The organism is Salmonella sp. 2020_1459 (assembly GCF_043847915.1).
In the GTDB taxonomy this organism is placed as follows: Bacteria; Pseudomonadota; Gammaproteobacteria; order Enterobacterales; family Enterobacteriaceae; genus Salmonella; species Salmonella enterica.
In genome coordinates this window covers 1-57,671 of sequence record NZ_JBCMFA010000003.1, presented here as the reverse complement: position 1 = coordinate 57,671, position 57,671 = coordinate 1, and the positions used below count along the sequence as shown (strand labels likewise).

At 52.4% G+C, this 57,671-nt stretch carries 47 protein-coding genes, 1 other RNA gene, 1 pseudogene and 1 other annotated feature (1 of these 50 running past the window's edge); of the genes and pseudogenes, 22 read left to right on the top strand and 27 right to left on the bottom strand.

Annotated features, from left to right (window positions below):
• From iroC to hin, 3 genes are all read right to left on the bottom strand, one after another.
• Nucleotides 1–118, bottom strand: partial view of a salmochelin/enterobactin export ABC transporter IroC gene (gene iroC / locus ACH0VJ_RS08730; RefSeq protein WP_001111812.1) — the beginning only. Its footprint begins 3,539 nt before the window's first position; 118 of the gene's 3,657 nt are visible here — the first part of the coding sequence; its start codon is at nucleotides 116–118; the stop codon falls past the left edge of the window.
• Between the two features lie 80 nt (nucleotides 119–198).
• Nucleotides 199–1,314 carry a salmochelin biosynthesis C-glycosyltransferase IroB gene (gene iroB, locus ACH0VJ_RS08725; protein WP_001221117.1) on the bottom strand — a complete coding sequence of 372 codons (1,116 nt, stop codon included), beginning with the start codon at nucleotides 1,312–1,314 and terminating at the stop codon, nucleotides 199–201.
• Between the two features lie 962 nt (nucleotides 1,315–2,276).
• Nucleotides 2,277–2,849, bottom strand: coding sequence for a flagellar phase variation DNA invertase Hin (gene hin / locus ACH0VJ_RS08720; RefSeq protein WP_000190920.1), 573 nt, complete (start codon nucleotides 2,847–2,849; stop codon nucleotides 2,277–2,279).
• 91 nt (nucleotides 2,850–2,940) lie between these two features.
• Between hin and ACH0VJ_RS08715 the strand changes: the two genes are divergently transcribed.
• The 3 genes and pseudogenes from ACH0VJ_RS08715 to ACH0VJ_RS08705 all read left to right on the top strand — a co-directional run.
• The gene (locus ACH0VJ_RS08715) at nucleotides 2,941–4,461 is read left to right on the top strand and encodes a FliC/FljB family flagellin (protein WP_000079794.1); all 1,521 of its coding nucleotides are present in this window, start codon (nucleotides 2,941–2,943) and stop codon (nucleotides 4,459–4,461) included.
• A gap of 76 nt (nucleotides 4,462–4,537) precedes the next feature.
• Nucleotides 4,538–5,068 (top strand): phase 1 flagellin gene repressor FljA, encoded by a 531-nt coding sequence (gene fljA / locus ACH0VJ_RS08710; protein ID WP_023193473.1) that lies wholly within the window; start codon nucleotides 4,538–4,540, stop codon nucleotides 5,066–5,068.
• A gap of 27 nt (nucleotides 5,069–5,095) precedes the next feature.
• Nucleotides 5,096–5,318, top strand: a pseudogene (locus tag ACH0VJ_RS08705) (helix-turn-helix domain-containing protein); the annotation flags it as partial.
• Nucleotides 5,319–5,913: 595 nt separating this feature from the next.
• Here ACH0VJ_RS08705 and ACH0VJ_RS08700 read toward each other — a convergent pair.
• The 5 genes from ACH0VJ_RS08700 to ACH0VJ_RS08680 are packed head-to-tail and all read right to left on the bottom strand — an operon-like array spanning nucleotide 5,914 to nucleotide 9,617.
• Nucleotides 5,914–8,247 (bottom strand): primase-helicase zinc-binding domain-containing protein, encoded by a 2,334-nt coding sequence (locus ACH0VJ_RS08700; protein WP_021000674.1) that lies wholly within the window; start codon nucleotides 8,245–8,247, stop codon nucleotides 5,914–5,916.
• A gap of 14 nt (nucleotides 8,248–8,261) precedes the next feature.
• The gene (locus ACH0VJ_RS08695) at nucleotides 8,262–8,582 is read right to left on the bottom strand and encodes a DUF5375 domain-containing protein (protein ID WP_000743150.1); all 321 of its coding nucleotides are present in this window, start codon (nucleotides 8,580–8,582) and stop codon (nucleotides 8,262–8,264) included.
• The gene (locus ACH0VJ_RS08690) at nucleotides 8,579–8,806 is read right to left on the bottom strand and encodes a hypothetical protein (protein ID WP_001604623.1); all 228 of its coding nucleotides are present in this window, start codon (nucleotides 8,804–8,806) and stop codon (nucleotides 8,579–8,581) included. Before ACH0VJ_RS08690 ends, ACH0VJ_RS08695 begins: the two co-directional genes overlap by 4 nt.
• Nucleotides 8,803–9,354 (bottom strand): host cell division inhibitor Icd-like protein, encoded by a 552-nt coding sequence (locus ACH0VJ_RS08685; protein ID WP_023196289.1) that lies wholly within the window; start codon nucleotides 9,352–9,354, stop codon nucleotides 8,803–8,805. Before ACH0VJ_RS08685 ends, ACH0VJ_RS08690 begins: the two co-directional genes overlap by 4 nt.
• A complete protein-coding gene (locus ACH0VJ_RS08680; RefSeq protein ID WP_001604627.1) occupies nucleotides 9,351–9,617 on the bottom strand; it encodes an AlpA family transcriptional regulator in 267 nt (88 codons plus the stop codon). Before ACH0VJ_RS08680 ends, ACH0VJ_RS08685 begins: the two co-directional genes overlap by 4 nt.
• A gap of 537 nt (nucleotides 9,618–10,154) precedes the next feature.
• Here ACH0VJ_RS08680 and ACH0VJ_RS08675 point away from each other — a divergent pair.
• The 5 genes from ACH0VJ_RS08675 (at nucleotide 10,155) to ACH0VJ_RS08655 (ending at nucleotide 13,623) form a co-directional block, all read left to right on the top strand.
• Nucleotides 10,155–10,892 (top strand): hypothetical protein, encoded by a 738-nt coding sequence (locus tag ACH0VJ_RS08675; protein WP_021000671.1) that lies wholly within the window; start codon nucleotides 10,155–10,157, stop codon nucleotides 10,890–10,892.
• Nucleotides 10,889–11,134, top strand: a complete 246-nt coding sequence (locus ACH0VJ_RS08670) for an ogr/Delta-like zinc finger family protein (protein WP_000984211.1) — start codon at nucleotides 10,889–10,891, stop codon at nucleotides 11,132–11,134. The genes ACH0VJ_RS08675 and ACH0VJ_RS08670 overlap by 4 nt, the downstream gene beginning before the upstream one ends.
• 16 nt (nucleotides 11,135–11,150) lie before the next feature.
• Nucleotides 11,151–11,717 (top strand): phage polarity suppression protein, encoded by a 567-nt coding sequence (locus tag ACH0VJ_RS08665; RefSeq protein ID WP_023196288.1) that lies wholly within the window; start codon nucleotides 11,151–11,153, stop codon nucleotides 11,715–11,717.
• A 407-nt stretch (nucleotides 11,718–12,124) separates the two neighbouring features.
• The gene (locus ACH0VJ_RS08660; protein WP_023196287.1) at nucleotides 12,125–13,018 is read left to right on the top strand and encodes a DUF4747 family protein; all 894 of its coding nucleotides are present in this window, start codon (nucleotides 12,125–12,127) and stop codon (nucleotides 13,016–13,018) included.
• The gene (locus tag ACH0VJ_RS08655) at nucleotides 13,018–13,623 is read left to right on the top strand and encodes a hypothetical protein (protein WP_024799064.1); all 606 of its coding nucleotides are present in this window, start codon (nucleotides 13,018–13,020) and stop codon (nucleotides 13,621–13,623) included. The genes ACH0VJ_RS08660 and ACH0VJ_RS08655 overlap by 1 nt, the downstream gene beginning before the upstream one ends.
• A 30-nt stretch (nucleotides 13,624–13,653) precedes the next feature.
• Here ACH0VJ_RS08655 and ACH0VJ_RS08650 read toward each other — a convergent pair whose 3' ends face one another.
• The 7 genes from ACH0VJ_RS08650 to smpB form a co-directional block, all read right to left on the bottom strand.
• Nucleotides 13,654–14,847, bottom strand: coding sequence for an integrase domain-containing protein (locus tag ACH0VJ_RS08650; protein WP_023196286.1), 1,194 nt, complete (start codon nucleotides 14,845–14,847; stop codon nucleotides 13,654–13,656).
• Nucleotides 14,848–15,031: 184 nt separating this feature from the next.
• Nucleotides 15,032–15,394: a transfer-messenger RNA gene (gene ssrA, locus ACH0VJ_RS08645) on the bottom strand.
• Nucleotides 15,395–15,465: 71 nt separating this feature from the next.
• Nucleotides 15,466–16,629: an HlyD family type I secretion periplasmic adaptor subunit gene (locus tag ACH0VJ_RS08640; RefSeq protein WP_072104906.1), complete on the bottom strand. Its 1,164-nt coding sequence runs from the start codon at nucleotides 16,627–16,629 to the stop codon at nucleotides 15,466–15,468.
• 7 nt (nucleotides 16,630–16,636) lie between these two features.
• On the bottom strand, nucleotides 16,637–18,817 hold the full coding sequence (locus ACH0VJ_RS08635; protein ID WP_086048295.1) for a type I secretion system permease/ATPase: 2,181 nt from the start codon (nucleotides 18,815–18,817) through the stop codon (nucleotides 16,637–16,639).
• A complete protein-coding gene (locus ACH0VJ_RS08630; RefSeq protein ID WP_000533864.1) occupies nucleotides 18,814–20,223 on the bottom strand; it encodes a TolC family outer membrane protein in 1,410 nt (469 codons plus the stop codon). Before ACH0VJ_RS08630 ends, ACH0VJ_RS08635 begins: the two co-directional genes overlap by 4 nt.
• A 64-nt stretch (nucleotides 20,224–20,287) precedes the next feature.
• Nucleotides 20,288–31,762: a biofilm-associated protein BapA gene (gene bapA, locus ACH0VJ_RS08625; protein ID WP_001237687.1), complete on the bottom strand. Its 11,475-nt coding sequence runs from the start codon at nucleotides 31,760–31,762 to the stop codon at nucleotides 20,288–20,290.
• A 614-nt stretch (nucleotides 31,763–32,376) separates the two neighbouring features.
• Nucleotides 32,377–32,859: an SsrA-binding protein SmpB gene (gene smpB, locus ACH0VJ_RS08620; protein ID WP_001518569.1), complete on the bottom strand. Its 483-nt coding sequence runs from the start codon at nucleotides 32,857–32,859 to the stop codon at nucleotides 32,377–32,379.
• A 188-nt stretch (nucleotides 32,860–33,047) separates the two neighbouring features.
• On the opposite strand from smpB, the gene ACH0VJ_RS08615 reads away from it, so the two are divergent.
• Entirely contained in the window at nucleotides 33,048–33,485 is a 438-nt protein-coding gene (locus ACH0VJ_RS08615; protein ID WP_001537508.1) for a type II toxin-antitoxin system RatA family toxin, read from the top strand.
• Entirely contained in the window at nucleotides 33,475–33,765 is a 291-nt protein-coding gene (locus tag ACH0VJ_RS08610) for an RnfH family protein (RefSeq protein WP_001112990.1), read from the top strand. The genes ACH0VJ_RS08615 and ACH0VJ_RS08610 overlap by 11 nt, the downstream gene beginning before the upstream one ends.
• A 165-nt stretch (nucleotides 33,766–33,930) precedes the next feature.
• Here the strand turns inward: ACH0VJ_RS08610 and bamE are convergent, their stop codons facing one another.
• The 3 genes from bamE to nadK all read right to left on the bottom strand — a co-directional run bounded on the left by bamE (nucleotide 33,931) and on the right by nadK (nucleotide 37,043).
• Nucleotides 33,931–34,269, bottom strand: a complete 339-nt coding sequence (gene bamE, locus ACH0VJ_RS08605) for an outer membrane protein assembly factor BamE (protein ID WP_001203445.1) — start codon at nucleotides 34,267–34,269, stop codon at nucleotides 33,931–33,933.
• A 148-nt stretch (nucleotides 34,270–34,417) separates the two neighbouring features.
• Nucleotides 34,418–36,079 carry a DNA repair protein RecN gene (gene recN, locus ACH0VJ_RS08600; protein ID WP_086048296.1) on the bottom strand — a complete coding sequence of 554 codons (1,662 nt, stop codon included), beginning with the start codon at nucleotides 36,077–36,079 and terminating at the stop codon, nucleotides 34,418–34,420.
• Nucleotides 36,080–36,164: 85 nt separating this feature from the next.
• Nucleotides 36,165–37,043 (bottom strand): NAD(+) kinase, encoded by an 879-nt coding sequence (gene nadK / locus ACH0VJ_RS08595; protein WP_001059160.1) that lies wholly within the window; start codon nucleotides 37,041–37,043, stop codon nucleotides 36,165–36,167.
• Between the two features lie 123 nt (nucleotides 37,044–37,166).
• Between nadK and grpE the strand changes: the two genes are divergently transcribed.
• The gene (grpE, locus tag ACH0VJ_RS08590) at nucleotides 37,167–37,757 is read left to right on the top strand and encodes a nucleotide exchange factor GrpE (RefSeq protein ID WP_001518875.1); all 591 of its coding nucleotides are present in this window, start codon (nucleotides 37,167–37,169) and stop codon (nucleotides 37,755–37,757) included.
• A gap of 34 nt (nucleotides 37,758–37,791) precedes the next feature.
• Here grpE and ACH0VJ_RS08585 read toward each other — a convergent pair whose 3' ends face one another.
• The 3 genes from ACH0VJ_RS08585 to ACH0VJ_RS08575 form a co-directional block, all read right to left on the bottom strand.
• Entirely contained in the window at nucleotides 37,792–38,397 is a 606-nt protein-coding gene (locus tag ACH0VJ_RS08585; RefSeq protein ID WP_001294016.1) for a hypothetical protein, read from the bottom strand.
• Between the two features lie 120 nt (nucleotides 38,398–38,517).
• Entirely contained in the window at nucleotides 38,518–39,804 is a 1,287-nt protein-coding gene (locus tag ACH0VJ_RS08580) for an HlyC/CorC family transporter (RefSeq protein ID WP_127172650.1), read from the bottom strand.
• Nucleotides 39,805–39,823: 19 nt separating this feature from the next.
• Complete coding sequence (locus ACH0VJ_RS08575) at nucleotides 39,824–40,615, bottom strand: inner membrane protein YpjD (RefSeq protein ID WP_001537507.1); 792 nt, start codon at nucleotides 40,613–40,615, stop codon at nucleotides 39,824–39,826.
• A 165-nt stretch (nucleotides 40,616–40,780) separates the two neighbouring features.
• Between ACH0VJ_RS08575 and ffh the strand changes: the two genes are divergently transcribed.
• The 5 genes from ffh to rplS all read left to right on the top strand — a co-directional run bounded on the left by ffh (nucleotide 40,781) and on the right by rplS (nucleotide 44,410).
• On the top strand, nucleotides 40,781–42,142 hold the full coding sequence (gene ffh / locus ACH0VJ_RS08570) for a signal recognition particle protein (protein ID WP_000460052.1): 1,362 nt from the start codon (nucleotides 40,781–40,783) through the stop codon (nucleotides 42,140–42,142).
• A 252-nt stretch (nucleotides 42,143–42,394) separates the two neighbouring features.
• Nucleotides 42,395–42,643 (top strand): 30S ribosomal protein S16, encoded by a 249-nt coding sequence (gene rpsP, locus ACH0VJ_RS08565; RefSeq protein ID WP_000256453.1) that lies wholly within the window; start codon nucleotides 42,395–42,397, stop codon nucleotides 42,641–42,643.
• A gap of 18 nt (nucleotides 42,644–42,661) precedes the next feature.
• On the top strand, nucleotides 42,662–43,210 hold the full coding sequence (rimM, locus tag ACH0VJ_RS08560) for a ribosome maturation factor RimM (protein WP_000043266.1): 549 nt from the start codon (nucleotides 42,662–42,664) through the stop codon (nucleotides 43,208–43,210).
• 44 nt (nucleotides 43,211–43,254) lie between these two features.
• On the top strand, nucleotides 43,255–44,022 hold the full coding sequence (gene trmD, locus ACH0VJ_RS08555) for a tRNA (guanosine(37)-N1)-methyltransferase TrmD (RefSeq protein WP_000469807.1): 768 nt from the start codon (nucleotides 43,255–43,257) through the stop codon (nucleotides 44,020–44,022).
• A 40-nt stretch (nucleotides 44,023–44,062) separates the two neighbouring features.
• Nucleotides 44,063–44,410, top strand: a complete 348-nt coding sequence (rplS, locus tag ACH0VJ_RS08550; RefSeq protein WP_000065257.1) for a 50S ribosomal protein L19 — start codon at nucleotides 44,063–44,065, stop codon at nucleotides 44,408–44,410.
• Nucleotides 44,411–44,566: 156 nt separating this feature from the next.
• Here rplS and dgcN read toward each other — a convergent pair whose 3' ends face one another.
• A complete protein-coding gene (gene dgcN / locus ACH0VJ_RS08545) occupies nucleotides 44,567–45,787 on the bottom strand; it encodes a diguanylate cyclase DgcN (RefSeq protein ID WP_001030985.1) in 1,221 nt (406 codons plus the stop codon).
• Entirely contained in the window at nucleotides 45,780–46,298 is a 519-nt protein-coding gene (locus tag ACH0VJ_RS08540) for a YfiR family protein (protein ID WP_001212379.1), read from the bottom strand. Before ACH0VJ_RS08540 ends, dgcN begins: the two co-directional genes overlap by 8 nt.
• A 439-nt stretch (nucleotides 46,299–46,737) precedes the next feature.
• On the opposite strand from ACH0VJ_RS08540, the gene aroF reads away from it, so the two are divergent.
• The 3 genes from aroF to ACH0VJ_RS08525 are packed head-to-tail and all read left to right on the top strand — an operon-like array spanning nucleotide 46,738 to nucleotide 49,905.
• Nucleotides 46,738–47,808: a 3-deoxy-7-phosphoheptulonate synthase AroF gene (aroF, locus tag ACH0VJ_RS08535; RefSeq protein ID WP_001168062.1), complete on the top strand. Its 1,071-nt coding sequence runs from the start codon at nucleotides 46,738–46,740 to the stop codon at nucleotides 47,806–47,808.
• Nucleotides 47,809–47,817: 9 nt separating this feature from the next.
• The gene (gene tyrA, locus ACH0VJ_RS08530) at nucleotides 47,818–48,939 is read left to right on the top strand and encodes a bifunctional chorismate mutase/prephenate dehydrogenase (RefSeq protein WP_000225188.1); all 1,122 of its coding nucleotides are present in this window, start codon (nucleotides 47,818–47,820) and stop codon (nucleotides 48,937–48,939) included.
• Between the two features lie 57 nt (nucleotides 48,940–48,996).
• Nucleotides 48,997–49,905 carry an SMP-30/gluconolactonase/LRE family protein gene (locus ACH0VJ_RS08525; protein ID WP_000210990.1) on the top strand — a complete coding sequence of 303 codons (909 nt, stop codon included), beginning with the start codon at nucleotides 48,997–48,999 and terminating at the stop codon, nucleotides 49,903–49,905.
• On the opposite strand, the gene pheA is transcribed toward ACH0VJ_RS08525, so the two are convergent.
• From pheA to bamD, 4 genes are all read right to left on the bottom strand, one after another.
• Nucleotides 49,866–51,026 (bottom strand): bifunctional chorismate mutase/prephenate dehydratase, encoded by a 1,161-nt coding sequence (pheA, locus tag ACH0VJ_RS08520; RefSeq protein WP_000200083.1) that lies wholly within the window; start codon nucleotides 51,024–51,026, stop codon nucleotides 49,866–49,868. The genes ACH0VJ_RS08525 and pheA overlap by 40 nt on opposite strands.
• Before the next feature lie 22 nt (nucleotides 51,027–51,048).
• Nucleotides 51,049–51,174 (bottom strand) — a sequence feature (Phe leader region).
• A complete protein-coding gene (pheL, locus tag ACH0VJ_RS08515) occupies nucleotides 51,126–51,173 on the bottom strand; it encodes a pheA operon leader peptide PheL (RefSeq protein WP_010989056.1) in 48 nt (15 codons plus the stop codon). It overlaps the preceding feature by 48 nt.
• Before the next feature lie 102 nt (nucleotides 51,175–51,276).
• Nucleotides 51,277–51,615 (bottom strand): ribosome-associated translation inhibitor RaiA, encoded by a 339-nt coding sequence (raiA, locus tag ACH0VJ_RS08510; RefSeq protein ID WP_000178449.1) that lies wholly within the window; start codon nucleotides 51,613–51,615, stop codon nucleotides 51,277–51,279.
• Nucleotides 51,616–51,886: 271 nt separating this feature from the next.
• Complete coding sequence (bamD, locus tag ACH0VJ_RS08505) at nucleotides 51,887–52,624, bottom strand: outer membrane protein assembly factor BamD (protein ID WP_000197660.1); 738 nt, start codon at nucleotides 52,622–52,624, stop codon at nucleotides 51,887–51,889.
• A gap of 131 nt (nucleotides 52,625–52,755) precedes the next feature.
• Here bamD and rluD point away from each other — a divergent pair, with 131 nt between their 5' ends.
• From rluD to clpB, 3 genes are all read left to right on the top strand, one after another.
• Nucleotides 52,756–53,736 (top strand): 23S rRNA pseudouridine(1911/1915/1917) synthase RluD, encoded by a 981-nt coding sequence (gene rluD, locus ACH0VJ_RS08500; protein ID WP_000079130.1) that lies wholly within the window; start codon nucleotides 52,756–52,758, stop codon nucleotides 53,734–53,736.
• On the top strand, nucleotides 53,733–54,464 hold the full coding sequence (yfiH, locus tag ACH0VJ_RS08495) for a purine nucleoside phosphorylase YfiH (protein WP_000992639.1): 732 nt from the start codon (nucleotides 53,733–53,735) through the stop codon (nucleotides 54,462–54,464). Before rluD ends, yfiH begins: the two co-directional genes overlap by 4 nt.
• Before the next feature lie 129 nt (nucleotides 54,465–54,593).
• Nucleotides 54,594–57,167 carry an ATP-dependent chaperone ClpB gene (gene clpB, locus ACH0VJ_RS08490; RefSeq protein WP_001235092.1) on the top strand — a complete coding sequence of 858 codons (2,574 nt, stop codon included), beginning with the start codon at nucleotides 54,594–54,596 and terminating at the stop codon, nucleotides 57,165–57,167.
• Nucleotides 57,168–57,671 lie beyond the last annotated feature (504 nt).

The following is a 57,671-nucleotide window of genomic DNA, read 5'->3' as shown; positions in this document are numbered from 1 at the left end:
AAATGGTCGATACTGATGCTACGATGACAATGATGCTCAGTGTTTTACGTTCCCAACACACGCGGGCAAGGCGAACTATCCAGGCACGAGCGGGCATGGGGGAATGAGTCGCGGGCATTAAGCCTCCTTATCGGTGAAAGATGAGATATGGCGACACACGCTGGGTTCAGCCGCCATATTGTCATTGCGCTGCCGCGGTTAGCCGTGTTGCAGCATGGCGATCAGTTTTTTTGCCACCTCGGTCGGGCAAGGCTGGGCCGCCATTTCCGCCGCGACCTCCTGCGACGCCTCGCGAAGCGCGCGATTACCGAGGAAGGTATTGATCATGCTGCTGGTAAGCCCGCTCTTACCGGGAATAATGCCGCATCCGCGCTCGACCACGGCGCGGGCATTGACGGGTCTGTCGGCACCCTGGCCAAAGACTATCTGCGGAATGCCGGCATGCAGCGCCGTCAGGGTGTTGCCTGCGCCGCCATGGTGGATAAAACCGTCGGCGCCGTTAAGGAAAACGCCCATCGGAAGCCAGTCGACCAGACGGACATTCGGCGGCAGTGAACGTAAATCCGAGCGGGCGTTTGCCGGAAGATGCAGGATGATTTCGGCATCTACTTCGCCGGCAGAATCCATTACCCAGGAAATCAGATCCAGGCCATCCACCATCGGTTTGACTGTGCCGAGGCTGACCAGAAGACGCTTGCGATCAGGTGTACGTTCCCACCATTCTTCCCAGACGGCGCCGCCGTTATACGGGACGTATTGCATGGAGATAACCGGCTCTCCGTCATTTTGCAGTATGCTCATGCTGGGCGGTGTGACGTCTATCCACGCCAGATCTCTTGGTGGCGCGCTGACCCCATGGCGGCGGTAGGCGTCAGAAAGTGATTTCGTCACGCCTTTGATGTGCCAGGGCGTATGACCGAAGCCGACGGTTTGCATCACTACCGGAATGTCATACTTAGCGGCAATCAGTGGTCCAACGACCCCAAGGGGAGGGTAGACGATGAGATCTGGTCGCCACTGCCCGACGAACGCGACCAGCGGGTCAGTCATCTCTTCGCTGAAGAATGAGAAGTTCCCCATTTTTGTTCCAATGTTATTTTCTTTTCGTAATGCCTCCTGACGGCGATAACCCGCTTCCGAATCGAAACCAGGCGCAGCGTCAAATACCACCAACCCAGCTTCTGCTGCTTTCTGTGCAAATTTTCCACCGCTTGCAATCAGCACTTCATGGCCATTAACACGAAACGCTTGCGCCAGGGACAGCACAGGGTATAGCAGTCCATACAGTGGCGGACCGACAAACAGAATACGCATGAGAAATCCTCTCTCTCCACGTCATAAATCGAACAAGTCGTTAATGAGAATGATAATAATTACCAATATCATTTGTAAAATGCAATAACAAATACGACCCTTGATCATGTGATGATTTTTTTCATAAAAATCGGGGAAGAGGAGAGCGTTAAGCGGTGAAGTTTGGTTTCAGACTTATTTACGCGCGTATGGTCGCGAAGGCAAAGCGCCAGGATTGGGGAACTGGATTCGCATACCAGACGCCCGTGGATTATTAATGATAACTTCGCAAATAACCTTTCAGACAATGAGGTAAACGTACCGACGGCAAGGTAACGGGAAACGTCGGTAGTAGTATTGATAACGCGTTGCGGGGCAATTTAACGGTGTCCGGCGGCAGATCGTGTTCTGTGCAGACTTTCCGGCGTTAAATCCCGTATCACCTGCGAGCCTGGACTATCTCTGTGGTATCAACTCTGTAGTAATTTTGTCCCCTTCGTCTTCATTAACCAATAAAACCAGCTTTAACGTTACCGTTCGAATGTTGCGAACGAACAGCTCCTTATGCGGAATATCGTCACCGCTCTGCGATTTTTATAGCGCATTAGCCACACGATTTATTGGTTCTTGAAAACCAAGGTTTTTGATAACCAATGTTATGCCAGGCTTACCTGTGTCATCCAGGTTATCGACACTTGAGGCATAAACTTTACTATTTTTTCTGTCCGTAATTGCTTACATCTAACATTTTGATTAAAAAGCCTTTCCAGGTGAATACTGTGTCTGGTAGTGTTTTGAGCGATGTCGTCTATAGCTGGATGTAACATAGGCTTTATCGTGAGCGCGCTACACTATATATGTTAATGCGTTGAATTTTTTCTCTTTTTAATTAGATGCTGTCTTTTTCGTATACCCTTCCGGTTTATTTATGCCATACGCCTGTATTACAAAAATGTTATATCCATCCTGTTGTAATTTTTATTTTAATTCATTCGTTTTTTTATGCGGCTTGCCGGAAAATATCTGTATAAGGTAGATACGCCAATACCAAAAATAATAGCTAGTTGCTGCCGAGGATGGCCTTTCTCTAATAGCCGGCTAATCTGTTCCTGTTCATGTCTATTGATCGCCCGAGGGCGCCCTCCCAGTCGTCCTTGCGCTCTGGCGGCAGCCAGTCCGGCAAGGGTTCGCTCGACAATTAATTCTCGCTCCATCTCGGCCAGTGCTGACATTACATGAAAAAAGAATCGCCCCATCGCGCTACTGGTATCAATACTATCGGTTAAAGAATGGAAGTGAGCTCCACGTTCATGTAATTCTGATATTAACGCCACCAGGTTTTTCACGCTGCGGCCCAGTCTGTCTAATTTCCAGACGACAAGAGTATCGCCTTTATTTACATACTTTAACGCCCGTTTCAGGCCGGGGCGGTTTGCAATCTTGCCACTGATACGGTCCTCAAAAATGCGGTCACAATTTGCACTAGTAAGCGCATTACGCTGTAAATCGATATTTTGGTCAATTGTTGACACCCGAATATACCCAATAGTAGCCATGATTTTCTCCTTTACATCAGATAAGGAAGAATTTTAGTCGCTTTTCTCATGGAGGATTGCTTTATCAAAAACCTTCCAAAAGGAAAATTTTATGGCACAAGTAATCAACACTAACAGTCTGTCGCTGCTGACCCAGAATAACCTGAACAAATCCCAGTCCGCACTGGGCACCGCTATCGAGCGTCTGTCTTCTGGTCTGCGTATCAACAGCGCGAAAGACGATGCGGCAGGTCAGGCGATTGCTAACCGTTTTACCGCGAACATCAAAGGTCTGACTCAGGCTTCCCGTAACGCTAACGACGGTATCTCCATTGCGCAGACCACTGAAGGCGCGCTGAACGAAATCAACAACAACCTGCAGCGTGTGCGTGAACTGGCGGTTCAGTCTGCTAACAGCACTAACTCCCAGTCTGACCTCGACTCTATCCAGGCTGAAATTACCCAGCGTCTGAACGAAATCGACCGTGTATCCGGCCAGACTCAGTTCAACGGCGTGAAAGTCCTGGCGCAGGACAACACCCTGACCATCCAGGTTGGTGCCAACGACGGTGAAACTATCGATATCGATCTGAAGCAGATCAACTCTCAGACCCTGGGTCTGGACTCACTGAACGTGCAGAAAGCGTATGATGTGAAAGATACAGCAGTAACAACGAAAGCTTATGCCAATAATGGTACTACACTGGATGTATCGGGTCTTGATGATGCAGCTATTAAAGCGGCTACGGGTGGTACGAATGGTACGGCTTCTGTAACCGGTGGTGCGGTTAAATTTGACGCAGATAATAACAAGTACTTTGTTACTATTGGTGGCTTTACTGGTGCTGATGCCGCCAAAAATGGCGATTATGAAGTTAACGTTGCTACTGACGGTACAGTAACCCTTGCGGCTGGCGCAACTAAAACCACAATGCCTGCTGGTGCGACAACTAAAACAGAAGTACAGGAGTTAAAAGATACACCGGCAGTTGTTTCAGCAGATGCTAAAAATGCCTTAATTGCTGGCGGCGTTGACGCTACCGATGCTAATGGCGCTGAGTTGGTCAAAATGTCTTATACCGATAAAAATGGTAAGACAATTGAAGGCGGTTATGCGCTTAAAGCTGGCGATAAGTATTACGCCGCAGATTACGATGAAGCGACAGGAGCAATTAAAGCTAAAACCACAAGTTATACTGCTGCTGACGGCACTACCAAAACAGCGGCTAACCAACTGGGTGGCGTAGACGGTAAAACCGAAGTCGTTACTATCGACGGTAAAACCTACAATGCCAGCAAAGCCGCTGGTCATGATTTCAAAGCACAACCAGAGCTGGCGGAAGCAGCCGCTAAAACCACCGAAAACCCGCTGCAGAAAATTGATGCCGCGCTGGCGCAGGTGGATGCGCTGCGCTCTGATCTGGGTGCGGTACAAAACCGTTTCAACTCTGCTATCACCAACCTGGGCAATACCGTAAACAACCTGTCTGAAGCGCGTAGCCGTATCGAAGATTCCGACTACGCGACCGAAGTTTCCAACATGTCTCGCGCGCAGATTCTGCAGCAGGCCGGTACTTCCGTTCTGGCGCAGGCTAACCAGGTCCCGCAGAACGTGCTGTCTCTGTTACGTTAATTTATTTCGTTTTATTCAGCCCCGTGAATTCGGGGCTTTTTCATTTAGCATAGATGAATATATATTTAGGGAATGTATGGCTGTAAATGATATTTCCTACGGGCGAGAGGCTGAAATATGGCCGCGGGATTATTCTATGCTTGCTCGTCGAGTTCAATTTCTACGTTTTAATGATATCCCTGTTCGATTGGTGAGTAATAATGCCCGGATAATCATAGGCTACATTGCGAAGTTTAATCCGAGGGGAAATTTGATTCTGGCTTCGGATAAACCTAAAGGAAATAAGCGCATTGAAGTTAAATTAGAGTCTCTGGCAATTCTTGAAGAATTATCAGGTAATGACGCTTTTAATCTTTCGCTGATGCCGACTGACGAATTTAATCTTCAGCAATATACTCCATCGAGAAGAGATTATTTCTCGATTTGCAATAAGTGCTATAAACAGGGAGTCGGTATCAAAATCTATATGAAGTATGGACAGGTTTTGACTGGCAAAACGACAGGCGTAAATGCGTGTCAGGTTGGTGTGAGGACATCCAATGGCAATCATATGCAAGTTATGTTTGACTGGGTGAGCAGGATCACGTCTTCGGACTACGCTGAATAACGCCTACGGTAATAAAAAATTCCGTGAGAAAATATTGCTCCTGGAGGAACAGAGACCATTCGACAGCGCATAGATAGTTTCGCCGCTGCTCGTGCCACTACGGCCAGGACGCTTAAAGCAGCTGACAGAAAAGAATTGATCATTAAAGCTTCGCAAAGAAGGTCTGCTGAATCTTCGCAAATCTATGGATACCGTAGCCCAACATCCTGGCGTCTCACGGGCAACTGCTTATCTTTATGCTCGACAGTCTGACTGCGAGCTTTGCCCCAGCCAGGCAGGACTCTCAGTGAGTGTTCTATTTTCTTTGACTCTCGTATTCCAATTCTTTCAGGAGTTATTGGTGAGACTTTTGGCGTTTTGCCCTGTCACCCATCGCGCAGCCGCTTTACCCACCGCGTCATTTGACTCCAGTGTCCGTAAGGTTCTCTGCAATCCTCACCAGGCGGCAATGGACGTAAAAAAGCCCGCAGAGCTTGTGCTATACGGGCTTAGTAGACTTTACTGAACTTCAGTACATCAATATTGGCTGGCGGAGTCTGAATAATTCACGTAATCATCTGTTATTAGGTGACTTTAACCAATTCAACTTTCATTGGTATACCTAAGCGTATACCAATGGCAATTTGTTGCAGCGCTTCCTGCGGTTAAGTGAACCTGTTTTTGGATAGATCACATCAAGAAAAAAACTTTTTTTTAGAAAAACTGTTCACACTATTCACTAGGTATTTTTATTTTTAATATTCAGTGGCTTAATCGGTGAATGGTCGGTGAACAGTGAACACTTTACTGTTCACTTTTGCCGTTTTGCAGGTAAAAAAAAGACCGGCGATGCCGGTCAGGGAAGGTTATTTCGCTATGGGGTCATCGCATTTTGGTAGCCAGTCGGCGTTGCTTTCCTCTCTGAGTGTGAGATTGGTCTGTATGCCCTGATTTTTACGGCGCTTTTCATAACTCAGCCCGTACTCTTTCAGCATGGCTGGCAGTCCTTTACCGAACATGGTAAGGCTGAGTGTATTCCTGTAGCCGTGGGCTTCCATGTACGCCAGATAGGCATGATACAAATACAGACGCGGCTGACGCGGGATGATGTTAGCATTGCCAATATACATACCGTCAGGATCCGGCAGTGCCTCCAGATAGCCACAAAAATCAAATGCCGGGTCGGCGTCGCGCTTGATGCTGAGCGCCTCGTCGGAATTCTGCTGTGACTGGAGCAGGGTGCGGGCGGTCATCGGGTCGCTGAACTTCTGCATTAGCTGGCGCACAATCACGGCCAGCTCGCGGGCGATTTTGTTCTTGAGCTGCGGGTCGCGTTCCTCCGGGGCAATCTGTTCCGGGAAATGCAGGATCACCCGGCGCCGTGAGACGCCGCCGCTGCGGTCAGTAAAGCGCATCGGGTTATTGTTCACGGCCAGAATCACCGCCGGAATATGGGTGGAATATGCATCCTTGTATTTCGGGTCTACCGAGACCGCATCCCCGCCGGTGATGGCCTTGAGTCCTGCCCCGTCACCGCTCCATTTTTCCTGGTCAGGCAGACGAATCAGCGAGAAGCCAATCAGCGCAGCACGTTCACGTGGTGATTCCAGCGTTTCGATGGTAGCCGACGTGGCGTTATCTTCCCCGGCAAGCATGGTCGCAATTTCGGCCAGAATACTTTTTCCGCTCCCGCCGGGGCCGGTGACTTCGAGAAAGAGCTGCCAGTCGTAACGGTTCGCCAGAACCATAAACAGCGCGGCCAGAATCACATCGCGTTTTTCCGGTTTGCCACCGGCAGCGCGGTCAAGCCAGCGCCAGAAATGAGGGGCGTGGGTTTCCAGCGTTTCGCCCTCCACCGGCGGGGTGAAATCAACATCACATAGCGTGCGCAGCCAGTGTGATTTATGGTGCGGGCTGAATGTGCCGGTGGCGGTATCGAGTACGCCGTTGCGAAAGCCAATCAGACGGCGCGCAGGGGCGTCCTGCTGCGGAATAATCAGTTTCAGGGTCTCCACCACTGAGGCAATTTTCCCCGACGAGAACGGGGCGCGCAGACGCTGAAACAACCCGGCCACGTCGCGGGCAAAATCCGACGGGGGAATGATTTTCCATATTCCGGCCTCATATCGGGACAGGAGCTGGCCGTTCGCATCCACGGCCAGCGCTTCGCCGTAATGTTCATGCACCCGCATTGCCTTTTCACTGGTGCTCATGGCGGTAAATTCCGCTTCGCTCATGGTAGTGAAAGGGCTGTCAGCCGGAGGCCGGATGGCGTCATAAATCGCTTTCCGCGTGGCCTCCTCGCCTTTCTGCATAAACGCATCATTCCAGTCACCGAACACCGGCGGCAGGGCGACAATGCCCTCGCAGGCGTCTGCGGCCGCAGCGGCTTTACTCTGGCCGTTGCCGTTAAGGTCACGGTCGGCGGCGAGGACAATCTGACAGGCCGGGTGTTTCTGACGGGCAAGGCTCGCCAGAGAAAGAAGGTTCACGGACGACAGTGCCACCATGACGGTTTCCCCGGTCAGGTGATGCACGGTGAGCGCGGTCGCATAGCCCTCCGCAATCCACAGGCGTTTTCCTGCCTGTTTTTTCCCTTCGATGACATGACATGCCCCTTTAACCTGACCGCCCTTCAGGGTGCGTTTGAGACCCTCAGAATTGATGAGCTGAAGGTTTACCAGCGCGCCGGTATTGTCATACAGCGGGACAACCACATCCCCGGCGCGGAACGTCACGCCGCCGGTTTTATGCACAGCCGTGAGCGTCAGACATTCCAGCGCTGGGAAACCCTTGCGGGTGAGGTAGGCGTTGCCGGTGGCCGGTCGGGTTTTATCCATAAGCCTGACGGCCAGCGCGGCCGCCGCTTTGCGGTCAGCCTCCGTTTCTGCTTCTGCGGCCGCAATCACTTCCGGGGCAACCGGCGGCAGATTGCCGGTCACGGCGTTCACCTTCCCGGCGGCCTCAGAGGCTGATACACCGAACACCTTCTCGACCAGTTTCAGTCCGTCACCCGCGCCGCACTGGTTACAGAACCACGTGCCGCGCCCCTCTTTATCGTCAAAGCGAAAGCGGTCAGAGCCACCGCACACCGGGCAGGACTGATGGCGGTTTTTAATCACCTTCACACCCAGCGCAGGGAGAATGTGCGGCCAGTGGCCGCACGCCTGTTTTACCGTTTCTGTTACGTTCATTTTCATGGTTATTTTCTCCCTCAGTGCAGTACCGGTGCGGTGATATGACGGGCGCAGAGTTCATCCATTACGGCCAGCCCGAGAAAGGACAGCGACGGCGCGGCCTTGAGTGGTCCGGCTTCCATTAAATCCTCCAGCAGTGCACAGGCAATCTGGCGGCCTTTTTCCTCGCCGTGCTGGCGCAGGTAGAATCCCTCCAGCTCGGCGGCAATGGCGCTTTCCAGTGTGTCGAGGGTGAGTTGCGGGTAGCGGTGCTGACGTTCGCACAGGGTCAGCCAGGCACAGGCCACGGCGCGACGATACAGCGCGGCGCGTAATACGGGCGGTAATGGCTTTTTCATACGTTGCCCTCCCCGGTCAGCCACTGCTGATTGCAGCGTTCGACCACACCGTCGAGCTGGGCGGTCATGAGGTAAATCACGGAGGTGAGCTGTAACTGCTGCTCAGGGTCACGACGAACGGTGGCGCAGTCCTGCACCTGCATCAGATCGCCGACGAGCTGGCCGACATTGCGCATATGCTCCAGACATTCGAGGTCACGGGCGGTAATGGTGGTGTGTCTCATGCTCGCACCTCCGCAACCGGCAGACGGCCAGCGAATGAGAGGACGTAATCGCGAATGAGGGAAAGGCGTGCGGTGTGCTCATCACCGGCAACGGTGCGAAGCATACAGATACGGGGTTTACGGTCTGCGCGACGGACGGCGGCAAACACAAAGACAAACTGCGGGTGTGACGGGGTGAGGGTCGTAGCCATAGGGGCAACCTCCTTGAAGTAGCGGTAAATGCCACCACCGGAGTTCCTACGCTCATGGGTGGTGACCCGAACGGGGGTAGGAATACCGGCCTTCAAGGAAACCGGCCAGCCCGAAGGCTGCCCCGCCCGGACCACCATTATCTGACAGGGGCTAAGGTATAAGCACCACAGCCCGAAAAATGGGTGTGCCTGAGCAACGACATAAAAAAAGACGCATGGCGCGTCTGGTGTCGCCTTGAAGTAACTCGGGTTCCTACGCCCGGCTGCCGATTTTGCGACAGCGGGAAAACTATACATGGAAACGATGAAAAGAAGCAAGCCAGAAAAAGGGGCTGTTTGCTGGACGGTCATCATCATGCGTCATAACCCCGGTTGCGTTCGGCGATGCGATCCGCCATCCATGCGGTGATTTCAGACTGCGCCCACGCCACGTTTTTACCACCGAGGGAGATTTGTTTCGGGAAGGCTTCCCGGCTGATGAGGTCGTAAATGGTCGAGCGGGACAGGCCGCATAAATGCATCACTTCGGGCAGACGGATAAAGCGCTCGTGAACGGTATCAGAAACCTGCATCAACGGCGCGGCAGGGGCGGAAGACGGGGAAGAAAAAGCGGTGTGCATCGGGCTACCTCACAAAGTCCATACAGTGCCGGTCGTGTCCGTCCGGCTTCGGGTAGCTCCTTATTATGTCTATATTTTTCCTCAGGTCATGTGAGATTTTCGTGGAAACAAACATTGACTTTTCGCTATGGCAAACAAAGGCAAACGCTGGCAAACAGATGCAAATCACTGCATTACAATGCAGCAATTTCTATTTCCTTTAGTTATATATTTTCGATTTTTAATCAAAATAAAGTCTAAATGGTATCGGCAGATAAAAACAGAAGGGTGAACAGTAGTGAACAGTCGGTGAACAGTTACACCCTCAACTGTTCACCATTTATCTGACTGTATTACTTATCTTTTTCTTTTCAGTGAACAGTAGTGAATAGTTATAAGTAAAAAAACAAACAGTGAGTAAGGTTTTCCTGAGACCTTTCTCTGGCCAGCCGGGTTTTAAGGTCTGTTTGTGCCATTTTTGCCACAACGGCAATGAATCGTGTTGTTGTGTCTGGCGCGGCAGAATCTCCTCAGATTGAAACGAAGAGGAGACCCGACATGACTCAGACCGCTGTTATTCCCGACTACCTTAAACCTGCAATGGAACGCCTTGAGACTGCCCGCTCGGCGCATCTCGCCAATGCCAGCCGTATGGATGAAACCACGACGGTCATCAGCCAGGTGCAAACGCAAAAAAATGAACTGGAGCAGGAAAACGGCAATGATTCCGGCGCATGGCGCGCCGCCTTTCGTGCCGGTGGTGCTGTCATTACCGACGAGCTGAAACAACGCCATCTGGCGCACGTGGCACGGCGGGAACTGGCGCAGGAATGTGACAGCATGAACGAGGTACTGTCTTTTGAGCTGGACAGGCTCAAAGGAGCCTGTGACCGCACGGCCAGAGCATACCGTCAGGCACATCACGGCGTCCTCAGTCAGTATGCAGAGCATGAACTTGATGCAGCCCTGCGTGAAAGCTGCGGTGCCCTCATCAGAGCAATGAAACTCAACATACTGGTTCTGAATAATCCGCTTGCTAATACGACCGGGCATCAGGGATATACCGAACCGGAAAAAGTTGTAATGCAGCAGGTGAAAGCGTGGCTTGAACAGGCCGTGAAGGACTGCAATATCCGTCTGACCGATGAACCGGTGCTGTTTAAAACAGGGCTGTCGGCTTCCACACTGCCGCATATGGAGCATGATGTTGCGACCACGCCCGGCCAGCGAAAAGTCTGGCAGGAAAAAATGCGTGAACGTGAAGCCAACCTTAAAGCACGGGGGTTACTGTCATGATGCGCTGTCCTTTCTGCCGCACAGCGGCACACGTTCGCACCAGCCGCTATATGTCTGAGAGCGTCAAAGAGAGTTACCTGCAGTGCCAGAATGTGCACTGCTCGGCGACATTCAAAACGCATGAGTCCATCTTTGAAGTGATACGTTCGCCGGTCGTCGATGAGAAACCCGCGCCGGTGCCGACAGCCCCCGTGGCACCCCGTCGGGTAAAAGGCTGCTACAGCTCGCCGTTCCGCCATTAATCAGGAGAGACAACCCGTGACCACTCTGACCTTACAGCAGGCCTGTGACGCCTGTCAGACGAACAAAACCGCGTGGCTTAACCGTAAAACCGAACTGGCCGCCGCAATGCAGGAATATCAGGAATTATTGCTGGATGACAATGTATCAGGCTCCCGCAGATTACAGATGCTGCGTGACCTGATTGACGTAAAAAAATGGGAAGTTAATCAGGCCGCCGGTCGCTACATCTTCTCGCATGAGGAGGTGCAGCGCATCAGCATCCGTAACCGGCTGCATGATTTTATGCAGCAGAACGGCGCAGAGCTGGCCGCCGCACTGGCACCGGAGCTGATGGGGATTAAAAACCAGCCCGCGATGATAAAAAATCGCGCGCTTGACCGTTCAGTCTCTTACCTGAGAGAAGCTCTTTCCGTCTGGCTGACCGCTGGAGATGAAATTAATTATTCTGCACAGGATAAAGATATTTTAACGGCCATCGGATACAGGCCTGACGCGCCTTCGGGGGATGATAATCGTGAAAAATTCACCCCTGCACAGAACATGATTTACACCCGTCGACGCGCCGGACTGGCCGCGCAGTAGCCTGTCAAAAAATCCCCGTAAATCCCGCTATTTTTAACGAAATAAGCCATGCATCCATAAGGTGCATGGTTTTGCATGCGTTTTCTCGCTCCGGCATGCCAGACCAGCGCCAGTCGTGGCGCGGCCTGAGACCATCTTTGCACCTGCATTAAAAGCGACCCATTAAGCGGGCAGGCGGGGCGGGGAGAGCATTGCGCGCTGCTCTTGGATGTTGTTTTTTTAATTTTTACGAATCTGGTAGTGGAATTAATGAGCATTATCCGTGGGGGAAATAATATTCCCATTTTGAATAATGATTTATATTTTTATTTCCTTTGGCTATTAGATGGTGTGCGTTAAGACATAGTTTTTCCTAAGCCTTTCATGTATATATGATTCTTTCACGAAATAAGGGAACAAAGATAAAAATGGCAAGGGCAAAAAAATTAACTTACGGGGCTGTGAATATAACCATGCACCCCCACTCGCCAGAAAAGTATGTCGAGTTATTCAGGATGGCAAGAAAAAATGCGAGCAATGTTAATTTAAGAGGAGACTCATTCGCAACTTTATCATATTTTTACCCTTATAAGAAAGGTCAGGTAATTAGTGAACCTTTTGAGGGGGAAATTCTAAAGTATACAGATATTGACGTTAATGGCGATTGGTTCGATATCGTAAAGAAAGATATAGCTTCAGATGAGGAAAAGGAAAGAATAAATATACCTGATAATTTAAAACCAAATGTAGCTAGATTCTCATTTGTTTTTCTACCCGCAAGTCATCTTTTAGTTTACGAAATGCAGGACAAGAGCCGGCATCTTACATCAAGACAAATAGAAAGCTTTCTGAATGGGATATTTTCTCATGAGAGAATTATAGAGAAATTTGGAAAGGTTAATGTTACAATATTGACTGAGCCAGATAGTGTAGAACGTATGCTTTCTTTAAAAGGTATTACGTGTATAAATATGGTCACTCGACGTCCTAATCCGGATGATCTCGCTTCTGCAGAAAGTGTTATGCAAAAGCGCTTCAAGCGTATTGGGGTTATTGAAGAGGATAAAACATATAAGTCTGAGCGAGGTCAGGAAATTAAACCTGATGGTGAGTTAAAACAGGATGCTCTTATTGCTTCGAGAAATGGTGAAGTTAGTATACGCAGGATTAATGAGGCGGGATTAGTAGAGGTTCATGCCTCAAGTGACGTACCACTTCAAAGGGTTGAACCATATGATTCTGACGTAACATCGGTTTCTGAGCTATTGTTATTAAGGGCAAAATCATTAGCAGATGAATTTAAGAGGCTTCTGAGAAAGTAATGAGTGAAGAAAAAGAATCAACCAGTGCATTGGCTAGATACTGGAAAATCTATGGTGGCGCTGGGGCTGTGTTTAAAAGTCGCTATTTTTGGTGTGCTTTTTTAATGACAGTGATTCTTTATCCATCTTGGTCTCATCAGGGGTGGTGGAATGATATCCTGTCATTGATGCCGAACCTTCTGGGCTTTTCATTAGGTGGTTTTGCTATGTGGATAGCTATTGGTGATGAGGCCTTTAAAAAAATAATAACTGGTGATGAAAAAAGTGAAAGTGGAGAAGTAGAATATTCTCCTTATATGTCAGTCAATGCAACTTTTGTCCATTTTATATTGTTGCAATTACTAACTATTATTACGGCCTTGGTTACCAAGGCCTATAGTAGTATTCTCATAAATAATGCTTTTATGTATTATTATTTAGGTGTTTTCTATAAGTATGCTTTATTAACTTTTAGTTTTTTTGCTTACTTTATATTTGTTTACTCAGTGTTCTCTGCATTAGCAGCTGTTCTTGCTATATTTCGTGTTTCAAGTTGGTATAATACCTTTATGACTTTTCAAAATAAACAGGATGCTGATAATTCGAAAGATAATGCAGGGAAATAAAAGCTCATAAGAATGAGCTTTTATTTTTTTTCAGTTTTTATTATAAACTTTTTCACCCCACCATTCCATCATGCCTATTCTTTGCTTTAAATAGATAGAGCGGTTATATGCTCTTCTTACCTCATTTTTATCTGTATGAGCTAATGCCGCTTCTATCACATCTGCATTAAATCCCGCTTCATTCAATGTAGTACTTGCAATAGATCGTAAACCGTGTGCAACTAATTTTCCTCCATATCCTATACGCTTCAAAGCTGCATTAGCTGTTTGGCTATTCATGGATTGTTTTGGATCATTCCTACTGGGAAAAACATGTTCACGGTGAGCGCTGATTGGTTTCATCACTTCGAGAATCTCTAATGCCTGAGTTGAGAGAGGAACTATGTGCTCACGTTTCGCCTTCATCCGTTCGGCTGGAATTGTCCAAAGCTTTGCATCGAGATCGATTTCTGCCCAACGAGCACCGGAGGCCTCAGAAGGGCGCACAAGCGTCAGGAGTTGCCATTCAATTAAACAGCGAGTCGAAACAGAGAGATTTGACATCACCAAAGAACGCATGAGTTTTGGTAACTCTTCTGGCCGAAGCGTCGGCATGTTTTGTTTTTTGGGCTTCTCAAAGGCCATCCCAACACCTGATGCTGGATTAGCATCAATAAGACCAGTGTTTACGGCATAAATCATTATCTCGTTAATGCGCTGAACCAGTCGACGTACAGTCTCAAGCGCCCCACGAGCTTTGATTGGCTCAAGAGCTTCAACCAGTGTCCGGGCTTTGATTTGCTGAACGGGGATCTCACCGATGGCAGGGAATACATCTTTCTCCAGTGAGCGCCAAATGTCTTTTGCGTAATCAGGGGTAACGCTTTTGCTTTTGAGCTGGAACCAGTTAGCGGCGACCGTTGAAAAAATACTGTCCAGTGCTATTTGCTGCTGTTCCTCTGCAACTTCAGTTTGAATTTGCGGGTCGATTCCGTTGGCTAATAAGGCAAGGTAATCCGCTCTTAATCCTCGGGCATCAGCAAGCGATAGGGCGGGGAAGGCACCGAGCCCCATCATTGTCCGCTGCTTTGTTACCGGACGTTGATAGCGAAAGCGCCAGAGCTTTTTGCCACTAGTTTTCACTATCAGGAAAAGCCCGTCGCCATCGTGCAGCGTTAGATCCTTCTCTAACGCCTTAGCGCGCAGAACTTCGGTGTTGGTAAGGGGGCGTGTTGTCCGTGCCACTGTGGCCGCTCCTTCATGAATTGGTATACGTTTTTAGGTATACATCCTACCGTATACCTAAACGTATACCAATAATCACCGGATTTAGCCGGATGTTCTCGGACAACGTCAGACACAAAAAAGCCCGCAGGGCTTCTGCCATGCGGGCTTTCTGTACTTCACCGGACGTATCCGGATCATCATTTGGTGGAGCTGGCGGGAGTTGAACCCGCGTCCGAAATTCCTACATCCTCGGTACTACATGCTTAGTCAGTCTTTACATTCGCCTGGCACCTGCGGACGGACACGCCACTACCAGACTAGCCTGATTCGTTTTAACGCTTCAACCCCAGGCAGGGCATCCGCGCGATCTCTTTTGGGTTTGACCTCTCTTGATCCCCGTCCTAAGAGCGGAGGCTAGGGAGAGAGGGCTCTAAGCAGGTTATTAAGCTGCTAAAGCGTAGTTTTCGTCGTTTGCGACTATTTTTTTGCGGCTTTTTACGAGGCCAACCGCCCCTCGGCATGCACCTTGGGTTTCGCAAATCCCGTCGAATCCAGAATCAGCCCCAATGTGTAAGGTAAGTATAACAGACTTGTGACACGCGTGACCAGCCCCCGTATCTTCTTATCTTCAACGATTTACCGCTCGCGCAGCGCTTCTTTCGCGCGATTAAACGGTTTGATTAAATAGTCGACAATGGTTTTTTCACCGGTTTTGATATCTACCGTGGCGATCATGCCTGGAACAATCGAAAAACGGCGTCCTGATTTATTTTGTAGATAGTCCTGGTGGGTGCGGATAAATACGCGATAGTAGAAAATTTCCGGTTTCACTTTATCCTGAATGGTATCCGGTGAAATGGTCTCCACCACGCCGTCAAGCCCGCCGTAAATGGCGTAATCGTAAGCAGTAATTTTAACCAATGCGCGTTGGCCGGGATGAATAAAGGCGATATCACGCGGCGAAAGGCGGGTTTCAATCAGCAGACGATCGTCTACCGGCACTATCTCCATCATCTCGCCGTTAGGCGGGATCACGCCGCCAATCGTCGTGACCTGGATATTTTTAACAATGCCGCGTACCGGCGAACGCACGGTAAGGCGGGTGACGGAATCCTCGCGTCCTTTTAAAATGGCGGAGAGCATATCGACCTCAGCGTTCGCTTTCGATAACGCTTCGCGTGCCTGCACATAATATTGTGAGCGCAGATCGGTAATTTTTAAGCCTAAATCGCTTTTTTGTCGTTGCAGGCGTAGCACTTCAACATGACTGGCCGCGCCGCTTTTCTCCAGCCGCTGGGTAATGGTCAGCTCTTTATTAACCGACGCCAGCGCATCCCGTAGCTCGGCTTCGGTATCGGCCAGTTGCGCGCGGCGGCTTTTATAGAGACGCGTCTCTGCGGCAATCAGATCCGGCCAGCCGTTCAGCTCAGCGGGGAAGGCGAGAGGTAAGTCGTTGACTTCCGCGGTTAACCGTGCGCTGGAGGCGAGTGAAGCGCGATATTTTGCCGCACTTTCACCAACATTGGACGCCAGACGCGTCGGATCAAGCCGGGCGACAATCTGGTTAGCCTGAACTCTGTCGCCTTCCCGCACCGTCAACTGCGCCAGAATGCCGCCATCCAGCGACTGCAGAACCTGTTCGCGTGAACTGGGGATCACTTTCCCGTTGCCGGTGGAAACCTCATCCAGTCGGCCAAACCACGCCCAGATGCCGAGAATGAGAAATAACAGTGAGCAGATCAGAACAATACGACCCGCGCCGGAAAACGCCCGTTCACGCTGAATATCGGGATCGTCCATCGCGGCATCATGCTGATTGATTTTCATTTTTCCACTCCCGACGGTGACTTTGCATCCGATCCGCGTTAAGCGCCTGCGCTTTTGGCGCATCCATCACCAGTTGTCCTTCTTTCAGGACAACGACACGCTCAACCAGCTCCAGTATTGGTACCCGGTGCGTCGCGACGACCAGGGTTCGATTGCCAAGCCACTGATGTAACCGCTGAATAAACTCTCGTTCCGTATGCTCGTCCAGCGAGGCGCTGGGTTCGTCAAGTAGCACAATATTGGGGGAGCGCAGCAGCATTCTCGCCAGCAACAGGGACTGACGCTGCCCACCGGACAGGCCGTTACCACCCTCCATAATGGGATGATCCAACCCTTTTGCCAGCCGCCTGACGAAGACGGCGCCGCCGCTGACTTCGAGCGCGTCAAAAATCTGTTCATCGTTGGCGTGCGGCGCGCCGAGCGTCAGGTTCTCTCGTAGGGTGCCGAAGAAAAGCCGCGCGTTCTGGCTAAGAAAGCCGATGTTGCGGCGTAAATCCGCCATATCGATGTGCGACAAGCTGAGATTATCAAGCCGGGCATCTCCCTGAATCATCTCCAGGCCGCCCGCCATCGCCTGTAAAAGTGTGGATTTACCCGCACCGTTACGCCCCAGTATCGCAATCCGCTCGCCTGGCATGATCTCCAGACGCACGAGGCGCAGCGGTATGCGTTGATCGTCGTTATGGTAACGAAACTGAGCGTTTTCAAAGAGGTAATGCCCGTGGAGGATGTCGCGGTGTATCAGGCTATCGTCATGCTGTGTCTCGGTGGGCAGTTGCATAATGTTGTCGAGACCCATCTTCGCCGCTTTCACCTGCTGCCAGCGCGCCAGCACGCCGCACAGGTTAGCCATTGGCGCGATCATCCGCGAGCCGAGCATCGACGCGGCGACCACGGCGCCGGTAGTCATACTGCCTTCAATAACCATCGGCGCGCCGAACATAATCACTGCGGCATACACCAGACTTTGTACCGACATCCCCCAACTGATAAGCCCTTGCGTGAGTTTGCGGGTGCGTAGACCCGACTCGCCGGTAATACGGATATAGCTATTCCATTGCTGAAGAAAGCGGTTCTCCGCCTGCATCAGTTTAATATCTTCCAGCCCCTGAACGCTTTCGACCAAGACTGCATTGCGTAGCGTCGCTTTGTGGGCGGCCTGGTTGGCGAGGACAGCCAGTTTTTTTTGCAGTGCGACGCCCGGCAGGATCATCAGCAGAGCCGCCACGGGCGCTATCCATGCCAGCGGTGGGGCAATAATCGCCAAGACTATCATAAACAGGAAAAAGAAAGGCAGATCGACAATGGTCGCCAGCGTTGAAGAGGTAATCATCTCGCGGATCTGCTCCAGTTCGCGTAACTGCGAGATAAAACTGCCTGTGGAACGGGGAATAGCGCTGTTGCGCAGCCTTAACGCATGACCGAATACCCGATCGGAAATGCGCATATCGGCGCGTTTACCGAGCACGTCCATAATGTGCGTACGCGCTTCACGCAGCAGAAAACCGAACAGCACCGCTACCAGCACGCCGAAGGAGAGAACGTACAGGGTAGGATATGACTGAGCGGGGATCACCCGATCGTAAACCTGCATAGAGAACACAATCCCGGCCAGCGACAGCACGTTAATCAGAAAGGCGGCGACCATTACCGGTAAATAAGGGCGAATATCCTGCAGAACCAGCTCGCGCATCCAGTCAGGTTTAAAGCGGGAGATATAGCGGTCGACGCGGCTATCCTTGAGCGCCGATAGCGGGCGTAGCGCGGCAACATAGAGGATCTCCGGCAATAACTCGCTGAGCGTCAGGCGGTTACGCTGACCCTCTTCTTCAATCACAAAAACGTCTACCGCATCTTCGCCATTAACATGTTCGATGACCAATAACTGCCCGCCCCGGAGCTCGACAACCAACGGCAATCGCCACTGACTAAATGCCGTTTTGTCTATGTCCGGCGCATGAAAGGATAAACCCGCCTGCCGCGCGAGCTGCGTTAAGGCGGTCGTTCTGCTTTTACCCCTAAACCACGGGGCGTTGGCCTGAATTGAACCGGGAGAACAGGCAACGCGATAATGACCGGCGACATGGCTGATGGCCTGCGCCCATTGGCTTAGCGCGCGCTCACTGAGTACCTCTTCTACATCGGGGGCGGCGCGGGTCATGGCTGGATCTCCACGGATTGAATGCTGCGATGATTTAACGCGAACGCCTGACGAAGCGCGCCGGTGTTATACAGACAGTTCAGTTGCAACTGATGCAACTGGCTTTCCGTTTGCAGTTCGGCAAAACGCGCCTGGTAAACTTCCTGCTCCGCATTAAGCACGTCGAGCAGCGGGCGGGAACCGAGGTCAAGGTATTGTTGCTGATACAGTTCGCGCGTGCGTTCGCTAAGCTGCTGTTGCCGACGAAGGATTTGTAACGCGCTGGCAAGACTCATTGCCTGGCTGCGCGCCTCTATCAGTTTCTGGCGGACATCAAGCCGGGTGCGCTGAATGGTCGACTGAGCCGCGTCTACCGCATGGCTGGCGGCGTTGCGTCGGGCAGTCAGCCCTCCGCCCTGATAAAGCGGCATCTCAACTTTTACCCAGGTGGAATACTGGGTTTTATCCAGCACTTCATGACTGGGATATTTATCATTAAGATAATGTTGTACAGAAGGTTCGAGCGAAATCGTCGGCGTCATTTGCGCGCTGGCATAGTCCAGATTCGCCCGCGCAACGTTGGCCTGCGCCCAGGCGGCCAGTACCGCGGGCACCAGTCGATCGTCGGGAGTCGCCGTCTCACAGCTGCGAGCGAGTTTCGCCGGGAAGTCATTATTGATTCCGTTAAGCGAATTCCAGCCCAGCCAGCTCATCAGTGAGGCTTTCGCACTGTCGAGATTGGCCTGATACTGCGCCAGTTGCGAGCGGGCGGATTCGATTCTGGCTTCGGTTTGCACTACGTCAGATAGCGACGTAGCGCCTTCATCGCTGCGCTGCCGGATAAGTTTACCGATGCCGTCCAGCGCGACGAGCTGTTCTTCCGCCGCTTCTACCATTTGCTGCCAGCTCTGCGTTTGTACAATGGCGTTGGCGGTTTCGTGCGCGACGGTATCAATACTGAGCAACACATTGGCCTGTTGCTGTGCTGCGCCTGCGGTTTCGGCGCGAACCTGGCTTGCCACTTTGCCGAAGTCATAAAGCATTTGCGATACCGACAGCACTAGCGAGGGGCTATACCCGTGATCGGTGTAGGTATTGCTGTACCCATTGTTCACGCCAGCGCTGACTTGCGGATAATATTTCGATTTGGCGACCTCTATTTGTTCATTCTGTGCGAGCAGTTTGCCGACGGCTTCGCGAATAGAAGGATGCCAGTTAACGGCGCGATTGACCGCGTCATTGAGCGTCAGGTTGCCCGGCGCGGCGGCGCTGAGCGGCAACTCAGCGGCGGAGCCATCCAGCGAAGGAAGCATCTGGTCCGTTGCTAATCCTTCGGATGTAATCATTGGCGGCGCTTCTGCGCCCCGGGGCTGGTGATGAAACAAAGCAAATGCCAGTACGATGGCGACAGGCGCGACTCTTCCCATAGTTTATCCCTTTTAAATATCACCGCTTGTTGCCCCGAAAGTCGTGGCGTTCGGGGCTTTTTTATCAACCGCCGGTTATCAGGTGGTTGTTCTGCAACAGATCATTTAGCGTGAGCTGCACATTCTCCAGAGTGACAAGGTCGGTTGATTTAAACGCGCTGCCGGCGCCGTCGCGATCGACGGATATCACCGTATTGGCGCCGCTGGTATGAACCTGAACAAAGTTACCCAGCGTCGCCGCCTGGTGATCCCATCCCGTCAGCAGTTCGTGGATATCGATCTTGTCGCCCTGCGCGGTAGAGAAGTTTTGCCAGCGATCGACGCCGTTGCCGCCGGTCGCGTCCGCGCCGTTTAACAGGTGGTAAATCAGCGTATCGCCATAGGCGGAGCCGATGAGAACATCGTTTTGGTTGGTACTGACGATTTGCGGCGCCATATCAATGGTCAATGTGGCGCTATCCGTATGACCCATCTTGTCATCCAGTTGATAGGTAAAGACCTCTTTACTGGTGATGGACGACATCGCGACGCCATTATTCAGGGTGTAGGTGTAGGCGCCATCAAGGTTAATTTGCAATGTGCCGTAATGTCCCTGAATCGTGGCGCTGGTGGTATTCGCCGCGGCGTCCAGCGTGGCGGCGCTGCCGTTATACCCGCTAATGCTCAGGCGGGTATTCACCGTATTAAGCTGATCCATCGCCCCCGCCGCATCGCTGCCATCAAAAATATTGCCGAGAACGGTATGCGTTCCGGACGTTTCAAAATTATCCAGATCGACGGTGGTGCCGATGACGCGTGGCGTGATCGTCGCCGCCCCGGCCAGGGTATTGGTGCCGGTAAAGTTAAGCGTGTACGTTCCGGCATCCAGCTCCAGGCCGCTCAGGTTAACGGTCACCGTCGCGCTGCCCAGCGTGATATTCGCCACCGGAACGGTTCCGTTGCGTATGACGGTCCCGTTCTCCTGAATGGCCCAGCTAATATTCAGATTGCCCAGCGTAATGAGCGTGGAGACATCAAAAACCAGTGACGCGCCTTTAAGTACGGTGCCCGTTGCAACGTCAAAGGTGCCGCTCCCGCTGCCCGATTTGCCGAGTAGCCCCCAACTGGCGCTGCCGACGCTGGAGTCCAGCCAGGCAGCGGTATCCTGAAGCGTGGCGACGCTAAGGGTATCGCTGACATCATTAATCGCATCCAGCGCCCTGGCGGTTGGCGTGATATTGAGTGAGGCCGTATCGGTATCGCCGTTTGGCGCTTTGACCGTATAGATAAAGCTGTCCGGCGTTTTAATGCTGTCGGCGCCGACGCCGTTCTTCAACGTGTAGGTATAGTTGCCTCTTGCGTCAATGATGAGCGAGCCATACAGCCCGTTTACCTCCGTCGTGCCGGTCGCCGCAATCGCCACGCCGTTTACTTCAGTGAGGAGGGCGTCCGTAGGGGCGACATCATTGGTCAGTACGTTGCCGGTGGTGTTGGCGGTGATACTGTCAACGGCATAGGTGTGGTCCTGGGAAATCGCCAACGTATAGCCAGTGAGGACGCTAATGCCGCTGGCGGTATTCAGCACGAACAAGTATTCGCCGCCAGGCAACGTCAGGGTCAGCGGCTGGGACTGTCCGGCTAACAGCAGGGTGTTAATCCAGCCCTTTTGCACCCGGAACTGCTCATATTGTTGAATGGCATCGTTGAAGCGATAAACGTACAGATCGAACGTGGAAACCAGTGAGACGCCGCCGACGGTTCCCTGTAACGTCATGGTTCGCGTAGCGCCTTCTTCAACGTTAAAGATGATCGGATTAGTCATATCATCAAGCAGATTCGCGTTCAGTACATTACCAAGTCCGACGCTTAATACCGTGACGCCGCTTTGTGTCGAGGGACCGTTGTTGACGTAGCTAACGTGAGTATCAAAGACCAGCGAGGCGTTATTGTCTGTCGCTATCACACTGCCCGGTACAGGCGCGGGACCCAAATTAATAACCAGTTGCGCGGCGCTGCTACCGACGCCATTCTGGGTGATGGTGTAGGTGAAGCTCTCTTTATGTCCGTATCCCGCCGTGGGCTTAGTCAGCGTGTAGGTGTAACTGCCATCCTGATTAATGTGCAGCGTGCCGTATTGTCCCTGGATATCCACGCCACCCGCGCCGACCGGCGTACTGACGCCGTTGGCGTTGGTGATGGCGGTGACCGTGGTGCCCGTCGGCGCGGTATCATCAGCCATGACGTTGCCGGTACTGATGGTTGGCCCGCTAATAATACCTGCGCTGGTCTGGTGTACATCGACATCCAGGCTGGTATATGACCCGGTGGCGAGCAGACTGGTATTATAAGTGAGTACCCGGTACTGGCCTTCGCCCAGTCCGCTCAGGTTCAGGGTAACGCCGCTCCCGGTCAGGGTAAGCAAATTCGCGAAGTCGCCAACGGCGGTGTTGACGATCGTCGTCCAGGCGCCGAGGCTGGTGTCGTAGCGCTGTACCACAATCTCCTGAGTACTGAGCAGTGAAAGCACGATTCCCGTTGCGGCGGCATCGATGGTGACGTCGCCCGTACCACCTTCAGCAATGGTGAACTCAACCTGAGCGGTATCGTTACCCAAAACCGAGGCGACATTGCCAAGCGCGCCAACCAGCAGCAGGCCGTAATCCGAATAGTTTTGCGTGCTGGTGACGGCGGTAGAGGTCAGATCAAGACTGGTGATGTTATCCCTTGCCGCCAGCGGCAGAACCGGCGCGGTAATGCCTAACGTGCCAGAGGCGTTACCCGCAGCGTCAGTCGCCGTCACGTTAATGAGTTGACCTTCAATTTGTTTTGTCGGCAAGGTGAGAGACCATGCGCCGTTGCTGCCGGCGGTGGTGGTGAGCGTCACGCCGCCCGCCAGCGTGACGGTTACGGTGCTGTTTGCCTCTGCCTGTCCGGAAAGTGAACCGCCATCGGCGCTGAGCGTACCTGACGGCGTACCGGGCGCCAGCGTATCGACAATTACCGTTGCGGCGCTGGATACACTGCCTGTACCGTTGGCGTTAGTCGCGGTGGCGGTGAAGGCGTGGCTGCCTTCGGTCAAATTGCCTGTCGGGGTAAAGCTCCAGTTTCCGCTGGCGTTCGCCGTGGTGGTACCGAGCAGCGCCCCGTTGTTATAAATGCTCACCGTGGCGCCCGCCTGAGCGGTACCATTCAATGTGGGTTGTGCGTCATTAGTGACCTGGCCGTTGGCGATAGCGCCGGTATAAATACCCACATCATCTACTACGTTGGTGATGATCGGTGCTTCCGGCACACGCGTATCGGGCGCGGTAAATCCGGCGGCAATGCCTGTGTTGCCTGCTTTATCCTGGGCAAATGCCAGTAGCGGCTGACCATTGGTCTGCGCGGGCGTGAGTGTGGCGGTGAAGCTGCCTGTACCGTCGGCGGTGGCGGTTCCCAGTACCACACCAGTATCAGAGGTAATCGTCACTGTACTGCCTGCTTCCGCGGTGCCCGTCACCCGATTACCGGTAGCATTGATGACCAGGTTGCCGGGCGCGCCGGGCGCAATGGTATCCACGATAATCGTTATCGATGGCGAAGCGGCGCTAACGTTGCCAGCCGCATCGGCGGCGCTAACGCTATAGGCGTGACTTCCCTGGCCGAGCGCGGCGGTTGGCGTCCAGCTCCAGTTGCCGCTGGCATTGGCGTTCACGGTCACGACCAGCGCGCCATTATCGAAGATGCTTACCGCGCTGTTGGCTTCCGCAGTACCGTTGAGCGTCGGCTGTGTGTCGTTGGTCGATTGTCCATTGCCAATGGCGCCGGTATTGTTCGGGACATCATCAACGATGCTGGTTATAAGCGGAACCGTTGGCGCAAGGGTATCGACTACGATAGTAAAACCGCTGGTGGCCGGGCTAACGTTGCCTGCCGGGTCGGTGGCGGTCACTGTTAATATGCGCATGCCGTCGTTTAACCCTGTCGTCGGCGTGAAGCTCCACGCGCCGCCCGCGTTAGCCGAGGTGACGCCAAGCAGAGTGTTGCCATCATAGATACTGATCACGCTGCCCGCTTCGGCAGTGCCGTTCAGCGTGGGGCGGTTATCATTGGTTATCTGACCATTAGCGAGATTTCCTGTGACCCCGCCCGCGACGTCATCCACTACGGACGTCAGGATCGGCGTTTGCGGCGCGGTGGTATCGACCGTCAGGGTGAAAGCCGTACTGTTCGGGCTGCTGTTTCCTGCGGCATCGGTGGCGACGGCGGTGATGACGTGCGTTCCGCTTGCCAGCGTTGAGGTGGAGACGCTCCACGCGCCGTCAGGCTGAGCCGTTGTCGTGCCAATGACCGTACCATTTTCATAGAGCGTGATCGTGGCGCCGGCTTCTGCGGTGCCGCTGAAGGTTGGCGTAGGATCGTTGGTATTTTGGCCGTTCGCGATCGTGCCGAGGCCTGGCGCCTGATCGTCACTGACTGATGTGATTACCGGCGTCAGCGGCGGCGTAGTATCGACGACGAAATTAACGCTGTCCGAAACGGGGCTGGCGTTGCCTGCGGCATCAACGGCAATGACGGTAATTACATGGTTGCCCGTCGCCAGCGAGGCATCGGGCGTGTAGCGCCAGCTATTGCTATTGTCGGCGGGAATTTCAGCCAGCAGCGTGCCGTTATCGTAGAGACGAATAGTTGTGTTGGCTTCACGGGTGCCGCTAATGACAGGGCGCGCCTCGTCTGTGATCTGCCCTGAACTCAGATTGCCGGTAATGGGGCCCGTACCGTCGTAGACCGTATCAATAACAGGCGCGGCGGGAGCCGTGGTATCAATAGTAAACGAGCGTATTTCGGACGCGGCGCTGGTATTGCCTGCCGCATCGGTTGCTGTCGCCGTCAGGTTCCAGACGCCCGCGCCCAGCGAGGTAGACGGCGTAAAGCTCCAGCTACCGTTGGCCTGAACTTGCGCCGTACCGACCAGCGCGCTGCCATTATAAATCGAGATGGTTGTACCCGCCTCACCGGTACCCGAGAGTGTTGGTCGGGTTTCGTTCGTCGAGCCGCCGTTGGGGACGATGCCCGTTACCGGCGCCGTATTATCTGCCACGCTGGCGATAACCGGCGCGGCGGGCGGTGTGGCGTCAATCGTCAGCACAAATCCGCTGGACACCGAGCTGCTATTACCCGCCGGATCGGTGGCGCTAAGGGTGAACGTGTGGCTACCGTTTGCAAGCGGCGTCTGCGGCGTGAAACTCCACGTGCCGTCGCTATTCACCGTCGTGGTACCGATGGACGCGGGATTACCGTCAAGATAGACATTAATCGTCGCGCCTGCCTCTCCGCGCCCGTTCAGGGTGGGCGTCGCATCGTTCGTTAGCTGCCCGCTAACCAGGTTGCCGGTAATACCGGGCTGGTCATCCACAACGGAGGTGAGAACCGGGATCGCCGGAGGCGTAATATCGACCACGATCGTCCACGGCGCGGAGACCGCGCTGGTATTGCCCGCCGGATCGGTAGCGCTAACCGTCAGATTATGGCTTCCCTCTGACAAATTGCGGGGCACCGGGAAGGTCCAGCTACCGTTTTCGCCTACCTGAGCCGTGCCAAGCGGCGTACCGTTATCAAAAATGGTGATTGTCGCGCCAGGTTCGCCAGTTCCGTTCAGTATTGGCTGCCGATCGTCGGTGGATTGCCCCGGTAACACCGGAACGGTCGGTTGATTGTTATCGTCAATCACGGAGGTGATAACCGGCACATCTGGCGCCAGCGCGTCAATGTTCAGCGTAAAGCCGTCCGAAGGCTGGCCGCTATTGCCAGCGGGATCGGTCGCTACGGCGGTAAAGATGTGCGCGATGCTCTCCAGCGGCGCGTTCGGGGTGAAGCGCCAGTTGCCGCTTTGATCTACCGTGGCGGAACCGATTTCTACGCCGTTATCCAGAATGTGGATCGTGGCGCCTGCTTCTCCCGTTCCGTTGAGCGTCGGGCGTGAATCATTGGTGAGCGCGCCGTTATCCAGCGTACCGGTCATGCCGGGGACATCATCCGTTGCGCTGGTAATAACCGGTTGCGCCGGCGCGCTAAGATCGACAGTGATCCCGACCGGTGCGGACAGGCCGCCCGGGCCATTCGCATTGGTTGCCTGGACGGTGAAGTAATGTGTACTTTCGCTTAATGGCGTCGCGATCTCAAAGATCCAGTTCCCGCTGGCGTCAACGGTGGCAAAGCCTGCCGAATCGCCATCAATGAAGACTTCAACGGTAGAGCCGATATCCGTGGTGCCGCGCAGCGTCGGCGTGGTGTCGTCCGTGGCGCCGCCCGCCGCAATATTCCCCTGTACGCTCCCGACATCATCTTCAATCGCCGTGATGGCCGGGACGGCGGGCAGACCGCTGTCGGAAGCAGGAAAATTCGTAGCCGGGCCGTTATTCCCCGCGCGATCGATAGCAATTGCCGTCAGCGTACCGCCATCGGTTTGCGCCGGACTGAGCGTAACGACGAATTCACCGGTGCCATTAGCGACAGCGCTGCCGACCAGGGTGCCATCGGCATGATGAATTTCAACGGTAGCGTAAGGGTCGGCAAGTCCGGCGACGCGCGTGCCATCGTCATCCACCGTCTGGACTGTTGGCGCGGGCGGGGCGGTGATATCCACGGTAATGGTGATCGGTTGGGTTTGCGCCGTGGTATTTCCAGCGTCGTCAGTCGCGCTGAAGGTTAGCGCATGGCTGACTTCTGATAATTCGGGTGTATTGAATGTCCAGACCCCGTCGGTGACGAGCGCCGTCCCTATTGCCACGCCATTGTCGTAAATCGTGACGGTGCTGCCGTTTTCGCCGCTGCCGTTAATAGTCAGCGTCCGATCGTTAGTAAAGGTGCCATCGGTTAATGGCCCGGTCACTGGTGCAACATCGTCGAGGATCTCATTGACGACGGGCGGCTGCAACGGAACGGTGTCGACGGTGAAGGTAAAGCTGTTCGATACGCCGCTGCTGTTTCCGGCTGCATCGGCGGCAATGGCGGTCAGGGTGTAGACGCCATCCGGCAACGCGCTGGTCACCGGCAGCGTCCAGGTGCCGGTCTCATCGACGGTGACTACGCCTAAAACGCTGCTGCCGTTATAGAGCGTAATAATGCTGCCGATGTCGCCAGTGCCGTGAATGACCGGTGTATTGTCGTCAGTGGTTGCGCCGCTGACAATAGTATCCTGGACTTCGCCGACGTTATCTTCGGCAAAAGTGATAACTGGATTGGCGGGCGCAGTGGTGTCTAGCGTAAAAGTGACTGAGGCGGAAGGTGGACTGATATTGCCCGCTATATCGGTTTCCGTGACGGTAATGGTATAGGTTTCTGGCGTCAGTGCCGCAGGCGTAAAGTTCCAGCTACCGTTATCGCCTACCGTTGTGCGACCAATTTCACTGTCATTATTGTAGAGAATTATCGTGCTGCCGATCTCTCCCGTGCCGCTGAAGGTCGGCGTGGTATCGTTCGTTGCGCCATTATTGCCGATGTTGCCGATAACCGGCGCGACGTTATCGCTGATTAGCGGCGCGTCAGGCTGCGCTGGAGGCTGGGTATCAAGGGTAACGGAGAAAACGCTGGAGGTGGGGCTACTATTGCCTGCGGCATCCGTGGCGGTGGCCGTCAGGATGTTTAACCCTTCGCTCAGATTACGGGTTAGTGGATAGGTCCAGCTACCCTGTGGATTGACCTGGACGGTAGCCAGTTCTACGCCGTTATTGTACAGGGTGATGATGGTGCCGGGTTCGCCGGTGCCGCTGAGGGTCGGCATACGCTGATTGGTAATACTGCCGTTTGCCAGTAGCACCTCGCCTTCTCCGCCGGTGATGGCGGCTGACACGATCTGCGGCGCATCCGGCGCCTGGGTATCGACGCGCAGGGTAAAGCTGAGGGATTCGGGACTTTCGTTCCCCGCCGGATCGTTGGCGCGAGCGGTCAGAAGGTGGTCGCCGTCGCCCAGCGCGGCAGGCGGCGTAAACTGCCAGCGCCCGTCCGTGCCGACCAGCGCCTGACCTATGGCATTGCCATTATCGTAAAGGATGATTGTGTCGCCTGCGGTGCCGCTACCGCTCAACCGGGGCTGGGATTCCTGGGTAATCTGATTGGTATCAATCGTATTTCCGTCGCCGTCAGCTACGCCGATAACGCCGGGGGCGGCAGGGGCCTGGGTATCAATGGTAATCGTAAAATCGGTCGAAAAAGGCGTGGTGTTGCCGTTACTGTCGCTGGCCGTCACGGTAAAGGTGTAGGTGTCGTCCGCCAGTGGCGAGGCCGTGGTGTAGGCGTAGCTCCAGACGCCGGAATTACCGACGATAATATCCGCTATCCGGGCGCCATTCTGATACAGGTGTACTGTGGAACCCGGTTCACCTGTACCGTTAATCGTTGGCGTGCTGTCGTTAGTGAGCCCCAGATGCGCGACGCTACCGAGAATACCCGGCGCATCATCTGTAATGAAGGTGATTACCGGTTGCTGCGGCGATTGCGTATCGACCACTAGGTCGAATGACGCGGCCGGACTGGCATTGCCTTTAGCGTCGGTTGCGATTACGGTCAGTCGATGCGCGCCTTCACCTAAATTTTGCGACGGCGTAAACGTCCAGGTGCCGTTGGGCTGTAGCGTGGCGAGTCCCAGCGAAACACCGTTATCAAAAATTTCGACACGCGCGCCAGCCTCCGCCGTACCGCTAAGGGTGGGGCGGTTGTCATTGGTGGTTTGTCCGTTAACCAGCTGCCCGGTGAAGCTTTCAACATCGTCCAGCACCTGAGTGATAATGGGCTTATCCGGGGCGGTGATATCGGGCGCTTGCGCTGTGGTTGGCGGGCTGACGTTGTTGGCGCTGTCGGTAGCGGTGACGGTAACCTGTTCGCCGTTGGTCTGTGCGGGGACGAGGGGAAGGGTAAAATGACCTTCGCCATCTGCTTTGCCGCTGCCAAGCGGCTTGCCGTCCGGCGTGGCGATCGTGATGGCGCTACCCGGTTCGGCGGTGCCGCTGATACTGGTGCCATCCTCACTAATTACCACGTTTTTCGGCATTTCTGGCGCGGTACTGTCCGGCGCGATAACCGTCGCGGCGGCGCTTTCGTTGTTCGCTATATCGGTGGCGGTAGCGATAAGCGCCTGGCCGTTAGTCTGCGCCGCATTCAGCGGAACGATAAATTGTCCGTTGCCGTTAGCGACGGCGCTGCCAAGTACGGTGTTGCTACTGTCGCGGATAGTGACCGTTGCCCCGGCTTCCGCCTGACCGCTTACGGACAGACCGTCGGTCGCCACGATAAGACCGTTCGGTGCCGCAGGCGCAGTTTTATCCGGCGCGTTCAGCGTTTCTACCGGACCGCTATTCGCGGCTTTATCGGTAACGCTAATGCTTAATGTTTCGCCGTTAATTTTCGCCGGGCTAATACCTATTGAGAAGGTACCGTCGTCGCCTGCCGTTCCACTCCCGAGCGTATTTCCCAGGCTGTCTTTGATAACCACAGTACTGCCAGCTTCCGTAGTGCCGGTGAGTCTGTCGCCGACGTCGCTAACCGCCAGGCCTTCCAGCACCGGCGGCTGCGTGTCGATATCAATGGTAAAGGAGACGGACTGCCCGCTGGTGCCGCGATCGTTGGTCGCGGTAGCGGTAAAGACATGGTCGCCATCGGCAAGTGCCAGCGAGGGGGTAAAGCTCCATTTGCCGTCAGCGTCAGCGACAATGGGCGGAAAGGTCGGTACAGGAAAGCCATTATCGTTAATCGATATCGTACTGCCTGGTTCAGCAGTACCGCTGAGGGTTGGGCGGTTATCATCTGTGGCATCGCCATTTTTCAGTAGCCCGGTAACGGCGCCAGCGTCATCCGTCACGGTAAGGATAGTCGGCTGGGCAGGATACTGTGAATCAGAAGCGGTAAACTCCGTGGCGGGGCCGATGTTACCGACGGCGTCCTGAATACGCGCTTCCAGACGCTCGCCGTGGGTCTGAGCCGGATTCAGCGTGATGCTGAAGTGGTTATTTTCTCCGGTAATCGTGGAGCCCAGGTAATTTCCCGCCGGGTCATAGATCGACACAGTACTGCCAGCTTCAGCGGTGCCGCTAACGGTTGTGCCGTCTTTCGCAACATTATCAATGATAGCGGCGTCAGGCGGTGTGGTGTCCACAATGATAGTAGGCGTTGTCGTCACGCGGCTCGTGTTTCCGGCTTTGTCGCTTTGTTCGACGGTAAAGGTATGTTCGACATCGCTTAACGGCGTAGTCGGCGTAAAGGTCCAGCGTCCATTTTCGTCTACGGTAGCGCTGCCGATAACGGTTGAACCCTCTTTAATCGTGATGGTATTGCCTGCCTCTCCCTGCCCGGAAAATAGCGGTTTTGCCTCGTCAGTCCGGTCATTATTCTGTAGCGGCCCGGTGAGCAAACCGGTGTTATCGGCAATCAGTTCAACGCGTGGGGCATCGGGGCTGAGTGTGTCGATAGTCAGCGTAAAGCGGGCTGATTCGCTACTTTCGCCTTTCACGTTAGTCGCAATGGCGGTGAAATGATTTTCCCCATCCGCTAGCGCGCTGGTAATGGCAAAACGCCAGTTTCCGCTGGTATCAACCGTTGTTGAGCCTATTTCCTGACCATTGGCGTAAATATGGATGACTGTGCCTGCGCTGCCGGTGCCCTCCAGAGTGGGGGTACTGTCGTTCGTAAACTGATTATTGCTCAGCGTGCCGGTGAGGGGAGCGGCATCATCGATAGCGGCGGTGATAACCGGTGTATCGGGGAGAGGAATGTTGGGCGCATCAATGGTTGCGGATGGGCCGGTATTGCCGGCATCGTCAGTCGCGGTCACGGTAAGTTGTTCGCCGCTAATCTGTGGCGCTGTCAGATCAATACTAAATTTACCGTCGCTATCCGCTTTGCCCTCGCCAACGACGTTGCCTGAGGGATCTTTGATGGTAATGGTACTGCCCGCTTCGGCTTGCCCGCTTACCGTTTTTCCGTCCGCTGAAATCAATAATTCGCCGGGAGCGAGAGGCGGGGTAGTATCTACAGGATTACTGCTACCTGGAGTATTGCCGTTAGGGTTACTGCCGCCGGGATTGCTGTTATCAGGGGGATTACCGTCAGGATTGGTGTTATCGGGGGGCGGATTATCGCCATCCGAATGATGGTGGGAATCGCCGCCGCCGGAAGACGCGATAGCGGCAATGCCGCCAGCCGCCACCGCGCCAGCCAGTACCCACGGCCAAACGGCGCCGCCTGCTTCATGGGAAGCGCCGGAAGTGACCAGCAGTTCATTAATATCAGCGATTTGTTCAAAATGTAGCCCGGCTTGCGGATTTTCTACCCACCATAACGTGCCATCGTTTTCCGCCAGTACCAGCTGGCTTGCGCCCAGATCGTTGGTAACGTAAAAGTTTTTAATCGTGATCGTTTCGCCGGAATGGAGCGTCACCACCAGATCCTGATTAATGCGCGTAAGTTGACTAATTTCCTCCCGGGCCACTGATAATTTAACAATTGACGGGGCGTTAAGAGTGACCGCTGAGGATTCCACAGTGGTGGAGACGCCAGTCAATTTCGAAACCACGGCGAGTAGACGCATAAATTAGCTCCTGATGGATTTGCTCTGTGTATTAATTAACGGGCACGACGTTCAGGGCAAAATGCGTAGACGAGCCTTCCCGTTCATCATGAGAGATGAATTTCCGTCGCCATATTCTTTTTTATGAGCGTAGGTGGAGGTCTGGTTTTCTCGCCGAATAACCCTTTATTTTTTGTGCCTGACTAGTGCTTTCGTATTAGATGATATAGTCAGAAAAAAATCTTTCTGCAAATTAAGATCTATTGATAAAGGTGTTAGTGCGTCTGAAATATAACGGAGTTTGTGTTAAGTAGAGGTAGAGTGGGCTAACAATGCATGATAATTTTTTATTTATCTTTATGTTTTATAATGAATTTTAATTTTTTCTTCTTTTTCTCTTTTAACATAAAAACAATACTTTTTGTGAAGGTATTCAGCAATATTAAATTTTATAAAAATCATTTGAAGTATTGTGTTATTAGGCTATAAAAATTTTTTAAACAAAGAATATATTCTTGTTGTGGTATTTATTGCTATTGATAAGCGTCAGACACAGAGAATATATTTTCGAGGCATGCATGAGATATGAACATTGACCAGCTTCATACTGAGAAGCTGGTCACAAAAAATGTCTATTATCGGCCTGCATTTTTCATAATGCGTGCTTTATCCAGTTGCCACTCACGTTCTTTAAGATCGGAACGTTTATCATGTTGTTTTTTACCTTTCGCCACGCCGATCTTCACTTTGCACCAGGCATTTTTCCAGTACAGAGAAAGCGCGACGACAGTATAACCTTCACGATTAATACGGCCATACAGCGAATCAAGCTCACGCTGATTTAACAACAGTTTGCGGGTTCGGGTTGGGTCGCATACGACATGTGTCGAGGCGACCGCCATCGGCGTAAAGTTTGCGCCAAACAGCCAGGCCTCGCCATCTTTGAGGATAACGTAACTGTCGCCGATATTGGCTTTTCCTGCGCGCAGAGATTTTACTTCCCAGCCTTGCAGGGCGAGACCAGCCTCGAACTCTTCTTCGATAAAGTATTCGTGCCGGGCGCGCTTATTCAGCGCGATGGTGGCTGAGCCCGGTTTATGTGCTTTTTTCTTCGTCATAAGTGTCGTGAATTCATAGGTAATCTGATATCGAAAACACCCCATTACGTCCTGATGAGGTGCAAAAATCTATCTTAGCATGAGTTGGGCTATGCACGCACAATTAAGGCATGACGGTTGGGGACAGCATTTTTTTTACTCGCTGATAAGTGGTATTATTTACACGATTTATGTTGATGGGAATTGCTATGCCTCAGATTAGTCGGACTGCTTTAGTCCCCTACAGTGCGGAACAGATGTATCAGTTAGTGAATGACGTGCAATCGTATCCCCAGTTTTTGCCTGGGTGTGTTGGTAGTCGCGTCCTGGAGTCATCGCCAGCACAGATGACGGCGGCTGTTGACGTGTCGAAGGCGGGTATCAGCAAGACGTTTACGACGCGTAATCAGCTAACGCGTAACCAGAGTATTCTGATGCATCTGGTGGATGGCCCCTTTAAAAAGCTGATCGGCGGCTGGAAATTTACCCCGCTCAGCCCCGAGGCGTGCCGCATTGAGTTTCAGCTTGATTTTGAGTTTACCAATAAACTCATTGAGCTGGCGTTTGGTCGTATATTCAAAGAGTTAGCGTCCAACATGGTGCAGGCGTTTACGGTTCGCGCCAAAGAGGTTTACCGTGCCGGATAAACTTGTGGTTGAAGTGGCTTATGCGCTGCCGGAAAAGCAGTATTTGCAGCGCGTAACGCTGGAGGAGGGCGCGACGGTCGAAGAGGCGATTCGCGCTTCCGGCTTGCTGGAATTGCGCACGGATATCGATCTGGCGAAAAATAAAGTAGGTATCTATAGTCGTCCGGTAAAACTCACCGATACGGTGCAGGATGGCGATCGGGTTGAAATTTACCGTCCCTTAATCGCCGATCCAAAAGCATTACGCCGCCAGCGTGCCGAAAAATCGGCTGGCAGATAATTAGCCTCTTTTGCCGGATAACGGTGTGAAAGCCGTACCACACCTGAAGCACAGGCGTGCCTGTAAGCCAGATAAACGTAGCGCCATCAGGCAAATTCGTACCAAATGGCGGGGGAGAGGTTTGCAGGCCTGATGAACGTAACCTCATCAGGCGGTATCACAAAATTACTTCGTCAACGCCGGTTTGTTATCAATATTGGTTAACACGCCGCTGCTGTTAAAGGTGAGCGTCAGAGTCTGCTGCGTCACGTTCTCATGTCCTGGCTGCTGGCGGAAGACATAAAACCAGGTGTTCGTACCAAAAGGATCGGTCATCATCGGCGTGCCTAAAGCATACGCAACCTGTTGTTGCGTCATACCAACACGCACTTTGGCGACATCCGTAGGTGTAAGATAGTTCCCCTGATTGATGTCAGGTCGGTAAACCACTCGCTCCAGAGTGGAACAGCCTGCGGTCAACATCAGGAGTACTGCTGCGGCAGCAGTCAGCGTTTTACAGCGCATAGTGATTGGGTTCCTTTTCGGGCCTGAGCAGTACGTGGCTCATATTAATATGCCGATGATAATAGACCTTTCATCACTTTAAAACCTTTTGCTGTCGGGTCTTACGGCGTTTTTGTTGTGAACTCAGACCTTCGGGAGATAAAAAAGTTTACGCCGCCAGCAGTTCTTTTGCGTTTGCCAGCGTATTACGCGTAACTTCACTTCCTCCCAACAGGCGGGCCAGTTCCTGTAAACGCGCACGTTTATCCAAAGGTTGCATATGGGTTTCGGTCATTGCCCCGTCTGTTTCTTTACTGACAAAGAAGTGCTGGTGACCGCACCCGGCTACCTGTGGCAGGTGAGTGACGCACATCACCTGAGTGGATTCGCCAAGCTGACGCAGGAGTTTACCGACCACGGCGGCGGTTGGGCCGCTGATGCCAACATCGACCTCGTCAAAAATTAGCGCCGGCGTTTCCATTTTGCGCGCGGTAATCACCTGAATAGCCAGCGCAATGCGCGACAGTTCACCGCCAGACGCGACTTTAGCGATAGGCTGCAGCGGCTGACCCGGGTTTGTCGTCACTTTAAACTCCACGCGATCGGCGCCGTCGTTGCTCAGATGATGCTCATCAAATTTCACGTCGATAGTAAACAGACCGTGCGGCATCGAAAGTAAATGCATACTTTCAGTGATCAACTGCCCCAGCTCCTGGGCGTAAAACTGACGCTGTTGATGCAGCGCTTGCGCCGTTTCCAGCGCTTGTTGGTGATGCTTATTAACCGCCAGCGTTAGCGTTTCCAGCGAATCGGCCTGATCGTCGAGCTGCTGCTGTTCTTCGAGCAGTGACTGATAAAGCTGCGGCAGCGCTTCCGGGCTGACGTGATGTTTTCGCGCCAGCGAAATTTGTTTAGCGATGCGCTGTTCAAGCTCAAACAGGCGATTGGGGTCTAAATCCAGACGCTCGCAATAGTGGCGTAATTCATCGCTGGCTTCGGTGAGTTGGATAGTGGCTTCTTCCAGCATATCCAGGATGCCGGAAAGCTTGCTGTCCATACCTACCAGCTCGCTAACCAGTTGTTTTGCGCTATATAACTGGCTTTGCAGGTTAACGTCTTCGCCGTCCGCGAGTAGCGCCAGAGCGTTCTGGCTGGTCGTAAGCAACTGCCCGCTGTTGGCCAGCCGTTTGTACTCTTCGTCAATTTGCTCGAATTCGCCGGCCTGCGGATTAAAGTCGTTCAACTCTTTTAACTGATATTGCAGCAGTTCCGCGCGCGCGGCGCGTTCCTGGTTTTGTTGCTGGTGATGGGCGAGATCGCGGCAGCTTTGATGCCATAATTGGTAGCGAGCAGCCATCTGCTGCGCTAAAGCGGCTTCGTTGGCATAGCTATCCAGCAGCGATTTTTGCTGTTCGGGTTTGGTAAGCTGCTGGTGCGCATGTTGACCGTGAATTTGAATCAGCAACTGACCGAGCTCGCGCAATTGAGACAGGGGCACAGCGGTGCCGTTAATAAAGCCCCGTGAGCGACCATCGCTGCTGATAACGCGGCGAAGTAAGCATTCGCGACCTTCTTCAAGCTGGTTTTCTTCCAGCCAGCGCAATGCCGCAGGCGTGTCTTTCAGCGCAAAGCGGGCACACAAATCGGCGCGGGTCGCTCCGGTACGGACCATATCGGCCTCAGCGCGACCGCCCAGACACAGACCCAGGGCATCAATCGCAATAGATTTACCCGCGCCGGTTTCACCAGTAATGACGGTCATTCCGCTCTGAAAATCGATCTCAAGCTCACGAACGATAGCAAAATTGCTGATGGTCAGTTGCGCCAACATAGCTGTTTTCCTGTATGAAAAACCATGACTGTAATTAAATACAGTATAAACTGGTTTTTTATACAGTAAAGAGGCTAACGTAAAATTAGAATAATTTTTTTGACCAACCGAGTTTTGTGCTTAATGTATTGAAATAGCTATAGTCTTTGGGATGTATCAGGTTGAGATGGTAGTCGCAGCGGCGAATCAGCACATCTTCTCCTTCCTGAATAGGCAGCGCTATCTGACTGTCGCAGCTAATTTCCAGATCGCTACGGCGATGCGAAAAACGCAGACGAATCGTGCTACTGCTGTTAATGACTAACGGGCGCGCCGACAAGGTATGCGGGAACATCGGCACCAGGGTGATGGCATCCAGTGAAGGGGTCAGAATAGGGCCGCCTGCGGAGAGCGAATAGGCGGTGGAGCCGGTCGGCGTAGAAATGATCAGACCATCAGATCGCTGTGAAAAAGCGAAGGTTTCATCAATATAAACCTCGAATTCGATCATATGCGCCACTTTTCCCGGATGCAGCACCACTTCATTAATGGCTGTGCTGATACGCTTCTGGCGCTCCTGTTGGCAGACCTGCGCTTCCAGCAGAAAACGTTTTTCGGAGATATAGCGCCCTTCCAGCACATCAGATAATTGTTGTAGGGCGTTGTCCGGATCGAGATCGGTCAGGAAGCCAAGATTACCGCGGTTAATGCCAATCACATTGATGTCATAACGCGCCAGCGTACGCGCTGCGCCAAGCATATTGCCGTCGCCGCCCACAACTACCGCCAGATCCGCCTGTTGACCAATTTCCGCCAGCGTGCCGGTTGGCACATTTTTTAGCTGTAATTCGTGGGCGATTTGTTGCTCCACAATGACCTCATAACCCTGATCGCATAGCCAACGGTAGAGCATTTCATGTGTCGTGAGTGCGGTGGGATGACGCGGATGCCCCACAATGCCAATACACTTGAAATGATTATTCATTTTTCTGAGGTCCTTGTAGCGAAGATTGATGACAATGTGAGTACTTCCCTTGAAACCCTGAATCTGATCCCCATAATAAGCGAAGTTAGCGAGATGAATGCGAAAAAAAACGCGGAGAAATTCATGAGTAGTAAAGAACAGAAAACGCCTGAGGGGCAAGCCCCGGAAGAAATTATCATGGATCAGCACGAAGAGGTTGAGGCAGTTGAACCAAACGATTCTGCTGAGCAGGTGGATCCGCGCGATGAAAAAATTGCGAATCTGGAAGTTCAGCTTGCAGAAGCCCAGACTCGCGAACGCGACACCGTGTTGCGTATCAAAGCGGAAATGGAAAACCTGCGCCGTCGTACTGAACAGGATATCGAAAAAGCGCATAAATTCGCTCTCGAGAAGTTCGTCAACGAATTGCTGCCGGTCATCGATAGCCTGGATCGCGCGCTGGAAGTCGCAGACAAAGCCAATCCGGATATGGCGGCAATGGTCGAAGGGATTGAGCTGACGCTGAAGTCTATGCTGGATGTGGTGCGTAAGTTCGGCGTGGAAGTGATTGCTGAGACCAACGTGCCGCTGGACCCGAACGTGCATCAGGCGATTGCGATGGTGGAGTCGGAAGAGGTTCCGGCAGGCAATGTGCTGGGTATTATGCAGAAAGGCTATACGCTGAACGGTCGTACCATTCGCGCGGCGATGGTGACTGTAGCGAAGGCGAAGTAAAAGTCTGATGGCCGATGTAAAGTCGGCCATTTTTTTAGCTTAAAAAATCCTGCACTTCCAGCCACGGCGTGTTGAAGTCCTCTATTTTTTTATATTCGCTCATTGGCAGAACGACCATATTATAGGTGTCAGATCCTTCATTCAGATCAAAAATCTGGAAGCCCCTCTTATTGAGTTCGGTCTGGATGCGCTCAAAGATCTCGTCAAGGTAACGGTCCCCGGCTTCACAGACATCGGAGATTTCATCCTCTTGGGTTATTTCGACAAGAAGATTTCTTAATTCCTCAGAATCCGTCAGGTTTTTTGTGAGTTCATAAAAGCGATCTGCGGCAAAATTAGCCAGTTCGCCTTCTTCATCTTCACCTTTCCAGTCAACGAGGTGAATAAATCCTTCGCCGCGTAGAACTTGTAAAAATGCCTGTGCCAGCTCGTTATTTCCGAGATCGCCACCGCTACAATCCAGGACGTCCTGCAACCCATATTCGTCTTCATCTTCGTCTTCAAAGATTTCAGGTTGCGTCGAAAGTTGAGAGAAAATAGTGGGCCATAAGGTTGGGTTGTGCGATAAAAAAACGTTGGCGACGACGTTGAGGTCGTCTGCAAAATTCTTATCCCATTCAATTACATAATTTTCTGACATAACATCAATATCCTTTCTGAATGCCTGAAAAGACATTATTGCATTGTTAAGTAAATGGCAGGAATTGATGGAATCTTAAAAGACGGCGATAAAAAAGGCGAACCGGAGTTCGCCATTGTGTTACTCCGCCACACTCTCGCGCAGCGGTTTTACCGGTACAACCTTTACCTGCTTAATCATATTTTCCTGTACATCGAGAATATCGATATCGTACTGCTCAATGCGCACGCGCGTGCCAGCAACCGGAATTTCCTCCAGCGCCTCCAGAATCACCCCATTGACGGTGCGCGCGTCATCTTCCGGCAGGTGCCAGTTAAACGCTTTATTGATTTCCCGGACGTTGGCGGTACCGTCAATAATGACCGAACCGTCGTTTTGCGGCGTGACCTCTTCCGCCAGTGTCGGCGACATCGATGTGGTGAAGTCGCCGACGATCTCTTCGAGAATATCTTCCACGGTGACCAGCCCCTGGATATCGCCATATTCGTTGACGACCAGTCCGACTTTCTTTTTATTGCGCTGAAATTTAATCAGTTGTGTACTGAGCGGCGTACCTTCCGGGACGTAATAGATTTCATCGGCGGCGCGCAGCATCATCTCTTTGGTGAACTCTTTTTTCTCGGCCATTAACCGCCAGGCTTCACGCACGCGCAGCATACTGATGGCGTCATCCAGCGAATCGCGATAGAGCACAATGCGTCCGTGCGGCGAGTGGGTGAGCTGCCGCTCGATAGACTTCCAGTCGTCATTGATATCGATCCCGATAATTTCATTACGCGGCACCATGATGTCATCCACGCTGACCTTTTCCAGGTCGAGAACCGACAGCAGCATATCCTGATTGCGGCGAGAGATTTGCGAACGGGATTCATGCACGATAGTGCGTAATTCCTCTTTGCTTAACGACCCGCTAACCACGATGTCCGTTTTAATTCCCATCAGACGCATCAGCAGGCGGGTGATGGTGTTAAGTAACCACACCAGCGGCATCATCAGTATCTGTAACGGCGCCAGCAGGAAGCTGCTGGGATAGGCCACTTTTTCCGGATAGAGCGCGGCGATAGTTTTGGGCAGGACTTCGGCAAAAACTAACACGACAAACGTCAGTACCCCGGTGGCGATAGCCACGCCAGCGTCGCCGTAAAGCCGCATACCCACAATCGTGCCGAGCGCCGAGGCAAGAATGTTGACCAGGTTATTGCCGATCAGCACCAGGCTTATCAGTCGGTCGGGTTTACGCAGTAATTTTTCTACCCGTTTTGCCGAGCGATTACCTTGCTTCGCCATATGGCGTAAACGGTAACGGTTTAGCGTCATCATTCCAGTTTCGGAACCGGAAAAATAGGCCGAGATGACCACCATGATGATTAATATGATAATCAGCGTGGTGGTGGAGATGTGTTCCAGGGGAAACTCCTTTAAAAGCTTAGCTTACAAATTGCTGTAATATGCGGCTACCAAAATAGGCCAGCGTCAGAATACCCGCGCCTGCGACGTTAAACCACACGACCCGCCGACCCCGCCAGCCTTCATGGTAATGCCCCCACAGCAGAACGATATAGACAAACCATGCCACGATAGAGAGCACGGCTTTATCAATATTTTCAGTACTGAACAGGTTATGCATGTAAAACAGGCCGGTACACAGAGTAAGGGTCAGCAGTACGACGCCAATCTGCGTAATATGAAACATTTTGCGCTCAATGCTCATCAATGGCGGCATTTCATTACTAAACGCCAGCTTTTTGTTCTTCAACTGATAGTCGATCCACGCCAGTTGTAGCGCATACAGCGCGGCGATTATCAGCGTCGCGTAAGAGAAAAGCGACAGACCGATGTGCACCATCATGCCTGGGGTCGCTTCCAGATGCGTAATATATTCATTAGGCATGAACGTGGCGAAGGCCAGGTTAATCAGCGCAAAAGCATAGACAATGGGCAGAAGTAGCCAGCCGCGATTACGCGACGCGACAATGGTCATCACCGTGCAGATCATCAGACTGACCAGCGAACCGACATTCAGCAGGCTCAGGTTTTGTCCACTGTCGCCGCCGGGCAGAATACGCGATTCCAGCGCGACAGCATGGCACACCAGCGCGATGACCGCAGAAAGAATAGCCATACGCCGCCAGCCGCTGTTTTTTTGCAACAGTCCGGGAACGATCAGCGCGAGGCTGAAGGAGTAGGCGACAAGGGCAAGTAAAGCAAAAACGGGCATAGTTGTGTCGACAGTTGACCAGTGAGAAAGAGAAGCAGTATAGCGTTACGTGACCGCAGCTCCAACCGTTGCATAACAACAAAGACGGCTTCATGGTATACTGTGGCGAAATTCTGTAACTGTGTCGCTGCGGCGACCAACCGTTTCCACCCCAGGCGAGAGACAATGTTTGATAATTTAACCGATCGTTTGTCGCGCACGCTGCGCAATATCAGTGGCCGTGGGCGCCTTACTGAAGACAACGTTAAAGAGACGCTGCGCGAAGTGCGCATGGCGCTGCTGGAGGCTGACGTTGCGCTGCCGGTAGTGCGTGAGTTCATCAATCGCGTAAAAGAGAAAGCGGTTGGTCATGAAGTTAACAAGAGCCTGACCCCAGGGCAGGAGTTCGTCAAGATTGTCCGTAGCGAACTGGTTGCGGCGATGGGCGAAGAGAACCAGACGCTGAATTTAGCTGCGCAGCCGCCAGCCGTAGTATTGATGGCGGGTCTGCAGGGGGCGGGTAAAACCACCAGCGTCGGTAAGTTGGGTAAATTCTTGCGCGAGAAGCACAAGAAGAAAGTGCTGGTCGTCTCTGCCGACGTCTATCGCCCGGCGGCGATCAAACAGCTCGAAACGCTGGCTGAGCAGGTTGGCGTGGATTTCTTCCCGTCTGATGTCGGCCAGAAACCGGTTGATATCGTCAACGCCGCGCTGAAAGAAGCGAAGCTCAAATTCTACGACGTGCTGCTGGTGGATACCGCCGGTCGTCTGCACGTTGACGAAGCGATGATGGACGAAATCAAACAGGTCCACGCTTCTATCAAGCCAGTAGAAACGCTGTTTGTCGTCGATGCGATGACCGGTCAGGATGCGGCGAATACCGCAAAAGCCTTTAACGAAGCGCTGCCGTTAACCGGCGTGGTGCTGACCAAAGTTGATGGTGATGCGCGTGGCGGTGCGGCGCTCTCTATTCGTCATATCACCGGCAAGCCGATTAAATTCCTCGGTGTCGGCGAGAAAACCGACGCGCTGGAGCCGTTCCACCCGGATCGTATCGCCTCGCGTATTCTCGGCATGGGCGACGTACTGTCTCTTATCGAAGATATCGAAAGCAAAGTTGACCGCGCACAGGCTGAGAAGCTGGCGACCAAACTGAAGAAAGGCGACGGTTTCGACCTGAACGACTTCCTGGAACAGCTCAAACAGATGAAAAACATGGGCGGTATGGCCAGTCTGATGGGCAAATTACCGGGCATGGGGCAGATTCCGGACAACGTTAAATCGCAGATGGATGACAAGGTGCTGGTGCGTATGGAAGCGATCATCAATTCGATGACGCTGAAAGAGCGCGCGAAGCCGGAAATCATCAAAGGTTCCCGCAAGCGTCGTATCGCGCAGGGCTGTGGGATGCAGGTGCAGGACGTTAACCGCCTTCTGAAACAGTTCGACGACATGCAGCGCATGATGAAGAAAATGAAGAAGGGCGGGATGGCGAAGATGATGCGGAGTATGAAGGGGATGATGCCGCCAGGCTTCCCGGGTCGCTAATTTCCCGGCCTGGCTCACTTGCTATTTCGGCACCGGGGTGTGCTCGCCATCCTCACGTACTGCGTGTACGCTGCGGTGGCTGCGCGCACGCCGGTACCGAACTCGCTGCGCCGCCGACGGCCTTCTACAGCAGAGTTATTAACTGTTGATTGCAATTCTCCCAGAAATCAGTAAAATTTTCGGGCTTTTAATATGACGCCGGGCTCCGTTCCTCGATGGGGCCCGGTTGTTTTATTCACACAAGAGGATGTTATGGTAACTATTCGTTTAGCTCGTCACGGCGCTAAAAAGCGTCCGTTCTACCAGGTTGTTGTCACCGACAGCCGTAATGCACGCAACGGTCGCTTCATTGAGCGCGTTGGTTTCTTCAACCCAATCGCTAGCGAAAAAGAAGAAGGCACCCGCCTGGATCTGGATCGCATCGCTCACTGGGTTGGCCAGGGCGCAACCATTTCCGATCGCGTTGCGGCGCTGATCAAAGAAGTAAAAAAAGCAGCTTAATCTGTCACGGTGGTCATGATGAGCAAGCAACTCGCCGCACAAGTACCCGCTGAACCGGTTGTACTGGGGAAAATGGGTTCTTCATACGGTATCCGTGGTTGGCTCAGAGTGTTTTCCTCCACTGAAGACGCCGAAAGCATTTTTGACTATCAGCCCTGGTTTATCCAGAAGGCGGGTCAGTGGCAGCAGGTACAGCTGGAAAGCTGGAAGCACCACAATCAGGATCTGATCATCAAGCTGAAAGGCGTTGACGATCGAGATGCCGCGAATCTTCTGACAAATTGCGAAATTGTCGTGGATTCCTCGCAACTTCCTGCGCTTGAGGAGGGAGACTACTACTGGAAAGACCTGATGGGCTGCCAGGTAGTCACCGCTGAAGGCTACGATCTCGGTAAAGTTATCGACATGATGGAAACCGGGTCGAATGACGTTCTCGTCATTAAGGCGAACCTGAAAGATGCATTTGGTATCAAGGAACGACTAGTACCGTTCCTCGATGGGCAGGTTATCAAGAAAGTCGATCTCGCTACTCGTACTATCGAAGTAGACTGGGATCCTGGTTTTTAAACCACCGAATAAACGGTAATAAATGGCGTTATGGGGATTGGCTTGTGTTTATTGGCATCGTTAGCCTGTTTCCTGAAATGTTCCGCGCAATTACCGATTACGGGGTAACTGGCCGGGCAGTAAAAAAAGGCCTGCTGAACATCCAAAGCTGGAGTCCTCGCGACTTCACGCATGACCGGCACCGTACCGTGGACGATCGTCCTTACGGCGGCGGACCAGGGATGTTAATGATGGTGCAACCCTTGCGGGACGCCATTCACGCAGCAAAAGCCGCGGCAGGTGAAGGCGCTAAAGTGATTTATCTGTCGCCTCAGGGACGCAAGCTTGATCAAGCGGGCGTTAGCGAGCTGGCCACGAATCAGAAACTCATTCTGGTGTGTGGTCGCTACGAAGGCGTAGATGAGCGCGTAATTCAGACCGAAATTGACGAAGAATGGTCAATTGGCGATTACGTTCTCAGCGGTGGCGAACTACCGGCAATGACGCTGATTGACTCCGTCGCCCGGTTTATACCGGGGGTTCTGGGGCATGAGGCATCAGCAATCGAAGATTCGTTTGCTGATGGGTTGCTGGATTGTCCGCACTATACGCGCCCTGAAGTGTTAGAGGGGATGGAAGTACCGCCAGTATTGCTGTCGGGAAACCATGCCGAGATACGTCGCTGGCGTTTGAAACAGTCGCTGGGCCGAACCTGGCTTAGAAGACCTGAACTTCTGGAAAACCTGGCTCTGACTGAAGAGCAAGCAAGGTTGCTGGCGGAGTTCAAAACAGAACACGCACAACAGCAGCATAAACATGATGGGATGGCATAGGCCCCCGAATATCAGTTTACCCAGGATAAGAGATTAAATTATGAGCAACATTATTAAGCAACTTGAACAAGAGCAGATGAAGCAGAACGTACCTTCCTTCCGTCCGGGCGATACCGTGGAAGTGAAAGTATGGGTTGTTGAAGGTACCAAGAAACGTCTGCAGGCATTCGAGGGCGTGGTTATCGCTATTCGTAACCGCGGTCTGCACTCTGCATTCACTGTTCGTAAAATTTCCAACGGCGAAGGCGTTGAGCGTGTCTTCCAGACTCACTCTCCGGTAGTTGACAGCATTGCTGTTAAACGTCGTGGTGCTGTTCGTAAAGCTAAACTGTACTACCTGCGTGAGCGTACTGGTAAAGCGGCTCGTATCAAAGAGCGTCTTAACTAAGAACGCGCTTTCGCAACATCCGAAAGCTTGTAGAAAAGAAGGGGCTGGCATTACGCTGGCCCCTTTTTTATGGGGTTGCTCCACGCCATGGACGGTTGCATGATTAGGCCGGGTCTGTGGTCTCAACGCTGAGTCAGAAACGGCCAGGCCCGTTCCTTAATTTAGCGAGCGTTCCGCACGCCGGTGTTTAGCCTGATACATATTTCGATCGGCCAGTTCTTGTAGTTTTTCGGCAGTGGCATGTTCCCATGTCAGCGCAAAGCCAATACTCAGGGTCATCGTTATCCGCTGGCCGTTATGCAGTTCAAAAGGTCGATTAAACGCCTGGGATAGCGCTGCGCAAATACGTTGTACTTCATACTCCGAATGTACATCGTAAAGCACCATCGCAAATTCATCGCCGCCGAGTCGGTAAGTTTGATAACGGCTACCACCGAATTCCGCTAATCTTTTGGCAACCTCTATAAGTACGCGGTCGCCTGCCGCATGTCCCCAGGTATCATTAATATATTTAAAGTTATCGCCATCCAGAAATAACAATGCCGAACTGCTACGAGCGGAATTGTCCTTCATCAGCGCGTTAATACAGCTGCGAAATGCCGCGCGATTGGCAAGCCCCGTCAGCGGATCGTGCAGCGCGGTACGCAGTAACTGGGCATTTTTAGCCTGAAGCCGTAGCTGCCATTCTTCCATCTCATCCAGAAGGCTATTGAAATCCTGCGCAAACAGGTGAAATTCCGCAATACGCTCATCAGGTACCCGGCGTGAAAAATTTCGGTTAGTGCGAACGTCGTGTACAACTTCAGTAATATTTTGCAGCGCATCCACAACGCCATTGTGTAAATAACGCGTGAGCAGCAGGGCAATGCCGGATGCCAGCAGAATACATCCTGTCAGCACTGCCAGCGATAGCCAGATAAAATGACCAATAAGGCTGTCGCGGGCGACAAGCCGTACTTCGCCGATAGCCCTGCCGTTGTGCCAGACGGGTTGCGATACCGGCAATGGAAAAAGCCAGTGGCTAATTAAGCCGATGAGCTTATCGTCTGCGGCTCGCGCATCATAGCGCCATGAAGCGATAGTACGGCCATTTTTATCGCGGACCTCCGCCGCTGAAAATTGTCCCTGGCGTCCCAGTGTGGCGAGCGTTTCCGCTGCGGCCGCGTTATCGGAAAATACCAGTGCCGCTTCAAGGCTATGGGCCATTGTGGCGGCGGTCAAATCGAGATTTTTTTGCGCATACTGTTTGAGCGTAAGGACAGACGCAACGCAAATTAATAGCCAGATCAATGTCATTGTAAGCAGCACGCTGATTATACTAATCCGCCGTAGTGTGCGTTTAAATGTTGGTCTGGACAGAGAAAATTCCTTATTCATGCTTTTGATTCCGTGCAAGCATTAATACTTCTGGATTCACTCTCACGCCGCTATGCGAGAGGGAGTCCAGGTTGACGGAAAATTTGACTTCATCATTGTTAATGATCAGACAAAATGCGCTGCCAATAATACATTCGGTATTTTGCTCGGCAATTAATAACAAGGCATTAACTGGATAATGACGCGTTAACTCCACCTGATAAGCTGGCGATTCATTGCCAAAGTAAAAACCATCACAGCGGGCGCTCAGGGCTTCCTGTGTGGTACGGATGACAAGCGGTTGATAAGGGAAAGCCCAGTCAGCCTCTTCGCTAAGTACCCTGACAAAACGCGCAGATGAAAATATGCATAGCCTTGGCGGCCCGGATAACGCCGGCCAGTGTGTATAACTGACGATACCGGAGACGATGGCGCGTACGGATTTCTCTTCTTCCGTGACGCGTTGAGCATACAGAGGCAAGCTTGCTAATAATAGCGATAACAGAAGGATAAATCGGTGAGAAAAACGCATTAACAAGTCCCCACCATCTTCAGTCGTAAAGCATTAAAATACATCCGTGATTGTTTGTAGCAAAATAACATTATTTTGCCATATCGTCATTATGTCTTATTGATAATATGAATAATTTAAGTGATATCCCTGATATTAAATTCTTGTGATAATGGTATTAATCACCCTATATCAGAAAGTAAAAATATGTGTGCGGAGAAAAAATAATCAAAAAATAGCGAGCATCGCTCATTTTACCGCTTTTCTGAGGCTGGGAATAAAATAATTCACTTGTTGTGTAAAGTTTTTGATACGAAATGAGGGGGTTTAATCGACGATTGTGCATGGTGTAAAGTTTATTTTACGTAATATGGATTGAAATCTTTACTTTTTGTGGTATGGTTTAAACATCCTCGTGGAGGATCAACTATCGCAAACAAGAAAAGACAGGATCGCCATCATGCAAAAAGACGCGCTGAATAACGTACGTATCACCGATGAACAGGTATTAATGACGCCGGAGCAGCTTAAAGCGGCCTTTCCTTTGAGTCTGGCGCAGGAAGCGCAGATAGCGCAGTCCCGGGGAATCATTTCTGACATTATTGCCGGGCGCGATCCGCGTCTGTTGGTGGTATGCGGTCCTTGTTCTATTCACGATCCTGAAACCGCTCTGGAATATGCCCGTCGATTTAAAGCCCTTGCCGCAGAGGTCAGCGATAGCCTCTATCTGGTAATGCGCGTCTATTTTGAAAAGCCGCGAACTACCGTCGGCTGGAAAGGGCTGATTAACGATCCTCACATGGATGGCTCATTTGATGTGGAAGCCGGGTTGAAAATAGCGCGTCAGCTACTGGTGGAACTGGTGAATATGGGGTTGCCATTGGCGACCGAAGCGTTGGATCCGAACAGCCCGCAATACCTGGGCGATCTGTTTAGCTGGTCGGCGATAGGGGCGCGCACAACCGAATCGCAAACCCACCGCGAAATGGCGTCTGGTCTTTCTATGCCGGTCGGCTTTAAAAACGGCACGGATGGCAGCCTGGCGACAGCGATTAACGCCATGCGCGCCGCTGCGCAACCTCATCGTTTTGTTGGCATTAACCAGGCCGGTCAGGTTGCGTTATTGCAAACCCAGGGAAATCCGCATGGCCATGTGATTTTGCGTGGCGGCAAAGCGCCAAACTATAGCCCGGCAGATGTCGCTCAGTGTGAAAAAGAGATGGAACAGGCGGGACTACGTCCTTCGCTGATGGTAGATTGCAGTCATGGTAACTCCAATAAAGATTATCGCCGCCAGCCAGCCGTTGCCGAATCTGTGGTTGCGCAGATTAAAGATGGCAATCGTTCAATCATTGGCTTAATGATTGAAAGTAATATTCATGAGGGTAATCAGTCTTCCGAACAGCCGCGCAGCGAAATGAAGTATGGCGTTTCCGTCACCGATGCTTGTATTAGCTGGGAGATGACCGATGCCCTGTTACGTGAAATTCATAAAGATTTGAGCGGCCAGCTGGCGGTGCGCGTCGCATAAGAGGTTGTTATGGTTGCTGAATTGACCGCGTTACGCGATCAAATAGATGATGTCGATAAAGCGTTGTTGAATTTACTGGCTAAGCGCCTGGAACTGGTTGCCAAAGTCGGCGAGGTGAAAAGCCGTTTTGGCCTGCCTATTTACGTGCCGGAGCGTGAGGCCTCTATGCTGGCTTCACGACGGGCGGAAGCAGAAGCGATCGGTGTCCCGCCCGATCTCATTGAAGATGTCCTGCGCCGGGTAATGCGTGAATCTTACTCCAGCGAAAATGATAAGGGGTTCAAAACGCTTTGTCCTTCTCTGCGTCCGGTCGTCATTGTGGGCGGCGGCGGACAGATGGGGCGTCTGTTTGAAAAAATGCTCACGCTGTCGGGCTATCAGGTCCGTATTCTGGAACAGCAGGACTGGCCGCGCGCCAGGGACATTGTCGCCGATGCCGGAATGGTGATCGTCAGCGTGCCGATTCATGTTACTGAACAGGTCATAGCGCAACTGCCGCCCCTGCCGTCCGACTGTATTCTGGTCGATCTGGCATCGGTGAAAAGCGATCCGTTACAGGCAATGTTGGCGGCCCATGATGGCCCCGTGTTGGGCTTGCATCCGATGTTTGGCCCGGACAGCGGGAGCCTGGCGAAGCAGGTGGTGGTCTGGTGTGATGGGCGTCAACCGGAAGCGTATCAGTGGTTCCTTGAGCAAATCCAGGTGTGGGGCGCGCGGTTGCATCGAATTAGCGCAGTCGAGCACGATCAGAACATGGCTTTTATCCAGGCGTTGCGCCACTTTGCTACCTTCGCTTATGGGCTGCATCTGGCGGAAGAGAACGTCCAGCTTGAGCAGCTTCTGGCGCTTTCATCGCCGATTTATCGACTGGAGCTGGCGATGGTCGGGCGTCTGTTCGCCCAGGACCCGCAGCTGTATGCGGACATTATTATGTCGTCGGAGCGCAATCTGGCGCTTATCAAGCGTTACTATAAACGTTTTGGCGATGCGATCGGGTTACTGGAACAGGGTGATAAGCAGGCTTTTATCGACAGTTTTCGCAAAGTTGAACACTGGTTTGGCGATTATGCCAGACGCTTCCAGAATGAAAGCCGTGTGTTATTGCGTCAGGCGAATGACAGCCGACCATAATGATGACATCTATACTAAAAGCCAGCTTTGCTGGCTTTTTTCGTTTAAGGAACCGTTATGACTACGCCGCACGTTTTATTTGATTATGTCGGACATCTACCAGAATGCCCCACATGGAGCGAGGATGAAAGCGCGCTGTATTGGACCGATATCCTGGAACAGGAGATCCATCGTTACCATCCGGCGAGCGGGACGCATAGCGTGCTGGCGTTTCCGGAAGAGGTGGGCTGTTTTGCCTTGCGTGAGCAGGGCGGATTTATTGTGGCCATGCGTCATGCTATCTGGCTGGCCGATAAAAATGGATTATTGCAGCGTAAGGTTTGCGACAATCCCTCTAATACGAAACTGGCGCGTTTCAACGATGGCGGCACTGATGGCGATGGACGTTTTTATGCCGGAACGTTCTGGGCGCCAGGTGACTATAATGGCGCGTTGCTGATGCGGATCGATCATGACCTGACGGCAAAAGTGATCCAGTGCGATATCCAGGGACACAACGGCCTGGCGTTCAGCCCGGATAACCAGTGGATGTATACCTCCGATACGCCGAATGGCGTGATATACCGCACGTTACTTGATAAGCATGGCGATCCGGGCAAGCGTGAACTTTTTCGCCATTTTGGCGAAGGAGAAGGACTTCCCGACGGCGCGGCGATGGATAGCGAAGGGTGCTACTGGAGCGCGATGTTTGACGGCTGGCGCGTGGCGCGTTTCTCACCGCAAGGAGAGCAGCTGGAAGAGTACCGGTTGCCGGTACGTTGTCCGACGATGGTTTGCTTTGGCGGCGCAGATATGAAAACGCTGTTTATTACAACTACCAGAGAAAATATGTCTGCTCAGGAAGTGGCGGATTATCCGCTCTCCGGCGCCATCTTCACCCTGCAGGTAGCCGTCGCAGGGATGAAGAAAAGCCGTTTTATTGAACGTCAGGCAGGTTCTACCGGCACGACGTTTTCGCTGGGATAGCAGCCAAGCACTTTCATTGAGCGCGTGATCTCGCCCAGCTCTTTTAGCGCGCTTTGCATTACCTGCGACTCCAGGTTCGCCTGAATATCGAGATAAAACATCTCTTCCCACGGATTGCCGTGAATGGGGCGCGACTCCAGTTTCGTCATGATGAGATTGTGGTTACGCAGCACCAGCAGCGCTTCGACCAGCGCGCCAGCTTGCTGCCCGGTGGCGATTAACAGAGTGGTTTTTGCCGGAACCTGATCGGAAACATTAATGGCTTTGCGCGCCAGTACCAGAAAGCGGGTGATATTCTGCGTCTGGTTTGCGGCGATGCGTTCCAGCACCTGTAATCCGTGCAACATGCCACCTGCCTCGCTGCCGAGCGCCGCGACGCGCGGAGAGTTCGCCTGCGCGACTTTTTCCATCGCTGCCGACGTACTCTCGGTATAGTTGATTTTCCAGTGCGGATAGCGGCTCAAAAACTTACTGCACTGCTGGAAAGGCTGCGGATGGCTGTACACCGTTTCGATGGTATTCAGATCCGTAGCGCCGGAAACCAGCACGCAGTGATCGATAGTGACGGTCATCTCACCGACAATTGACAGACTGGTGTGTTGCAATAAGTCGTACACATCGTTGATAGCGCCGGAGCTGGTGTTCTCTATCGGAACCACGGCGTAATCGGCCTGGCCGGTTTCGACCTGATGAAAAATATCGGTGAATTTTGCGCAACCGCTCTCAATAAATTGCTCAAAATGGCGTGCAGCATACTGGCGCGCCGCGAGATGAGAATAGGAGCCTTTCGGCCCAAGAAACGCAATACGTGCCGAATGAGGGTGAGTATTATTCAGATGTTGTTGCAGCAGCGCCTGCTGAGTAAGCACGGAGTCTTCAATGATAAGCTGGAACAGACGGGTAATGTAGTGTGCGTCGAGATGGTGGGCTTTACCGAGATGGATGAGTCTGTCCAGCAGCGCGCGTTCACGATCGATATCCCGAACCGGACGATGCGACAGTAGTTTTGCTTGTCCCACTTCAATCGCCAGCGCGCGTCGTTTTGCCAGTAAGGCCAGTAGCTCTTCGTCTAAAGCGCTGATTTTATCTCGCAGCGCCAGTAATGGGTTTTCCGATGTCATAGTGTTGCCTTTTTTGTTATCAATAAAAAAGGCCTCCCGGTGGGGGAGGCCTTCTTGTTCGTCTTCGCATTCTTTATCACATGACGAAACGCCTCCCGGTCAGGGGAAGATAAAAAAGAATGCGAAGAAAAACCGGGTTAGCTTCATAACTGTTTCCTTTGTGTACGTAAGTACAGTACCCGTACTGTTTTAATCCTGTCAACAAAAAACGCGCCCGAAGGCGCGTTGGCGATACACTCAATGTAAGGGACTACTCTTCTTCTGCTTCGACGAAGCTGGCATCTTTCACCGATGCGGTGGCACGACGGGCTTCGCCTTTGTGCTGCACTTTATTGAGCTGCCGTTCCAGCTTGTTGATCAATTCATTAATAGCGGTGTACATATCTTCGTGTTTTGCGCTGGCGACCAGATGTCCGTTCGGTGTATTAATGGTGGCGTCAGCAATAAAGCCCTGTGGCTCTTTAGACAGAATGATATGAGGATTAATCAGGTGAGTTTGCCATTTTTCCAGTTTGGCGAGACGGTCTGCGACATGTTGGCGGATTGCCGGAGTAATTTCCATTTGTTTACTGGTAATGTTCATTGTCATAAATTTTACCTCTTGTCTTTCCCGTCTTGGTGATTCCAGCATACCGTTCTTAATGTCAAAATGTGTGATGTAAATCACATTATTTTGTCACTTTTTGTCAAGGCGAACTTTTTGTGAGGCATCGCAGGAAGAAGCGATCTTTTACTTGAGGAATGGGTGAAAGCAGGCCATATTTGACTGGATGCGTTGCAGTGAAATCATTTCTGTTGCATCAGATATCGAATAAAAAAACGGCAGCCGGAAGGCTGCCGTTTTGCTTGTCTGTATTGCTTCAGGTGTTTTTGCTGTTAGCGGCAATAATTTTCGCGACTTTGTCAGCCTGCGCATTCAGCTGCATCTGACGATAGGCGTTTTCCATCAGCGGCAACGCATCGCGCGTGGCCTGCGTATCAGGATAATTGCGTAGCATACCTTCTACCCGGTTTACGACCGCAACCCATGCGCCGCGCGCGGTATAGTACTCTGCGACGGAATATTCATATTTCGCCAGACGGTCTTTCAGGAATACCAGACGCTTAGTGGCATCGGTGGTGTACTGGCTATTAGGATAGCTGCGTACCAGTTTCGAAAAGTCATTGAACGCCGCCCGCGCATGTTGCGGATCGCGATCGCTGCGATCGACGCCAAAGAAACCTTGCAGCGCGCTATCATCCAGCGCCATGTTCGTCAGGCCGCGCATGTACATGACATAGTCAATATTAGGGTGCGTTGGATTAAGACGCATAAAACGATCGATGGCGGCCTGCGCTAGCGGCAAATCGGCGTTTTTGTAATAGGCGTAGATAAGATCCAACTGCACCTGCTGAGAATACGGTCCGAATGGATAACGATTATCTAACGCTTCCAATTGCGTTATTGCCTGTTTCCAGTTACCGTCCTGCAGCTTTTGCTGAGCAGTCGCGTAGATTTCATTCGGCGGATTATCGGGCACCTCTTCCTTTGAACCCGAGCAACCCGCCAGAAACAGGCTCAACGTGGCTGCTGCCACCAGATATTTCATGCGCGTCATGACGTTTTGACTTTCCTCAAAATGTTTTACGGGAGATTCTCTGTTCCTGCTCCCGGTTAAGACCAGCTACAATAGCACACTATATTAAACGGCAAAGCCGTAAAACCCAACGTTAAACGAAGAAGCTGTATATGGCACAACGAGTACAACTCACCGCAACGGTCTCCGAAAACCAACTCGGTCAACGCTTAGATCAGGCTTTGGCCGAAATGTTCCCGGATTATTCACGTTCGCGTATAAAAGAATGGATTTTGAATCAGCGCGTGTTGGTCAATGGTCAACTTTGCGATAAGCCAAAAGAAAAAGTGTTAGGCGGCGAGCGGGTGGCTATTGATGCGGAGATCGACGAAGAGATTCGTTTTGAAGCGCAGGATATCCCGTTAGATATTGTTTATGAAGATGACGATATTCTGGTTATCAACAAACCACGCGATCTGGTGGTACATCCTGGCGCGGGTAACCCGGACGGTACGGTACTGAACGCGTTGCTACATTATTATCCGCCGATTGCGGATGTTCCGCGCGCGGGCATTGTGCATCGTCTGGATAAGGACACGACGGGGCTGATGGTGGTGGCCAAAACCGTTCCGGCGCAAACGCGCCTGGTGGAGTCTTTGCAGCTGCGCGAGATCACCCGCGAATATGAAGCGGTCGCGATCGGACATATGACGGCGGGAGGAACGGTGAATGAACCCATCAGTCGTCACCCGACCAAACGTACCCATATGTCGGTGCATCCCATGGGCAAACCGGCGGTGACCCACTACCGCATTATGGAACATTTCCGTGTGCACACGCGTCTTAGGTTGCGTCTGGAGACCGGGCGTACGCACCAGATCCGCGTGCATATGGCGCATATTACGCACCCGTTAGTGGGCGATCAGGTCTACGGTGGTCGTCCACGTCCACCGAAAGGCGCATCGGAAGAGTTTATTTCCACTCTGCGTAAGTTTGACCGCCAGGCGCTTCATGCAACGATGCTGCGTCTCTACCATCCTGTATCGGGTATCGAAATGGAGTGGCACGCGCCGATTCCACAAGATATGGTGGACCTTATCGATGCGATGCGCGCCGATTTCGAAGATCATAAAGATGATGTGGACTGGTTATGAATGCACTGATTGTCCCGCAGTGGCCGCTGCCGAAAGGCGTCGCAGCCTGTAGTTCTACCCGTATTGGCGGGGTGAGTTTACCGCCTTACGACTCGCTGAATCTGGGCGCGCATTGCGGCGATAACCCGGAGCATGTTGAAGAGAACCGCAAGCGTCTGTTTGCGGCGGGCAATCTGCCTTCGAAACCTGTCTGGCTTGAACAGGTTCACGGTAAAAATGTGTTGAGGCTTACCGGAGAACCTTATGCCTCCAAACGTGCGGATGCGTCTTACAGCAATACGCCAGGAACCGTCTGCGCGGTAATGACGGCAGACTGCCTGCCTGTGCTATTCTGTAACCGTGAGGGAACAGAAGTGGCGGCGGCTCATGCGGGCTGGCGCGGATTATGTGAAGGCGTACTGGAGGAAACTGTCACCTGCTTTGCTGACAAACCAGAAAATATCATCGCCTGGTTAGGTCCGGCGATCGGCCCGACCGCGTTTGAAGTGGGGCCGGAAGTGCGTGACGCATTTTTAGCAAAAGATGCGCAAGCCGATAGCGCTTTTTTGCCGCACGGGGAAAAATTTCTGGCGGATATTTATCAGCTTGCACGCCAACGTCTGGCGAATACCGGCGTTGAACATGTCTATGGCGGGGATCGCTGCACCTTTAGCGAAAGTGAGACTTTCTTCTCTTATCGTCGCGACAAGACGACAGGTCGTATGGCAAGTTTTATTTGGCTGATATAACCTAAAGAATCAAGACGATCCGGTACGGGTAACTTTCTTTTCACATAATTCAGGTCATTCACCTTGAATAATTGAGGGATGACCTCATTTAATCTCCAGTAGCAATTTTGACCTGTTATGGGAGGAGTTATGCGTCTGGATCGTCTTACTAACAAATTCCAGCTTGCTCTTGCCGATGCCCAGTCGCTCGCGCTGGGGCACGACAACCAATTCATCGAACCTCTTCATTTAATGAGCGCCTTGCTGAACCAGGAAGGGGGATCGATACGTCCTTTATTAACCTCCGCCGGCATTAATGCTGGCCAGTTGCGCACCGCTATCGATCAGGCGCTGAGCCGTTTACCGCAGGTGGAAGGCACCGGCGGCGACGTACAGCCTTCTTCGGAACTGGTACGCGTACTGAACCTTTGCGACAAGCTGGCGCAAAAACGGGGAGACAATTTTATTTCGTCAGAGCTGTTTGTTCTGGCGGCGCTTGAGTCTCGCGGCACGTTAACCGATCTGCTGAAATCAGCCGGTGCGACCACGGCCAATATCACTCAGGCAATTGAACAGATGCGCGGAGGTGAAAGCGTGAACGATCAAGGGGCTGAAGACCAACGTCAGGCCTTGAAAAAATATACCGTCGATCTGACCGAGCGGGCTGAACAAGGCAAGCTTGACCCGGTAATTGGTCGTGATGAAGAAATTCGCCGTACCATTCAGGTACTGCAACGTCGTACTAAAAACAACCCGGTGTTAATCGGTGAGCCTGGGGTCGGTAAAACGGCAATTGTTGAAGGGCTGGCGCAGCGCATTATTAATGGTGAAGTTCCTGAAGGCTTAAAAGGCCGCCGCGTACTGGCGCTGGATATGGGCGCGCTGGTGGCCGGGGCGAAATATCGCGGCGAATTTGAAGAGCGTCTGAAAGGCGTGCTGAACGATCTGGCAAAACAGGAAGGCAACGTCATCCTGTTTATTGACGAGCTGCACACCATGGTTGGCGCAGGTAAGGCTGATGGCGCAATGGACGCCGGGAATATGCTGAAACCGGCGCTGGCGCGTGGTGAACTGCACTGTGTGGGCGCCACCACGCTGGATGAATACCGTCAGTACATTGAAAAAGACGCGGCGCTGGAACGTCGTTTTCAAAAAGTGTTTGTCGCAGAACCTTCAGTGGAAGACACCATCGCTATTCTGCGTGGCCTGAAAGAACGTTACGAGCTGCACCACCATGTGCAGATCACTGACCCGGCGATTGTGGCGGCGGCAACATTATCTCACCGCTATATCGCCGACCGTCAGTTGCCGGATAAAGCTATCGACCTGATCGATGAAGCGGCATCCAGCATTCGTATGCAGATTGACTCTAAGCCGGAGGAGCTGGACAGACTCGACCGCCGCATTATTCAGCTCAAACTGGAACAGCAGGCGTTGATGAAAGAGTCTGACGAGGCGAGTAAAAAACGTCTTGATATGCTGAATGAAGAACTGGACGACAAAGAGCGCCAGTATTCTGAGTTAGAAGAAGAGTGGAAAGCGGAAAAAGCGTCGCTCTCTGGTACGCAAACTATTAAAGCGGAGCTGGAGCAGGCGAAGATTGCCATCGAGCAGGCGCGTCGCGTTGGCGACCTGGCGCGAATGTCTGAATTGCAGTACGGCAAAATTCCGGAGCTGGAAAAACAGTTGGAAGCCGCGACCCAGTCGGAAGGTAAAACCATGCGTCTGTTACGTAACAAAGTAACGGATGCGGAAATTGCCGAAGTGCTGGCGCGCTGGACCGGTATTCCGGTTGCCAGAATGCTGGAAGGCGAACGTGAAAAACTGTTGCGTATGGAACAAGAGTTACACAGCCGTGTGATCGGGCAGAATGAAGCCGTTGAAGCAGTATCGAACGCCATACGTCGTAGCCGCGCGGGGCTGTCCGATCCGAACCGTCCGATTGGTTCCTTCCTGTTCCTTGGGCCGACGGGGGTCGGTAAAACCGAACTGTGTAAAGCGCTGGCTAACTTTATGTTCGACAGCGACGACGCGATGGTGCGTATCGACATGTCTGAGTTTATGGAGAAACACTCCGTGTCTCGTTTGGTCGGGGCGCCTCCGGGATATGTCGGCTATGAAGAAGGCGGTTATTTGACGGAAGCGGTACGCCGTCGTCCTTATTCCGTCATCTTGTTGGATGAAGTAGAAAAAGCGCATCCGGATGTATTCAACATTCTGTTGCAGGTGCTGGACGACGGTCGGCTGACTGACGGGCAGGGGAGAACGGTCGACTTCCGTAATACGGTGGTCATTATGACTTCTAACCTCGGTTCCGATCTCATTCAGGAGCGCTTTGGCGAACTGGATTACGGTCGAATGAAAGAGATGGTGCTGGGTGTGGTTAGCCAAAACTTCCGTCCGGAATTTATCAACCGTATTGATGAAGTTGTGGTATTCCATCCGTTAGGTGAGCAACACATCGCTTCTATTGCTCAGATCCAGCTGCAGCGTCTGTACAAACGTCTGGAAGAACGTGGTTATGAAATCCATATCTCCGATGAGGCGCTGAAACTGTTGAGCGCCAACGGTTACGATCCGGTCTACGGGGCGCGTCCGTTAAAACGTGCTATTCAACAGCAGATCGAAAACCCACTGGCGCAGCAAATCCTGTCTGGTGAACTGGTTCCTGGCAAAGTGATTCGCCTTGAAGCCAATGATGATCGTATTGTGGCAGTGCAGTAAGTCACAAATTTGAATAAAACGGGCCCTGACGGGCTCGTTTTTGTTTAAAAACCAGGCGAAAATAGGCTTTTGGTTCAAATGTTGTTTGAAAAGTGAACGGTTGAGCTTTTTTTTGCATTTAGGTCTTGTCAGGCTCTAATAACTCCCTATAATGCGCCACCACTGACACGGAACAACGGCATACAGGCCGCCGGGTCAGAAAGGCTTCATTAAGAAGTCTGTGAGGAAAGCGAAAATAAAGGCTTGACTCAAAAAGAGGAAAGCGTAATATACGCCACCTCGCGACGGTGAGCTGAAAGCCGCGTCGCACCTGCTCTTTAACAATTTATCAGACAATCTGTGTGGGCACTCGAAGATACGGATTCTTAACGTCCTCGGACGAAAAATGAATACCAAGTCTCAAGAGTGAACACGTAATTCATTACGAAGTTTAATTCTTTGAGCATCAAACTTTTAAATTGAAGAGTTTGATCATGGCTCAGATTGAACGCTGGCGGCAGGCCT

Bases quoted from the DNA above. Each gene is read 5' to 3' on its own strand.
- iroB (WP_001221117.1), bottom strand. From the start codon at position 1,314: ATGCGTATTCTGTTTGTCGGTCCGCCACTGTATGGACTGCTATACCCT.
- hin (WP_000190920.1), bottom strand. From the start codon at position 2,849: ATGGCTACTATTGGGTATATTCGGGTGTCAACAATTGACCAAAATATC.
- ACH0VJ_RS08715 (WP_000079794.1), top strand. From the start codon at position 2,941: ATGGCACAAGTAATCAACACTAACAGTCTGTCGCTGCTGACCCAGAAT.
- fljA (WP_023193473.1), top strand. From the start codon at position 4,538: ATGGCTGTAAATGATATTTCCTACGGGCGAGAGGCTGAAATATGGCCG.
- ACH0VJ_RS08700 (WP_021000674.1), bottom strand. From the start codon at position 8,247: ATGAAAATGAACGTAACAGAAACGGTAAAACAGGCGTGCGGCCACTGG.
- ACH0VJ_RS08695 (WP_000743150.1), bottom strand. From the start codon at position 8,582: ATGAAAAAGCCATTACCGCCCGTATTACGCGCCGCGCTGTATCGTCGC.
- ACH0VJ_RS08690 (WP_001604623.1), bottom strand. From the start codon at position 8,806: ATGAGACACACCACCATTACCGCCCGTGACCTCGAATGTCTGGAGCAT.
- ACH0VJ_RS08685 (WP_023196289.1), bottom strand. From the start codon at position 9,354: ATGATGATGACCGTCCAGCAAACAGCCCCTTTTTCTGGCTTGCTTCTT.
- ACH0VJ_RS08680 (WP_001604627.1), bottom strand. From the start codon at position 9,617: ATGCACACCGCTTTTTCTTCCCCGTCTTCCGCCCCTGCCGCGCCGTTG.
- ACH0VJ_RS08675 (WP_021000671.1), top strand. From the start codon at position 10,155: ATGACTCAGACCGCTGTTATTCCCGACTACCTTAAACCTGCAATGGAA.
- ACH0VJ_RS08670 (WP_000984211.1), top strand. From the start codon at position 10,889: ATGATGCGCTGTCCTTTCTGCCGCACAGCGGCACACGTTCGCACCAGC.
- ACH0VJ_RS08660 (WP_023196287.1), top strand. From the start codon at position 12,125: ATGGCAAGGGCAAAAAAATTAACTTACGGGGCTGTGAATATAACCATG.
- ACH0VJ_RS08655 (WP_024799064.1), top strand. From the start codon at position 13,018: ATGAGTGAAGAAAAAGAATCAACCAGTGCATTGGCTAGATACTGGAAA.
- ACH0VJ_RS08640 (WP_072104906.1), bottom strand. From the start codon at position 16,629: ATGGACGATCCCGATATTCAGCGTGAACGGGCGTTTTCCGGCGCGGGT.
- ACH0VJ_RS08635 (WP_086048295.1), bottom strand. From the start codon at position 18,817: ATGACCCGCGCCGCCCCCGATGTAGAAGAGGTACTCAGTGAGCGCGCG.
- ACH0VJ_RS08630 (WP_000533864.1), bottom strand. From the start codon at position 20,223: ATGGGAAGAGTCGCGCCTGTCGCCATCGTACTGGCATTTGCTTTGTTT.
- bapA (WP_001237687.1), bottom strand. From the start codon at position 31,762: ATGCGTCTACTCGCCGTGGTTTCGAAATTGACTGGCGTCTCCACCACT.
- smpB (WP_001518569.1), bottom strand. From the start codon at position 32,859: ATGACGAAGAAAAAAGCACATAAACCGGGCTCAGCCACCATCGCGCTG.
- ACH0VJ_RS08615 (WP_001537508.1), top strand. From the start codon at position 33,048: ATGCCTCAGATTAGTCGGACTGCTTTAGTCCCCTACAGTGCGGAACAG.
- bamE (WP_001203445.1), bottom strand. From the start codon at position 34,269: ATGCGCTGTAAAACGCTGACTGCTGCCGCAGCAGTACTCCTGATGTTG.
- recN (WP_086048296.1), bottom strand. From the start codon at position 36,079: ATGTTGGCGCAACTGACCATCAGCAATTTTGCTATCGTTCGTGAGCTT.
- nadK (WP_001059160.1), bottom strand. From the start codon at position 37,043: ATGAATAATCATTTCAAGTGTATTGGCATTGTGGGGCATCCGCGTCAT.
- grpE (WP_001518875.1), top strand. From the start codon at position 37,167: ATGAGTAGTAAAGAACAGAAAACGCCTGAGGGGCAAGCCCCGGAAGAA.
- ACH0VJ_RS08585 (WP_001294016.1), bottom strand. From the start codon at position 38,397: ATGTCAGAAAATTATGTAATTGAATGGGATAAGAATTTTGCAGACGAC.
- ACH0VJ_RS08575 (WP_001537507.1), bottom strand. From the start codon at position 40,615: ATGCCCGTTTTTGCTTTACTTGCCCTTGTCGCCTACTCCTTCAGCCTC.
- ffh (WP_000460052.1), top strand. From the start codon at position 40,781: ATGTTTGATAATTTAACCGATCGTTTGTCGCGCACGCTGCGCAATATC.
- rpsP (WP_000256453.1), top strand. From the start codon at position 42,395: ATGGTAACTATTCGTTTAGCTCGTCACGGCGCTAAAAAGCGTCCGTTC.
- rimM (WP_000043266.1), top strand. From the start codon at position 42,662: ATGAGCAAGCAACTCGCCGCACAAGTACCCGCTGAACCGGTTGTACTG.
- rplS (WP_000065257.1), top strand. From the start codon at position 44,063: ATGAGCAACATTATTAAGCAACTTGAACAAGAGCAGATGAAGCAGAAC.
- dgcN (WP_001030985.1), bottom strand. From the start codon at position 45,787: ATGAATAAGGAATTTTCTCTGTCCAGACCAACATTTAAACGCACACTA.
- ACH0VJ_RS08540 (WP_001212379.1), bottom strand. From the start codon at position 46,298: ATGCGTTTTTCTCACCGATTTATCCTTCTGTTATCGCTATTATTAGCA.
- aroF (WP_001168062.1), top strand. From the start codon at position 46,738: ATGCAAAAAGACGCGCTGAATAACGTACGTATCACCGATGAACAGGTA.
- tyrA (WP_000225188.1), top strand. From the start codon at position 47,818: ATGGTTGCTGAATTGACCGCGTTACGCGATCAAATAGATGATGTCGAT.
- ACH0VJ_RS08525 (WP_000210990.1), top strand. From the start codon at position 48,997: ATGACTACGCCGCACGTTTTATTTGATTATGTCGGACATCTACCAGAA.
- pheA (WP_000200083.1), bottom strand. From the start codon at position 51,026: ATGACATCGGAAAACCCATTACTGGCGCTGCGAGATAAAATCAGCGCT.
- raiA (WP_000178449.1), bottom strand. From the start codon at position 51,615: ATGACAATGAACATTACCAGTAAACAAATGGAAATTACTCCGGCAATC.
- bamD (WP_000197660.1), bottom strand. From the start codon at position 52,624: ATGACGCGCATGAAATATCTGGTGGCAGCAGCCACGTTGAGCCTGTTT.
- rluD (WP_000079130.1), top strand. From the start codon at position 52,756: ATGGCACAACGAGTACAACTCACCGCAACGGTCTCCGAAAACCAACTC.
- yfiH (WP_000992639.1), top strand. From the start codon at position 53,733: ATGAATGCACTGATTGTCCCGCAGTGGCCGCTGCCGAAAGGCGTCGCA.
- clpB (WP_001235092.1), top strand. From the start codon at position 54,594: ATGCGTCTGGATCGTCTTACTAACAAATTCCAGCTTGCTCTTGCCGAT.